At 68.3% G+C, this 57,074-nt stretch carries 52 protein-coding genes (1 of these 52 running past the window's edge); 32 read left to right on the top strand and 20 right to left on the bottom strand.

Annotated features, from left to right (window positions below; translation table 11 throughout):
• Positions 1-481: 481 nt before the first annotated feature.
• Complete coding sequence (locus CFB81_RS08950) at positions 482-733, bottom strand: hypothetical protein (protein WP_069620828.1); 252 nt, start codon at positions 731-733, stop codon at positions 482-484.
• Between the two features lie 135 nt (positions 734-868).
• Here CFB81_RS08950 and rimO point away from each other — a divergent pair, with 135 nt between their 5' ends.
• The 4 genes from rimO to CFB81_RS08930 all read left to right on the top strand — a co-directional run bounded on the left by rimO (position 869) and on the right by CFB81_RS08930 (position 5,117).
• A complete protein-coding gene (gene rimO, locus CFB81_RS08945; protein ID WP_069620827.1) occupies positions 869-2,230 on the top strand; it encodes a 30S ribosomal protein S12 methylthiotransferase RimO in 1,362 nt (453 codons plus the stop codon).
• 3 nt (positions 2,231-2,233) lie between these two features.
• Positions 2,234-3,160: a sugar kinase gene (locus tag CFB81_RS08940; RefSeq protein WP_069620826.1), complete on the top strand. Its 927-nt coding sequence runs from the start codon at positions 2,234-2,236 to the stop codon at positions 3,158-3,160.
• Positions 3,161-3,279: 119 nt separating this feature from the next.
• A complete protein-coding gene (locus CFB81_RS08935) occupies positions 3,280-3,822 on the top strand; it encodes a hypothetical protein (protein ID WP_069620825.1) in 543 nt (180 codons plus the stop codon).
• A 113-nt stretch (positions 3,823-3,935) separates the two neighbouring features.
• Positions 3,936-5,117 (top strand): cystathionine beta-lyase, encoded by a 1,182-nt coding sequence (locus CFB81_RS08930; RefSeq protein ID WP_089435107.1) that lies wholly within the window; start codon positions 3,936-3,938, stop codon positions 5,115-5,117.
• An 86-nt stretch (positions 5,118-5,203) separates the two neighbouring features.
• On the opposite strand, the gene serB is transcribed toward CFB81_RS08930, so the two are convergent.
• Together serB and CFB81_RS08920 are read right to left on the bottom strand one after the other, a co-directional pair.
• Positions 5,204-6,049 (bottom strand): phosphoserine phosphatase SerB, encoded by an 846-nt coding sequence (gene serB / locus CFB81_RS08925; RefSeq protein WP_050015547.1) that lies wholly within the window; start codon positions 6,047-6,049, stop codon positions 5,204-5,206.
• A 172-nt stretch (positions 6,050-6,221) separates the two neighbouring features.
• Complete coding sequence (locus CFB81_RS08920; protein ID WP_089435106.1) at positions 6,222-7,172, bottom strand: LysR family transcriptional regulator; 951 nt, start codon at positions 7,170-7,172, stop codon at positions 6,222-6,224.
• Between the two features lie 124 nt (positions 7,173-7,296).
• On the opposite strand from CFB81_RS08920, the gene CFB81_RS08915 reads away from it, so the two are divergent.
• From CFB81_RS08915 to CFB81_RS08905, 3 genes are all read left to right on the top strand, one after another.
• Positions 7,297-8,313, top strand: a complete 1,017-nt coding sequence (locus tag CFB81_RS08915) for a zinc-binding alcohol dehydrogenase family protein (protein WP_069620821.1) — start codon at positions 7,297-7,299, stop codon at positions 8,311-8,313.
• Between the two features lie 163 nt (positions 8,314-8,476).
• Entirely contained in the window at positions 8,477-9,028 is a 552-nt protein-coding gene (locus CFB81_RS08910) for a DUF6013 family protein (RefSeq protein ID WP_069620820.1), read from the top strand.
• Between the two features lie 224 nt (positions 9,029-9,252).
• Entirely contained in the window at positions 9,253-9,726 is a 474-nt protein-coding gene (locus CFB81_RS08905; RefSeq protein ID WP_089435105.1) for a PliI family lysozyme inhibitor of I-type lysozyme, read from the top strand.
• 31 nt (positions 9,727-9,757) lie between these two features.
• Here CFB81_RS08905 and fetB read toward each other — a convergent pair whose 3' ends face one another.
• Both fetB and CFB81_RS08895 read right to left on the bottom strand, forming a co-directional pair.
• Entirely contained in the window at positions 9,758-10,561 is an 804-nt protein-coding gene (gene fetB / locus CFB81_RS08900; RefSeq protein ID WP_089435104.1) for an iron export ABC transporter permease subunit FetB, read from the bottom strand.
• Positions 10,558-11,259, bottom strand: coding sequence for an ATP-binding cassette domain-containing protein (locus CFB81_RS08895; RefSeq protein WP_069620817.1), 702 nt, complete (start codon positions 11,257-11,259; stop codon positions 10,558-10,560). The genes fetB and CFB81_RS08895 overlap by 4 nt, the downstream gene beginning before the upstream one ends.
• Before the next feature lie 152 nt (positions 11,260-11,411).
• Here CFB81_RS08895 and CFB81_RS08890 point away from each other — a divergent pair, with 152 nt between their 5' ends.
• Positions 11,412-13,700, top strand: a complete 2,289-nt coding sequence (locus tag CFB81_RS08890) for an AsmA family protein (protein WP_089435103.1) — start codon at positions 11,412-11,414, stop codon at positions 13,698-13,700.
• Between the two features lie 93 nt (positions 13,701-13,793).
• On the opposite strand, the gene CFB81_RS08885 is transcribed toward CFB81_RS08890, so the two are convergent.
• Positions 13,794-14,246, bottom strand: coding sequence for a lipocalin-like domain-containing protein (locus tag CFB81_RS08885; protein WP_069620815.1), 453 nt, complete (start codon positions 14,244-14,246; stop codon positions 13,794-13,796).
• A gap of 170 nt (positions 14,247-14,416) precedes the next feature.
• Here CFB81_RS08885 and CFB81_RS08880 point away from each other — a divergent pair, with 170 nt between their 5' ends.
• From CFB81_RS08880 to CFB81_RS08855, 6 genes are all read left to right on the top strand, one after another.
• Positions 14,417-16,009, top strand: a complete 1,593-nt coding sequence (locus tag CFB81_RS08880) for an ABC-F family ATPase (protein WP_069620814.1) — start codon at positions 14,417-14,419, stop codon at positions 16,007-16,009.
• 234 nt (positions 16,010-16,243) lie between these two features.
• A complete protein-coding gene (locus CFB81_RS08875; RefSeq protein ID WP_089435102.1) occupies positions 16,244-16,993 on the top strand; it encodes an FkbM family methyltransferase in 750 nt (249 codons plus the stop codon).
• Positions 16,994-17,992, top strand: a complete 999-nt coding sequence (locus CFB81_RS08870) for a phosphotransferase enzyme family protein (RefSeq protein ID WP_089435101.1) — start codon at positions 16,994-16,996, stop codon at positions 17,990-17,992. It begins immediately after the preceding gene.
• A gap of 1 nt (position 17,993) precedes the next feature.
• Positions 17,994-18,872, top strand: a complete 879-nt coding sequence (locus tag CFB81_RS08865) for a 4Fe-4S cluster-binding domain-containing protein (RefSeq protein ID WP_089435100.1) — start codon at positions 17,994-17,996, stop codon at positions 18,870-18,872.
• The gene (locus CFB81_RS08860; protein WP_089435099.1) at positions 18,869-19,936 is read left to right on the top strand and encodes an asparagine synthase-related protein; all 1,068 of its coding nucleotides are present in this window, start codon (positions 18,869-18,871) and stop codon (positions 19,934-19,936) included. Before CFB81_RS08865 ends, CFB81_RS08860 begins: the two co-directional genes overlap by 4 nt.
• A gap of 7 nt (positions 19,937-19,943) precedes the next feature.
• Entirely contained in the window at positions 19,944-21,152 is a 1,209-nt protein-coding gene (locus tag CFB81_RS08855; RefSeq protein ID WP_089435098.1) for a glycosyltransferase, read from the top strand.
• On the opposite strand, the gene CFB81_RS08850 is transcribed toward CFB81_RS08855, so the two are convergent.
• Complete coding sequence (locus CFB81_RS08850) at positions 21,109-21,798, bottom strand: cephalosporin hydroxylase family protein (protein WP_069620809.1); 690 nt, start codon at positions 21,796-21,798, stop codon at positions 21,109-21,111. The two genes, CFB81_RS08855 and CFB81_RS08850, sit on opposite strands and share 44 nt — an antisense overlap.
• A 25-nt stretch (positions 21,799-21,823) precedes the next feature.
• Here CFB81_RS08850 and CFB81_RS08845 point away from each other — a divergent pair, with 25 nt between their 5' ends.
• On the top strand, positions 21,824-22,798 hold the full coding sequence (locus CFB81_RS08845; protein WP_089435097.1) for a phosphotransferase: 975 nt from the start codon (positions 21,824-21,826) through the stop codon (positions 22,796-22,798).
• 12 nt (positions 22,799-22,810) lie between these two features.
• Here the strand turns inward: CFB81_RS08845 and CFB81_RS08840 are convergent, their stop codons facing one another.
• The 3 genes from CFB81_RS08840 to CFB81_RS08830 all read right to left on the bottom strand — a co-directional run bounded on the left by CFB81_RS08840 (position 22,811) and on the right by CFB81_RS08830 (position 24,533).
• Positions 22,811-23,389: a polysaccharide deacetylase family protein gene (locus CFB81_RS08840; RefSeq protein WP_089435096.1), complete on the bottom strand. Its 579-nt coding sequence runs from the start codon at positions 23,387-23,389 to the stop codon at positions 22,811-22,813.
• Between the two features lie 16 nt (positions 23,390-23,405).
• Positions 23,406-23,957 carry a hypothetical protein gene (locus CFB81_RS08835; RefSeq protein WP_089435359.1) on the bottom strand — a complete coding sequence of 184 codons (552 nt, stop codon included), beginning with the start codon at positions 23,955-23,957 and terminating at the stop codon, positions 23,406-23,408.
• Positions 23,958-24,167: 210 nt separating this feature from the next.
• Positions 24,168-24,533, bottom strand: coding sequence for a hypothetical protein (locus tag CFB81_RS08830; RefSeq protein ID WP_006488152.1), 366 nt, complete (start codon positions 24,531-24,533; stop codon positions 24,168-24,170).
• A 249-nt stretch (positions 24,534-24,782) separates the two neighbouring features.
• Here CFB81_RS08830 and CFB81_RS08825 point away from each other — a divergent pair, with 249 nt between their 5' ends.
• The 3 genes from CFB81_RS08825 (at position 24,783) to CFB81_RS08815 (ending at position 28,239) form a co-directional block, all read left to right on the top strand.
• Positions 24,783-26,219, top strand: coding sequence for an aldehyde dehydrogenase family protein (locus tag CFB81_RS08825; RefSeq protein WP_089435358.1), 1,437 nt, complete (start codon positions 24,783-24,785; stop codon positions 26,217-26,219).
• 122 nt (positions 26,220-26,341) lie between these two features.
• Entirely contained in the window at positions 26,342-27,532 is a 1,191-nt protein-coding gene (locus tag CFB81_RS08820) for a nitronate monooxygenase family protein (RefSeq protein WP_089435095.1), read from the top strand.
• Positions 27,533-27,597: 65 nt separating this feature from the next.
• The gene (locus tag CFB81_RS08815) at positions 27,598-28,239 is read left to right on the top strand and encodes an OmpW family protein (protein WP_069620803.1); all 642 of its coding nucleotides are present in this window, start codon (positions 27,598-27,600) and stop codon (positions 28,237-28,239) included.
• Positions 28,240-28,314: 75 nt separating this feature from the next.
• Here the strand turns inward: CFB81_RS08815 and CFB81_RS08810 are convergent, their stop codons facing one another.
• Positions 28,315-28,518: a DUF1289 domain-containing protein gene (locus tag CFB81_RS08810; protein ID WP_006493160.1), complete on the bottom strand. Its 204-nt coding sequence runs from the start codon at positions 28,516-28,518 to the stop codon at positions 28,315-28,317.
• 361 nt (positions 28,519-28,879) lie between these two features.
• Here CFB81_RS08810 and CFB81_RS08805 point away from each other — a divergent pair, with 361 nt between their 5' ends.
• The 4 genes from CFB81_RS08805 to CFB81_RS08790 all read left to right on the top strand — a co-directional run bounded on the left by CFB81_RS08805 (position 28,880) and on the right by CFB81_RS08790 (position 32,962).
• The gene (locus CFB81_RS08805) at positions 28,880-29,974 is read left to right on the top strand and encodes a polyamine ABC transporter substrate-binding protein (RefSeq protein WP_011549740.1); all 1,095 of its coding nucleotides are present in this window, start codon (positions 28,880-28,882) and stop codon (positions 29,972-29,974) included.
• Between the two features lie 86 nt (positions 29,975-30,060).
• Entirely contained in the window at positions 30,061-31,221 is a 1,161-nt protein-coding gene (locus tag CFB81_RS08800; protein WP_069620801.1) for an ABC transporter ATP-binding protein, read from the top strand.
• Positions 31,218-32,144, top strand: coding sequence for an ABC transporter permease subunit (locus CFB81_RS08795; protein WP_050015507.1), 927 nt, complete (start codon positions 31,218-31,220; stop codon positions 32,142-32,144). Before CFB81_RS08800 ends, CFB81_RS08795 begins: the two co-directional genes overlap by 4 nt.
• Positions 32,141-32,962: an ABC transporter permease subunit gene (locus CFB81_RS08790; RefSeq protein WP_089435094.1), complete on the top strand. Its 822-nt coding sequence runs from the start codon at positions 32,141-32,143 to the stop codon at positions 32,960-32,962. The genes CFB81_RS08795 and CFB81_RS08790 overlap by 4 nt, the downstream gene beginning before the upstream one ends.
• 103 nt (positions 32,963-33,065) lie before the next feature.
• On the opposite strand, the gene CFB81_RS08785 is transcribed toward CFB81_RS08790, so the two are convergent.
• Genes CFB81_RS08785 through CFB81_RS08775 form a run of 3 tightly spaced genes read right to left on the bottom strand, consistent with a single transcriptional unit; the run spans position 33,066 to position 36,470 of the window.
• Positions 33,066-33,872, bottom strand: a complete 807-nt coding sequence (locus CFB81_RS08785) for a sulfite exporter TauE/SafE family protein (RefSeq protein WP_089435093.1) — start codon at positions 33,870-33,872, stop codon at positions 33,066-33,068.
• Positions 33,873-33,890: 18 nt separating this feature from the next.
• Positions 33,891-35,558: a bifunctional protein tyrosine phosphatase family protein/NAD(P)/FAD-dependent oxidoreductase gene (locus CFB81_RS08780; protein WP_089435092.1), complete on the bottom strand. Its 1,668-nt coding sequence runs from the start codon at positions 35,556-35,558 to the stop codon at positions 33,891-33,893.
• Positions 35,559-35,585: 27 nt separating this feature from the next.
• On the bottom strand, positions 35,586-36,470 hold the full coding sequence (locus CFB81_RS08775) for an MBL fold metallo-hydrolase (RefSeq protein WP_089435091.1): 885 nt from the start codon (positions 36,468-36,470) through the stop codon (positions 35,586-35,588).
• 253 nt (positions 36,471-36,723) lie between these two features.
• On the opposite strand from CFB81_RS08775, the gene CFB81_RS08770 reads away from it, so the two are divergent.
• Complete coding sequence (locus CFB81_RS08770; RefSeq protein WP_089435090.1) at positions 36,724-38,121, top strand: sigma-54-dependent Fis family transcriptional regulator; 1,398 nt, start codon at positions 36,724-36,726, stop codon at positions 38,119-38,121.
• Positions 38,122-38,203: 82 nt separating this feature from the next.
• Positions 38,204-38,728, top strand: coding sequence for a M949_RS01915 family surface polysaccharide biosynthesis protein (locus CFB81_RS08765; RefSeq protein ID WP_089435089.1), 525 nt, complete (start codon positions 38,204-38,206; stop codon positions 38,726-38,728).
• A gap of 93 nt (positions 38,729-38,821) precedes the next feature.
• Here the strand turns inward: CFB81_RS08765 and CFB81_RS08760 are convergent, their stop codons facing one another.
• From CFB81_RS08760 to CFB81_RS08745, 4 genes are all read right to left on the bottom strand, one after another.
• Entirely contained in the window at positions 38,822-39,850 is a 1,029-nt protein-coding gene (locus tag CFB81_RS08760; protein WP_089435088.1) for a MerR family transcriptional regulator, read from the bottom strand.
• 125 nt (positions 39,851-39,975) lie between these two features.
• Entirely contained in the window at positions 39,976-41,541 is a 1,566-nt protein-coding gene (locus CFB81_RS08755) for an efflux transporter outer membrane subunit (protein ID WP_089435087.1), read from the bottom strand.
• Between the two features lie 2 nt (positions 41,542-41,543).
• The gene (locus CFB81_RS08750; RefSeq protein ID WP_089435086.1) at positions 41,544-44,690 is read right to left on the bottom strand and encodes an efflux RND transporter permease subunit; all 3,147 of its coding nucleotides are present in this window, start codon (positions 44,688-44,690) and stop codon (positions 41,544-41,546) included.
• Positions 44,687-45,796, bottom strand: coding sequence for an efflux RND transporter periplasmic adaptor subunit (locus CFB81_RS08745; RefSeq protein ID WP_050015485.1), 1,110 nt, complete (start codon positions 45,794-45,796; stop codon positions 44,687-44,689). The genes CFB81_RS08750 and CFB81_RS08745 overlap by 4 nt, the downstream gene beginning before the upstream one ends.
• 189 nt (positions 45,797-45,985) lie before the next feature.
• Here CFB81_RS08745 and CFB81_RS08740 point away from each other — a divergent pair, with 189 nt between their 5' ends.
• Positions 45,986-46,606, top strand: coding sequence for a TetR/AcrR family transcriptional regulator (locus CFB81_RS08740; RefSeq protein WP_069620792.1), 621 nt, complete (start codon positions 45,986-45,988; stop codon positions 46,604-46,606).
• A 27-nt stretch (positions 46,607-46,633) separates the two neighbouring features.
• Here CFB81_RS08740 and CFB81_RS08735 read toward each other — a convergent pair whose 3' ends face one another.
• Both CFB81_RS08735 and CFB81_RS08725 read right to left on the bottom strand, forming a co-directional pair.
• Positions 46,634-48,367: a ClcB-like voltage-gated chloride channel protein gene (locus CFB81_RS08735; RefSeq protein WP_212195489.1), complete on the bottom strand. Its 1,734-nt coding sequence runs from the start codon at positions 48,365-48,367 to the stop codon at positions 46,634-46,636.
• Between the two features lie 115 nt (positions 48,368-48,482).
• Entirely contained in the window at positions 48,483-49,559 is a 1,077-nt protein-coding gene (locus tag CFB81_RS08725) for a YeiH family protein (protein ID WP_069620790.1), read from the bottom strand.
• Between the two features lie 112 nt (positions 49,560-49,671).
• Here CFB81_RS08725 and CFB81_RS08720 point away from each other — a divergent pair, with 112 nt between their 5' ends.
• The 7 genes from CFB81_RS08720 to CFB81_RS08690 form a co-directional block, all read left to right on the top strand.
• Entirely contained in the window at positions 49,672-50,565 is an 894-nt protein-coding gene (locus tag CFB81_RS08720; protein WP_089435085.1) for a LysR family transcriptional regulator, read from the top strand.
• Between the two features lie 162 nt (positions 50,566-50,727).
• Positions 50,728-51,492 (top strand): TIM barrel protein, encoded by a 765-nt coding sequence (locus CFB81_RS08715; protein WP_069620788.1) that lies wholly within the window; start codon positions 50,728-50,730, stop codon positions 51,490-51,492.
• Between the two features lie 28 nt (positions 51,493-51,520).
• Positions 51,521-52,513 (top strand): sugar kinase, encoded by a 993-nt coding sequence (locus tag CFB81_RS08710; RefSeq protein WP_089435084.1) that lies wholly within the window; start codon positions 51,521-51,523, stop codon positions 52,511-52,513.
• A gap of 112 nt (positions 52,514-52,625) precedes the next feature.
• The gene (locus CFB81_RS08705; protein WP_069620786.1) at positions 52,626-53,906 is read left to right on the top strand and encodes an MFS transporter; all 1,281 of its coding nucleotides are present in this window, start codon (positions 52,626-52,628) and stop codon (positions 53,904-53,906) included.
• Between the two features lie 4 nt (positions 53,907-53,910).
• Positions 53,911-54,876, top strand: coding sequence for a D-glycerate dehydrogenase (locus tag CFB81_RS08700; protein ID WP_089435357.1), 966 nt, complete (start codon positions 53,911-53,913; stop codon positions 54,874-54,876).
• 331 nt (positions 54,877-55,207) lie between these two features.
• Positions 55,208-56,251: a LacI family DNA-binding transcriptional regulator gene (locus CFB81_RS08695; RefSeq protein WP_089435083.1), complete on the top strand. Its 1,044-nt coding sequence runs from the start codon at positions 55,208-55,210 to the stop codon at positions 56,249-56,251.
• Between the two features lie 55 nt (positions 56,252-56,306).
• Positions 56,307-57,074 carry the 5' portion of a YhfC family intramembrane metalloprotease gene (locus CFB81_RS08690; RefSeq protein ID WP_089435082.1) on the top strand. Its footprint extends 21 nt past the window's final position, so the window shows 768 of its 789 coding nt (coding positions 1-768); its start codon is at positions 56,307-56,309; its stop codon lies off the right edge, out of view.

Here is a 57,074-nt window from a genome sequence, read left to right as displayed (position 1 = left end):
TAATGGCCTTCGGTATTGAGGCGGGCAGTCGATGCTGTAAAAGGGGCATATTCACGGGCGATGCGCGGGGCGCATACGTTTCGTATGCGTGTTTCGATGCGATACACGTGCAGCATCGTGCACGTGTCTGTAGCCAGAGCGAGGATTGGGCCGCCGGTGCGGCTTGTCAGTGCCGCGGTGAGTGCGGTCGATGGTGGGATGCTTCGCCCGGCGGCGTTCTGCGAGGCGCTGGCGCACGCCTGCGATAACGGTGGTATGCAGGCTGCGTGCGCGAGTGGACAGTCGATAGCGATAGTCACGCGCCTGCGCCGACAACCGGCCGGCCGCAACTCGATGCGGCGCTGTGGCTGATTGGCGATGGCGACGATGCGGTCTGGTTCAACCGGTGCCTGACGGCAGCGACGTATCCGAAGTGAGCATCGGATCGAGTACGGGTCTGCTTCGGTGGACTTTTTGCGACTTCGTCACGGAATTGGGGGCATCACTCCGGATCGAATCCGTTTTCGCCATCCGGCGGCGGCAGATCGAGAACGAGCTTGACCGCACTGTAGTTGGCCTTGAGCGAAAACACGCGGCCGATCACGAGAAACGTCTGCCGGGAATTTTCGAGCTCGACGAAGTCGCCGGGCTGCGGCACGTGGGCACCCTGGTCGTAGGAGAAGCTGGTGCTGGTCTGTTCGCCGATGGCTTCTGCGGCGTGTTCGGTGAATTCGATCGTGATGTGGGTGGTCATGCGAGCCCCGTTGAGTGGATGGAAGAGAGCGATGGCTTCGATTTTCGCATAGCGGCGCGGCCGTCATTCATTTTGGGTCGCTGGACCCTAAATCGCTGTAAACTCACGCTTTTGCTGCCACGCCCCCCATTCCAGATGTCCCAATCCCCCAAAGTAGGGTTCGTATCCCTCGGGTGCCCGAAAGCGCTCGTCGATTCCGAACAAATCATCACGCAACTGCGCGCCGAAGGCTATGAAATCTCCGGCAGCTACGACGGCGCGGACCTCGTCGTCGTGAACACCTGCGGCTTCATCGACGAAGCCGTGCAGGAGAGCCTCGACGCGATCGGCGAAGCGCTGACCGAGAACGGCAAGGTGATCGTCACCGGCTGCCTCGGCGCGAAGTCGAGCGCGAGCGGCTCGAACCTGATCGAGGAAGTCCACCCGAAGGTGCTCGCCGTCACCGGTCCGCACGCGGTGGGCGAAGTGATGCAGGCCGTGCATTCGCACCTGCCGAAGCCGCACGACCCGTTCGTCGACCTCGTGCCGGCGGCGGGCATCAAGCTCACGCCGCGTCACTACGCCTACCTGAAGATCTCCGAAGGCTGCAACCACCGTTGCACGTTCTGCATCATCCCGTCGATGCGCGGCGACCTCGTGTCGCGCCCGGTCGCCGAAGTGATGCTGGAAGCCGAGAACCTGTTCAAGTCGGGCGTGAAGGAACTGCTCGTGATCTCGCAGGACACGAGCGCATACGGCGTCGACGTCAAGTACCGCACGGGCTTCTGGAACGGCAAGCCGATCAAGACGCGCATGACCGACCTGGTCGCCGCGCTCGGCGAACTCGCCGCGCAGTACGGTGCATGGGTGCGCCTGCACTACGTGTATCCGTATCCGAGCGTCGACGAAGTGATCCCGCTGATGGCCGAAGGCCCGTTCAAGGGCCACGTGCTGCCGTATCTCGACGTGCCGTTCCAGCACGCGCATCCGGAAGTGCTGAAGCGCATGAAGCGGCCGGCGAACGCCGAGAAGGTGCTCGAGCGCGTGCAGAAGTGGCGCGAGATCTGCCCGGACCTGACGATCCGCAGCACGTTCATCGCGGGCTTCCCCGGCGAGACGGAAGAACAGTTCGACACGCTGCTCGACTTCATCCGCGAAGCGGAACTCGATCGCGTCGGCTGTTTCGCGTATTCGCCCGTCGAAGGCGCGACCGCGAACGACCTGGACGGCGCGCTGCCGGACGAGGTGCGCGAGGAGCGTCGCGCGCGCTTCATGGAAGTCGCCGAGGAGGTATCGGCGAACCGCATGCAGCGCAAGGTCGGCAAGACGCTCAAGGTGCTGATCGACGAAGTGAGCGCGGAAGGCGGTATCGGCCGTACGGCGGCCGATGCGCCGGAGATCGACGGCGTCGTCTACGTCGAGCCGGCGGCGAAGGCATCGAAGCGCTACAAGGTCGGCGATTTCGTGTCCGTGAAGATCACGGGCGCCGACGGCCACGATCTGTGGGGCGAGGTGTAAGCGATGGCCGCGGTATTCCCGGAGATCCTCGCGCTCGGCGAGGCGATGATCGAATTCAACCAGTCGCAGCCGGGGCGTCCTGAATTCCTGCAGGGCTTCGGCGGCGACACGTCGAACTTCTGCATCGCGGCGGCGCGCCAGCGCGCATCGACGGGCTTCGTGTCGGCGATCGGCGACGATCCGTTCGGCCGCCTGCTGGCCGACATGTGGGCGTCGGAGCAGGTCGACACGACGTACGTTCGGATCGACCGCTCGGCGCCGACCGGCGTGTATTTCGTCACGCACGGCGCCGACGGCCATCAGTTCGACTATCTGCGCGCGGGGTCGGCCGCGAGCCGCTACGCGACGGCCGACCTGCCGCTCGACGCGCTCGCGGCCGCGAAGGCCGTGCACCTGTCGGGCATCAGTCTGGCGATCAGCACGGCCGCGTGCGACGCGGCATTCGCGGCGATCGACCATGCGCGTCGCAGCGGCGCGAAGGTCAGCTTCGACACGAACCTGCGCCTGAAGCTGTGGCCGCTGCCGCGTGCCCGTGCGGTAATGCGCGAGGCGCTGCGGCAGACGGATATCTGCCTGCCGAGCTGGGACGACGTCACGGCGCTCACGGGCGCGAACGATCGCGACGCGATCGTCGACGCGATGCTCGAACACGGGCCGCAGGTCGTCGCGCTGAAGCTCGGCAGGGAAGGCGCGTATGTCGCGACGCCGCACGAACGGCGCGTCGTGCCGGGCTTCGCGGTCGAGGCCGTCGACGCGACCGGCGCGGGCGACTGCTTCGGCGGTGCGTTCGTCGCGCGGATCGTCGCGGGCGACGATCCGTTCGCGGCCGCGCGTTATGCGAACGCGGCGGCGGCGCTGTCGACGACCGGTTACGGTGCGGTCGCGCCGATTCCGCATCGCGATGCCGTGGAACGCCTGATGCAGGGCTGACGCGGAACGCGCCCGCCCGCGCATTCGCGGCGCAGGCTTGCGCGGTCATGCAGGAACCGGGCCCCGGCCCGGCACGGTCCGCGATGGTCGGGCAAATCTGAAGCAAGGAGCAACACGAGGTGGGTCGATATTCGGAATGGCACCGGGCGCTCGTCGTCGCCGGTGCGCTGATGGCGGGCATCGCGATGCCGACAGTGGTCGCCGCGCAGGCGGTCGCACCAGGCGTGCAGCAGGATGAGCCGGCGCCGGCGCGGCCGCTGAAGCCGAATCCCGAGTTTGCCCGCCTGCCGCGCTACGAAGGCACGCTCGGCGATCGGCCGATCGTCGTGCATCTCGGCCCGAAGACGGACGAGGAAGGCGTGCACGGCGAATACCAGTTCGCCGACACGGGAGAAGTCGTGCTGCTCGCGGGCGACCGCGACGGCGATACGCTCGAGATCGAGGAGTCGAACGACGGCACGAACATCACCGGCGTGTGGATCGGCCGCTTCGACGCGGCGGGCGACCTGAAGGCCGACCGGATGAACTCGGACGAATCGGACCCGCAGCCGGTCGTGCTGCACCTGGCGCCGGGCAAGCGCGCGGCGCTGCAGGTGCGCGATGGCCGCGTGCGCGAAATCGAGACGGTGGGCGGCGTCGTCAACCTGCGTACCGACGACTGAGCGCGTGCTGGCTCGGTGCGCGCGGCGCGCATTGTACCGGGCCAAGCGCGCCGATTTTGGCTACTCTAACGACATATTCCGCAACCGAACGGCCTCGTGCCCGGCCCCCAGTCATGACTGCATCCACTCCCAAGCGCGCGCTGCAAACCCGCATCGTTCAACCCGACGACGTCATTCCGGAAGGCTTCCGTTCGTTCGTGCCGCCGGTCGCGCGCGCGTCGACGGTGGTGTTCCCCGATCTCGCGACGATGCGCGCGCTGGTCTGGCACGACGACAACCAGTGGCGCTACGGGCTGCACGCGACGCCGACGTCGCTCGCGCTCGCGCAGCGGCTCGCCGAGATCGAGGGCGGCACGCACGCGCTGCTGCAGCCGTCGGGTCTCGCGGCGATCATGAACGTCTACTTCGGGATCGTGAAAGCGGGCGACGACGTGCTGATTCCGCATAACGTGTACGGCCCGAACGCCGATTTCGGCAACTGGCTCGCGAACGATTTCGGCATCACCGTGCGTGGTTACGATCCGTTGATCGGCGCCGGCATCGCCGAGCTGATCCAGCCGAACACGCGGCTGATCTGGCTCGAAGCGCCGGGCTCGGTGACGATGGAAGTGCCCGACGTGCGGGCGATCACGGCCGCCGCGAAGGCGCGCGGCATCGTCACCGCGATCGACAATACATTTTCCGCGGGGCTCGCGTTCAAGCCGTTCGCGCACGGCGTCGACATTTCGGTGCAGGCGCTGACCAAGTACCAGTCGGGCGGCAGCGACGTGCTGATGGGCGCGACGATCACCGCGAACGCGGAACTGCACGCGAAGCTGAAGCTCGCGCGGATGCGCTGCGGGATCGGCGTGTCGGTCGACGATTGCTCGCTCGTGCTGCGCAGCCTGCCGAGCATGCAGGTGCGCTTCGATGCGCACAGCAAGAGCGCGCTCGCCCTCGCGCAGTGGCTGAAGGCGCGGCCGGAGATCGCGACGGTGCTGCACCCGCAGATCGCCGACTGCCCGGGGCATGCGTCGTTCATGCGTGATTTCACGGGCGCGGGCGGGCTGTTCTCGGTGGTGTTCGACGCACGCTACAGCGCGGAGCAGATCGACCGTTTCGTCGAGTCGCTCGAGCTGTTCGCGATCGGCTGGAGCTGGGGCGGCGCGTGCAGCCTCGCGATGCCTTACGACGTCGCGTCGATGCGTCCGGACTGGCCGCATCGCGGCACGCTGGTGCGTTTCTACGTGGGCCTGGAAGACGAAGCGGATTTGCGCGCCGACATCGAGCGCGCGATGCAGGCCACGCTCGGCTGATCGCGCGCCGGCAACGTCCGGCACAAAAACGAAACGCCGGCGCGATGCGATATCGCGCCGGCGTTTTCATTGACGGTGCCGCGGGATCAGAACAGGCGCAGCAGCCCGTCGAGGCCGACATGGTCGAATGCGACCGTCGCCGCATCGCGCACGACGGGCTTCGCGTGGAACGCGACCGACAGCCCGGCTTCGGCCATCATCTTCAGGTCGTTCGACCCGTCGCCCATCGCGATCGCGCGGCTCGGCTCGAGGCCGAGCGACGCGCACGTGTCGCGCAGCAGGCGCGCCTTCACGTCGGCGTTGACGATCTCGCCGAGCACCTTGCCGGTGAGCTTGCCGTCGACGATCTCGAGCGTGTTCGCGTGCGCGTAGTCGAGGCCGAGGCGGGCTTTCAGCCGCTCGGTGAAGAACGTGAAGCCGCCCGACACGAGCAGCGTCTTCAGGCCGGCGGCCTTCACCCCAGCCAGCATCGTCTCTGCGCCCGGCGACAGTTGCAGCCGTTCTTCGTACACGCGCTCGAGCGCGTGCGCGTCGAGCCCGGCCAGCAGCGCGACGCGGCGCGTGAGGCTTTCGTTGAAATCGCGGATCTCGCCGCGCATCGCCGCTTCGGTGATCTCCGCAACCTGCGTTTTCAGCCCGCAGAAATCGGCGATCTCGTCGATGCATTCGATCGTGATCAGCGTCGAATCCATGTCCATCACCGCGAGCCCGAAATCGCCGAGCGTGCGGCCGGCCTCGACGAAGCCGAAGTCGAGCGCGTGCGTGCCGCAGTACGCGTCGATGTCGAGGCGTTGCGCCGGGCTCGCGTTTTCGATGCGCAGCGCGTGATCGTCGGTCTGCACGACGCGGGTGCCGCGCGACAGCGCGAGCAGCGGTTTGTGATGGGCGTCCGACAGCGGCGCAAGACTCTGGATGACGAGATTGTGGGTCATGACGAGTGGTTGGGAAGCGAATGAATGACGTGCGCGGCCCACGCACGGGCGGCCGCTGCGCGCGCGGGCCCCGTGCGGCTGCGGGCCAGTGCGTCGCGAACGCGCCATTGTAGCCGGTTGGCCGCGCGTGGCGGCCGGCGCCGGCGCGAAACCGGGCGCGGTACGGCGGTGGTCACCCGTTTGCGCGATCCCAGTACGGCGGATCGCCGAAGTGCTCGGCCAGGAACGCGATGAACGCGAGCGTTTTCAGCGGCACGTGCGCGCGGCTCGGATAGACGGCCCAGATCGCGACGTCGTCCGCGAACGGGTAGTCGTCGAGCACCGTGACGAGCGCGCCGCTCGCGAGCAGCGGGCCGACGTCCCAGGTCGACTTGATCGCGATCCCGAAGCCGTCGACGAGCGCTTCGCGGATCGCCTCGCCGTTGCTCGCGACGAGCCGGCCGCCGACCCGCACCGTGAGCGGGCCCTGCGGCGTCGCGAACGACCAGTCGCGCTGGTCGCCGAGGATCACGCACTCGTGCTGCGTCAGGTCGGCCGGATGGCGCGGCATGCCGCGTTCGGCGAGATAGGCGGGCGAGCAGCACAGCACGCGGCGGTTGGTGGCGAGCTTGCGGGCGACGAGCGTCGAATCCTTCAGCGCGCCGAGGCGGATCGCGACGTCGTAGCCGTCGTCGACCAGATCGACGATCTCGTCGGACAGCCGCAGATCGAGCGACACGGACGGGTAGCGGCGCAGGAACGCCGGAATCACCGGCGCGACGTGCTGGCGGCCGAACGACGACGACATCGACACCTTCAGCCGCCCGTACGGCTCGCTGCGACCGCGGCCGACCGACGCGCGCGCGGCGTCGGCCGCGGTCAGCAGCGCGTCGGCGCGCGCCATGAAGATTTCGCCGTCCTGCGTGAGGCTGATGCGGCGCGTGGTGCGGTGCAGCAGCCGCGCGCCGAGCTGGCGTTCGAGCTGCGCGATGCGCGCGCTCGCGACCGCGGCCGACACGCCGAATTCGCGTCCGGCCGCGCTGACGTTCGCGAGCAGCGCCGCGCGCACGAACAGCGCGACGTCGAGCAGGTCGAGCGGCTTGTCGGGCGCGGGAATGGGATCCGGGCTGGGACCAGACGTCATTATTCTGAAATTCCTGAAAATGTTTCAGGAAATATAGCGGTTTTCTCGAATGATCGGGTTGCCTACGATGGCACGCATGGAGGTTGCGCCGCAGCCTGCCGGATTCCCTGAAAGGAGTATCGAGATGAAAGCCGTTGGATTGACCCGTTATCTGCCGATCGACGACCCGCAAGCGTTGCTCGATGTCGAGCTGCCGCAGCCCGTGCCGGGCCCGCGCGATCTGCTCGTGAAAGTCGACGCGATTTCCGTGAACCCGGTCGACACCAAGGTGCGTGCGCCGAAGCCGCAGGTCGAGGAGACGCCGCGCGTGCTCGGCTGGGATGCGGCCGGCACGGTCGTCGCGGTCGGCGCCGACGTCACGCTGTTCCGGCCCGGCGACGAAGTGTTCTATGCGGGCAGCATTACGCGGCCCGGCGCGAACAGCGAATTCCACGCGGTCGACGAGCGGATCGCCGCGCTGAAGCCGCGCACGCTCGACTTCGCGGCGGCGGCCGCGCTGCCGCTCACCGCGCTGACCGCGTGGGAAGCGCTGTTCGACCGGTTGCGCGTGTCGCCGCAGGGCGCGGACGCCGGCAAGTCGGTGCTGATCATCGGCGGCGCGGGCGGCGTGGGCTCGATCGCGATCCAGCTCGCGAAGACGCTCGGCAAGCTGCACGTGATCGCGACCGCGTCGCGGCCGGCATCGGCCGAATGGGTGCGCACGCTCGGCGCGGATGCGGTGGTCGACCATTTCGGCGACCTGCCGGCGCAGTTGCGCGAGGCCGGCCATCCGAGCGTCGACTACGTGCTGATCTTCAACGACACCGACCATCATTTCCCGGCCGCGGCGGAAGTCATCCGGCCGCAGGGCGGCATTTGCACGATCGTCGAGAACGCGAAGCCGGTGCCGGTCGAATTGCTGAAGGCGAAGAGCGCCGCATTTCACTGGGAGTTCATGTTCACGCGTGCGATGTTCGAGACGCCGGACATGATCGAGCAGCACAAGATCCTGAGCGAGGTCGCGCGGCTCGTCGACGGCGGCACGCTGCGCACGACGCTCGGCGAACAGCTCGGCACGATCAATGCCGAGAACGTGCGGCGCGCGCACCGGATGCTCGAGGGCGGGCGCGCGATCGGCAAGCTCGTGCTGAGCGGTTTCTGAGCCGGCAGCGCGCGTCAATAAGGTGGCGGCGCCGCGAACGCAAGCGGGGTAACACCCGATGCGTTCGCGGCGCATTGCATCCCGCTTGGCGGTAGACTGGCAACGCATCATGCATCTAAAACCGCGCGGCACGCGCGTGCCGCCGCATGACAAGGAGGTCAGCATGAGCCAACGCAGCTTGTCGGTCGCCGCATCGTGGTCGGTCGTGTTCGCGGCGGCGTGCGTCAGCGCGAGCGTATTCGCGGCGCCGCCGGTCAAGGGCAGCCTGAAGGGCGGCGGTACGGGACAGCTCGAATACACCGTCAAGGTCGACTCGAAGACCTTCGGCAATGCGCAGGAGACCCGCAAGATCCGCTCGGGCGAGACGGACGATTTCAACTGGAAGTCGGTGCCGCCGAGCGGCGCGGTCGCGATGCCGGACGGCTGCCCGAACGCCGACAATCTGCCGCGCGACGCGAACGGCGCGATGGTGCGGCAGACCCAGGTGCGGCTCGCGCCGTCGGTCGACGCGAAGGGTGTCGCCAACGTGCAGTTGAGCTTCCAGGCAGCCGCGCCGAAGGGCACGCGCAGCGTGACGGCCGGCGGCAAGTCGCTGCAGTGTCCGGACGTCGTGTCGGTGAGCCAGGTGAAGTGGGTGTCGCTTCCGACCAACGGCGGGTCCAAGTCCGTGACGATGAGCGACGGCACCAAGGTAACGGTGTCGATCAAGCACTGAGCGGCGCGCGCGGGCCGGCGTTTCGTCCGGTGCGCGCGCAACCGGTTCGATCGGCGGAGCGAGCAGGACGTCACGCGAGCAGGTCGTGCCGCGCCGCCGTTGCCGTGCGTTTTCGCCATCTGCTTCGCGGCGCGGTGCGCCGACCGTGCAAAGGCGATGCGTGACGTCATGCGGATGTCACGTTATGCTCGCCCGCATCCTTTCCTTTCCGTCACGACACCGCGATGAAACTTCGAATGCGTGCGTTGCTGTCCGCCATCGCGTTCGTCGCCGCGCACGTTCATGCGGCCGACGAGTGCAGTTTCGTGAAGAAGGTCGGCCTGCCGTCGCGACAGCAGGTGGCCGTGGTGTCGAGCGGCGCACTCGAACCGTGCTCGACCGGCAGCTACGCGGTGCGCGTGTATTCGACCGCGCATGCCGCCCCGGGCTTCGATACCGACGATTACGTGACCGGCACGCTGCATGCGCGCGACGGCACGGTCGCCGATGCGTACACGGCCAACCTCGGCGTACGCGCGCCGCAGGCGCTCGTCGTGACCACGCGCTCGGCCGGCAGCGGCGGCTACGTCGGCGCGCAGGCCTATGTGTCGACGGCGCGCGCGGTGCGGCTCGTCGCATCGGTCGACGGGCTCGCGCCCGACGCGGATATCGCGGCCGCCCTTCGGCAGGCAATCGGCAAGCGACGCGGCGCGCACTGATCGCGCCGATCGCCCGATGTGCCGCCGCGCGTCAGTGCGTGCGCTCTTCGAGCCGTGCCGCGAGAAAGCGGTGATCGGCCGAGAACAGCCGGCGATAGGTCATCAGCACCGCGCCGACGGTGCCGAGCGCGGAGGCCGCCGCGATCAGGAACATGATCACGATCTGGTAGCGTACGGCCTGCAGCGGCGACTGGCCGGCCAGCACCTGGCCCGTCATCATGCCCGGCAGGCTCACGACGCCGACCACCGCCATCTGGTTCAGCGTCGGCAGCATGCCGGCGCGCACGGCCTGGCGCGCGGCGTCCTGCGCGGCTTCCCAGCGCGTCGCGCCCAGCGCGAGGGCGGTCTCGACGCGATCGCGGCGCGCCGTGAGTTCTTCCATCATCCGCTCGACGCCGAGCGACACGCCCGTCAGCGTATTGCCGAGAATCATCCCGAGGATCGGAATCGCGTATTGCGGCGCGAACCACGGATGGATGCGGATCACGACGAACAGCCCGACCGCCGCGACGAACCAGCTGCTGAACCAGATCGACGCGATGCTGTCGATGCGCTGGCCGCGGTACGTGCGCTTGCCGCGTCCCGCGCCGGCGAAACCGGCGATCAGTGTCATCAGCGCGGTGAGCGGCAGCACGACGTACCAGTGCGGATGGCCGAACACCCAGCCGAGCACGTAGCCGATCGCGAGCAACTGCACGACGGTGCGTACCGCCGCGAGCGCGAGCTTGCGGCCGAGGCCGAGCGACAGCGCCGCCGAGATCGCGCCGTTGACGGCGACGAGCGCGGCGGCGATGCCAACGTCGACGAGGCTCAAGTCCTGCAGTGCCGGGCTCATTGCGCAGCCTCCGTCGGGGCGGCCGCGTGCAGCACGCCGGCCTGCATCACGAGCCGCATCGTGCCGATCCGCGCGGCCTGGGCCGGATCGTGCGAGATCCACATGTAGGCGCGGGCATCGGGCGCCGCGTCGAACCACGCACCGACGAGCGCTTCGATCGCGCGCGCCGATTCGGGATCGAGCGCGGAGGTCGGCTCGTCGAGCAGCAGCACGTCCGGATCGAGCTGCAGCACGCGCAGCAGCGCGGTAATCTGCGCTTCGCCGCCGGACAGATCGCTCGCGCGCTTGTCGAGAAAATCGGCGCCGCGGCCGGCCTGCGCGGCGAGCGCTTCGGCGCGGGCGCGATCGAACGCCACGTCGCGATAGATCGCGAGCGAGTACGGGTAGCGCAATTGCGATTCGACGCTGCCGTCCATCTGCGCGGGGCGCTGGCGGACATAGGCGATGCTGCGCCGGTAGCGCGGAATCGCGCTGCGCCGGATCCGGCGGCCGCGCCACAGGAGGTGGCCGCCGTCGAGCGGATCGAGCAGCGCGAGCGCGCGCAGCAGCACGCTCTTGCCCGACCCGGATGGTCCGGTGATAGCAATTCGCGATCCCGCGGCGAGGCTGAAATCGGTCGGGGCGAGCAGCGTCTTGCCGCTGCTGGCGTCGCGCCGCGTGATGTGCTGTGCGTCGATGAGGCCGGTGGGCGAGGTCATGTCAAAAGTGAAAAAAAGCGTTAATGGCGCCGAAAGGCCGCCATCTCGTGCGCCATAATACCGATTGAAAAGCCGCAGTTGTCGTGCGCCGTTCGTCCACGCAAGCGGCCCGGCATGGTGCGGCAACGCTTCAGAACAACAACGGAACCGCCATGACGCTAACCCGAGCCATCGGCAAATCGGCTGCATGGATCGTCGGTATCGTCGCGGTGCTCATCGCGGCGGCCGGCATCTTTATCTTCACGTTCGACTGGAACCGCGCGAAACCGTGGGTCAACGAACAGGTGAGTACCGCGCTCGGTCGCCCGTTTGCGATCAACGGCGATCTCAAGGTCGGCTGGCGTCGTCCCGAGGGCGAGACCGGCTGGCGTGCATGGGTACCCTGGCCGAGCTTCTCGGCCACGCAACTCGAGATCGGCAATCCCGACTGGGCGCAGGCGCCCAAGTTCGTCACGCTCGATGCCGCGCACTTCGATCTCGCGCTCCTGCCGCTGCTGGCGCATGAAATCGTCATCCCTTCGATCGACGTCGTCAATCCTGCCGTCGATCTCGAGCGGCGCGCGGACGGCAGCAATACGTGGACCTTCCAGTTCAAGCAATCGTCGCAGCCTTCGCGGTGGAAGGTGCGGCTCGACAGCTTCGGGTTCGCGAAAGGCACCGTCACGTACCGCGACGCCATCACGAAAGCCGACCTGACCGTCGCGATCGATACGCTCGGCCAGCCGATTCCGCTCGGCGACGTGTTGAAGGAACAGGAGCAGACGTCGCGTGCGGCGTCGGCGCAGCGCGTCGGCAAGCACGGCGCCGCGCAACTGGGCGCGAAGGCCGATGCGCAAGCCGCGTCGGGGGCATCGGGGGCGAGTGCGGCTGCGGCTTCGGGTGCGCCGGCGGCGAGTGCCGTTGCGGCGGGGGCTTCCGCATCGTCGGGTTCGTCCGCTTCTTCCGCGTCGGCGGCCGCTGCCGCGTCCGGCGCGAGCGGAGCCGCGGCGCCCGCGAAGCCGTCCGGCCCGACCTATGCGTTCGGGCTGAAGGTCGACGGCCGCTACAAGAACGTGCCGGTCAGCGGCACCGGAAAGGTCGGCGGCGTGCTCGCGATCCAGGACACGACGCGGCCGTTCCCGCTGCAGGCCGACGTGAAGGCCGGCGATACGCGGCTCGCGATCGTCGGCACGCTGACCGACCCGAGGCATCTCGCGGCGCTCGACCTGCGACTGTGGCTGCAGGGCACGTCGATGTCGCACCTTTACCAGCTCACCGGCATCACGCTGCCCGATACGCCGCCTTACGCGACCGAAGGGCGCCTGATCGGCAACTTCAGGCAGAACGCGAGCACGTTCCGCTACGAGAACTTCAACGGCCGCGTCGGCGGCAGCGATCTCCACGGCACGCTCACCTGGGCGCAGCGCGTGCCGCGTCCGAAGCTGTCGGGCGAGCTCGTGTCGAACCTGCTGCAATTCTCTGACCTCGCGCCGGTGATCGGCGCCGACTCGGCCGCGAGCAAGAAGAAGCGCGGCGACACGACGCGCCAGCCGCCGGACCGCGTGCTGCCGGTCGCGGCGTTCCGCACCGAACGGTGGAGCGCGATCGATGCGGACGTGAAGTTCACCGGCCGCAAGCTGATCAAGAGCCCGCAGTTGCCGATCACCGACCTGTACACGCATATCCTGCTGCAGGACGGCGTGCTGACGCTCGAGCCGCTGCAGTTCGGCGTCGCGGGCGGCACGCTCGCGACGAATGCGCATCTCGACGGCAGCCGCACGCCGCTCAAGGGCCGCTTCACGCTGGCCGCGCGGCATCTGAAGCTCAAGCAGCTGTTCCCGACGCAGAAGGTGATGCAGACGGCCCTCGGCGAAATCAACGGCGATGCGTCGCTGTCGGCGACGGGCAATTCGCCGGCCGCGCTCGCGGCGACGTCGACCGGCGAAGTGAAGGCGCTGATCACCAACGGCCGCATCAGCCGCTTGCTGATGGAGGCTGCGGGGTTGAACGTCGCGAACGTCGTCTACGAGAAGCTGTTCGGCAACCGCGACGTCAACATCAACTGCGCGGCGATCGACTTCGTGGCGACCGACGGCATGCTCGACCCGAAGGTGTTCGCGCTCGATACCGACGATGCGCTGATCAACGTCGACGGCCCGATCAACCTGCGCGACGAATCAATCGACCTGAAGATCCATCCGCACACGAAGGGCTTCCGGATCTTCTCGCTGCGCTCGCCGTTGTATGCGAAGGGCACGTTCAAGAACCCGAAGGTCGGCGTCGATGCGGGCGCGCTCGCGCTGCGCGCCGGCGCGATGGTCGGACTCGGGCTGATCAACCCGTTCGCGGCGCTGATCCCGCTGATCGCGCCGAGCAACAACCGCGACGTGCCGTGCTCCGAACTGTTCGGCCAGCTGAAGGCCAAGGCGGCGCAGAAGGGGGCGGCGAAGGCCGGCAAGTGACGCGCAATTGCGGGAGCGGCATGCGCCACCGTGCGGCCTCGGCGTCGTTGCCGCGCCCCGCTGAGCGCCGGCCGCGCTGCGCTGCCGGCGCGCTCAGCGGCGCGCGCGTGCCCAGACGATCACCGGTTCGACCTCCCGGCCGGCGATCCGCACCGGTTCTGCGGTGCCGAGCTGCAGCCGGTCGCCGTCCAGGCTGACGACACGCTGCTGGACGTTGCCGATCCAGTTCGGATACAGGCTGACGTCCATTTCATGGGTCAACGTGCCGTCGTCGTCGACGTTGAAGGGGCCTGAATACGCGATGTAGCCGTGCGCCGCGGCCGCGCGCTCCTCGACGCTGCCGCCCTGCAGGTCGCCGTCCGCGTAGGGCGGGCGGCCGGCCGCCATCAGCTGCGCGGACATGTAGCCGTCGGGCGTGTAGAGGATCCAGCCGCGCGCGTCGCGGCCGAGCGGATAGGTGACGGTGCTGCCGTCGCGCGGGCGGATTTCGTACGACACGAGGCGCCATGCGCCGACGAGTTGTTCGCGAAGCTGGCTGGCGAGCATGCGGGGCTCCGGTGAGACGGCGGTGACGCGCGTGCCGTCATGTTGACGGGCCGCCCGGCGGCGGGCGTGAGAGCCGCGAATAGGCCGTCGGGGCGGGGCGGTCGGCAGTTTCTCCGACACCTGCTAAAATACACGGTTTTCCGTCGATTTCTCTCTTAACGGGACCTGCCGTGCTTTCTACTGCCAACATCACGATGCAATTCGGGCCGAAGCCCTTGTTCGAGAATATCTCGGTCAAATTCGGCGAGGGCAACCGCTATGGTCTGATCGGCGCGAACGGCTGTGGCAAGTCGACCTTCATGAAGATCCTCGGCGGCGACCTCGAGCCGAGCGCCGGCAACGTCGCGCTGGAGCCGAACGTCCGCCTCGGCAAGCTGCGCCAGGACCAGTTCGCGTACGAAGACGTGCGCGTGCTCGACGTCGTGATGATGGGCCACACCGAGATGTGGGCCGCGATGACCGAGCGTGACGCGATCTACGCGAACCCGGAAGCCACCGACGACGATTACATGCACGCGGCCGAGCTCGAAGGCAAGTTCGCCGAATACGGCGGCTACGACGCCGAAGCGCGCGCGGGTGCGCTGCTGCTCGGCATCGGCATCGAGGAGAAGTTCCACAACGGCACGATGGCCGACGTCGCGCCGGGCTGGAAGCTGCGCGTGCTGCTCGCGCAGGCGCTGTTCTCGAAGCCGGACGTGCTGCTGCTCGACGAACCGACCAACAACCTCGACATCAACTCGATCCGTTGGCTCGAGCAGACGCTCAACGAGTACAACTCGACGATGATCATCATCTCGCACGATCGTCACTTCCTGAACTCGGTGTGCACGCACATGGCCGACATGGACTTCGGCACGCTGAAGGTCTGGCCGGGCAACTACGACGACTACATGCTCGCATCGGCACAGGCGCGCGAGCGCCAGGCTGCGGCGAATACGCGTGCCAAGGAACGCGTGGCCGAACTGCAGGACTTCGTGCGCCGCTTCTCGGCGAACAAGTCGAAGGCGCGCCAGGCCACCAGCCGCGCGAAGCAGATCGACAAGATCAAGATCGAGGAATTCAAGCCGTCGTCGCGCCAGAACCCGTTCATCCGTTTCGAGTTCGACAAGAAGCTGCACAACGTCGCGGTGGTCGCCGAAGAGATCACGAAGAAGTACGAGCGCACGATCTTCCAGAACTTCAACCTGTCGGTGCAGCCGGGCGAGCGCATCGCGATCATCGGCGAGAACGGTGCGGGCAAGACGACGCTGCTGCGTTCGCTGCTCGGCGCGCTGCCGCTCGATCACGGTACGGTGAAGTGGTCCGAGAACGCGAACGTCGGCTACATGCCGCAGGACACGTACGAGGAATTCCCGAACGACATCACGCTGATGGACTGGATCGACCAGTACCGCAAGGACGGCGACGACGAAACGATGGTGCGCGGCACGCTGGGCCGCCTGCTGTTCTCGTCGGACGACATCAGGAAGTCGGTGAAGGTGCTGTCGGGCGGCGAGAAGGGCCGCATGATCTGGGGCAAGCTGATGCTCGGCCGCCACAACGTGCTGCTGATGGACGAGCCGACCAACCACATGGACATGGAATCGATCGAGTCGCTGCAGATCGCGCTCGAGCAGTTCGAAGGCACGCTGATTTTCGTGTCGCACGACCGTGAGTTCGTGAGCGGGCTGGCGAACCGGATCATCGAAGTGAAGACGGACGGGACACTGTTCGACTTCGGCGGGAATTATGAGGAATTCCTGGCGAGTCAGGGGCAGGAGTAAGTACCCTGAGGTTTTCTCCGGTCGTGGGTCCAATTTAGGCATCACCGCGCGGAGCGAACCGCCAGCAGCGCTAAAAGCCCGCATCGACAGCAATGTCGATGCGGGCTTTTTCATTTTCCCGCGGCAAAACCGGCCGCGCCGCGCACTCCAGTTTCCTCTGCTTAATCGACTTCAGGTAAATTACCCACCCAACGCCACCCATCATTCCCCATTTCGTCTCCGGAGCCGCCCTCGATGCAGGACCATCCTCTCCCGCTCGACCTGTCCGGCCTTGCGCCCAGCCTGTACGCGCAAGGCACCGAGGAGGGCATCCTGTCGCGCCTGATGGAGCGGATCGCGCCGACCAACCGTTTCTGCGTCGATATCGGCGCGAGCGACGGCCTGCGCAACAGCAACACCGCGCGGCTGCTGCGCGAACAGGATTGGGCAGGCGTACTCGTCGAAGGCAGCGCATACCGCTTCGGCAAGCTTGCCGCCCATTACGCGGGCGCGGAGCGTGTCCGGCTGCGCCACGATCGCATCCAACCCGATACGGTCGATCAACTGCTCGCCGATGCGAACGTACCGACCGACTTCGACCTGCTGTCGATCGACATCGACGGCAACGACTACTGGGTGTGGCGTGGGCTGCAAGCGTTCCAGCCGCGCATCGTCGTGATCGAATACAACCCGTACTACACGCCGCCCGAGCGTTGGGTCATGTGCTTCAATCCCGACCACGAATGGGACGGCTCGACCTATTACGGCGCGAGCCTCGAATCGCTCGTGCACCTCGGCCGCCAGAAAGGCTATGAACTCGTCTGCTGCGACGACATGGGAAACAACGCGTTTTTCGTGCGGCACGACCTGTACCCGCTGCTCGGCATCGCGAACAACGATCCGTCGGTGTTGTTCCGGCCGGCGATGTACAAGCTGCGCTACGTCGGACACAACACGTTCCTGACCGGTCATCCGTATCGGCATGGGCCGGCCGAGCACATCTGAATGGATGCGCTCGCCGTCACCTTCGACGAGATTCGCGACGCCTACGGGCTCGGTCGCGGCGGGCCGCCGACGCAGGTCAGCGAACGGGTGTGGCATCTGCCGGCCGACGGCGGCGCGGGTGTGGCGGTCAAGCTCTATGCGCTTGAACACCATGCGCGTGCGGTCAAGGAAGCCGCTGTCCTCGCGCATCTGGAAACGCATGGCGATACGCGTTTCCATGTGCAGACGCTCGAGCGCACGACGTCCGGTGCGTCGCTGTGGTCGGGGCAGCATTCGCATGCGATGCTGACGCGCTGGGAAGCCGGGCAATTCAAAACCTACGATACCTTTTCACCAACCGAATGGGACGCGCTCGGCGCGAGCCTGGCCGCGTTGCACCTGAGTCTCGAACGATTGCAACTGCCGTCGCTCGATACGATCCGCGCGCGGCTGACCTCGATCGACGCGGATGCGGTACGCCGCAGTCTGCTGGATGCACTCGATGGAGCCGATGCGAGCGCCGCCGCCTCCACGAACCTGCGCCGCTATGTCGATCTCGCGCTGCGCATGCTCGACCGCTACTATCCGGGCAGCATCGATGCGTTTCCGGCCGACGATCCGCAGCATCCGATCCACAACGACTACAACCAGTTCAACTATCTGTTCACGGGCACGCTGCCGCCGCTGATCGTCGACTGGGAAGCGTCGATCGCCGCGCCACGCGAATATGAACTGGTGCGCTGCCTGAATCATTTGCCGCTGGAAGCGCCGCGCCTCGCGCAAGCGTTCGTGCGTGCGTACCGGCGCGTGCGGCCGGTGAACCCGGCGCACATCGCGTGGGCGGTCGATGCCGCATGCGTGCAGCACGCGCTCAAGCTGTGGATCGTGCAAGGCTGGCTCGACGATCCGTCGCGCTTCGCGTCGCACCTGAACGGCGCGGTGACGATGGCATCCGCGATGGTGGACGCGCGCGGCCGTCTGATCGATTTCTTTTCCCGTTGCGTGGAAACAGGGCACTGATGTGAGTGCGAATCCGAACGAGACCCCGAATCCGTCGCGAGCCGGCGCGCGGCAGCATGTGTTTCCGCCGCCGCTGGATCGCGATTACCGCGTCGAGGACGGGCGCGTCCAGACGCGCTCGCTGGAAGCGCATATCGTCGATCACTGCAACCTGACCTGCGCGGAATGCTGCTCGCTGTCGCCGCTGTTGCCGGAGTGGTACGCGAGCCCCGAATCGATCGAAGCCGATCTGCGCAAGGCGGCGAAGGTGTTGCGTCCGCGCATGTTCAAGCTGGTCGGCGGCGAACCGTTGCTGCATCCGGCGCTCGTCGAACTCGTCCAACGCGTGCGCGGCACCGGCATCGCGCCCGTGATCTCGGTCACGACGAACGGGCTGAAGCTCGGCGAGATGCCCGACGCGTTCTGGCAAGCAGTGGATGCACTGACGATCTCGCGCTATCCGAAGCCCGCGCTTTCCGCCGACCTGATCACGCATGTCGAGCGTCAGGCCGCGCGCTTCGACGTACGGCTGAACTGGAAGGTCCAGGACGTATTCACGACGATGAACCGTGCGCAGCCCGGCACGGATCGCGATGAAGCCCGGCGCCTGTATCACGATTGCTGGATCCGCGAGCGCTGCCATATGATTCGCGACGGCATGTTCTACACGTGCACGCGCCCCGCGCATTTCCATACGCTGTACAAGGGCGAGAAGGATTTTCAGGCCGACGGCCTGGCGTTGCGCGACGACGCGGGCATGCTCGACGCGATGCTCGCCTATCTGCAACGCGAGACGCCGCTCGAAGCCTGCCTGCATTGCCAGGGCGGCAGCGCGCCGGTGGCGCCGCATCGCATCCTGAAACGCATTGAAGTGAATACCTTGAAGGCTCGTTATCCATGATCGTCGGCACGCGCGACCCGTTCGGTTTCGATCGTCTGCACTACCATCCGCGCAGCGGCGTGTCGGCGTCCGGCATCCGCGCGGTATTGCGGGCGTCGGGGCAACCGGCCGGCGCGCCGGACACGGCCGCCATCGCGGGCTACCTGAGCGGCGGGCGCCTCATCGGCCGCACCGTGCTGTGCGACGTGCTCGCGGTGCCGCCCGGCCACGCACTGATCCGATCGCCGGAAGGGCTGACGGTGCAGGGGGCGCCCGAGCGGCCGCAGCAGGCCGATCTCGACGCCGTGCTGCGCGCGTCGCTGCAACGCGCGCTCGACAGCGGCAAGCGCGTCGCGCTGGCGCTGAGCGGCGGGCTCGATTCGGCGCTGCTGCTCGCGTTGCTGCGCGAACTCGGCGCATTGCGGCACGTGACGGCCTACGTCCTCGCGACCGACATGCCCGATTACTGCGAACGCGACGCGGCGCTCGAACTCGCCGCGCAGATGCAGGCGAACGTGAAGATCGTGCGCGCGAACGAGGCCGATTTCATCGCGGCGCTGCCGAGGACGACCCACGCGGTCGAGGAGCCGATGTTCAACCTGCATCCGGTCGCGAAGCTGCTGCTGGCCGACGCGATGGCGGCGGACGGCGTCGAGGTGGCGATTACCGGCGACGGCGCGGACCAGGTGTTGCGCCGCGACCGGTCGGCCAACTATCTGCCGCTGTGCCACGCGTTGTTCGACGCCGCGTCGGTCGATCTGCATCCGCCGTTCGTCGACGCCGCCGTCGTCGCGCATCTGACGAGCATGGCGCCCGACCCGAACAAGCAGTGCCTGCGCGAGCTCGGGGCGCGCCTGAACCTGCCGGAGCGTCTCGTGCACGGCCCGAAGCGCGGGCGGCTCGCGCCGGCGATGGATCTCGCGACGCTGCTCGATCGCGACCGCACGCATGCGCTGGCCGACGCGCTCGGCCTTGCCGCGCCCGCTTTGCAGACGGATACCGAACGCGTGCTGTGGACGACGCTGACACTGATCCTCGATCATCTCGATCGCCTTCATCCCGATGCCGCGCATCGCCCGGTCTGAGCCGCTCATGAGACGCATCCTGTTCTGCGTGGTGCCCGAGAAGGGCCACGTCAATCCGTGCATCGGCCCGGCCCAGCACCTGCGCGCGACCGGCTGCGACGTCGCGTTCTATGCGCCGGCCGACATCAGCGCACAGCTCGACGGCGCCGGCGACTTCGCGTTCGTCGGGCCGCGCGAGACGCCCGAGCGCCACGATCTGTCGCGCGGTGCGAGCTTCGCCGCGAACATTCGCGACGCCGACTGGCTGCGGCACTGGATCCGCACGTTGCTGATCGACCTCGCGCCCGCACAGGTGGATGGCATCCGCGCGGTGCTGCGCGAATGGCAGCCCGACGTGGTCGTGATCGACCCGCTGCTGTATGCGGCGGCGATTGCGGCCGAGCTGGAAGGGCTGCCGTGGGTGTCGATGTCGAATTCGCTGAATCCGGTGCTGCCGGACGATCTCGATTCGGAACTGCTGCGCACGGTGCGCTGGCTCGAACCGGAACGCACGCGCCTGTTCGCGCGCTACGGCCTCGACGCACGCTTTCGCGGTTGCGACATCCTGTCGCCGCATCTGACGCTCGCGTTCACGACCGACGCGCTGGTCGGCGCGCCGCCGCGCGGTGTAGAGCTGGTCGGCCCTGCGATGCCGTCGGGCCCGCGCGGCGACGAGACGGCATTTCCATGGGAGCGCCTGGACGCGGATCGTCCGCTCGTCTACATGTCGCTCGGCAGCCAGCTTTACTACCACCCCGAGGTGTTCGCGAAGGTCATCGACGCGACGGGTGCGACGTCCGCGCAACTGGTGCTGTCGGTCGGCGAACTGGTCGATTCGGATCTGCTGCCGGCCGACGACGAACGCGTGATCGCCGTGCGTTACGTGCCGCAACTGGCGCTGCTGCGGCGCACGCGCGCGTTCGTCAGCCACGGCGGCGCGAATTCGGTGATGGAGTCGCTGGCGTGTGGCGTGCCGATGCTGCTGTCGCCGTTCTGCAACGACCAGTTTCATTCGGCGCACTTCGTCGAGCGGGCCGGCGCGGGCTGCGTGCTCGATCTGCAGCAGGCCGGCGTCGCGGCCATTACCGATGCGCTCGAACGCTTGCTGCGTCCCGGATCGCTACGCGAGCAGGCGGCGCGGATCCGCGACAGCTATGCCGCGTGCGACGGCTCCGCGCAAGCCGCCCGCCTGATCAGCGCACTCGCTTCAGGAAGCCGCCTGGCGACAGCGTCATGAGTACGCGGTCCTCGATGTCGTGGTCGATGTCGAACCGGTCGTCGCGGGCGAGAAATTCGCGTGTGGCCGTGGCCGGATTGTTGCCGCGGCCGTACGGCTTGCCGTCGAACATCGACTCGGGCAGGTACTCCATGATGGTGTCCATAACGATCGCGTAGCTGCCGGGCGTCACGAACGGCGCATAGCATTCGAGTTCGCGCAGCACGTGCGCGTGCGTATGCGTGAGATCGAGGATCGCCATCACGCGCGCGCCGTCGTGGATCTGCGCACGCACCGAGGCGAGCGTATCGGCCGCGCACGATTCGCCTTCGATCAGCACCATGCGATGGGCGAGCCGGTGCGAGTGCAGGCGCTGGCGGACCTCGTCGCGCAAGCGCGGTTCGATCGCGACGACGCGGCCCTCGTTGCCCGCCAGTTCCAGCATCGACGCGGTGAACGCCACGCCGCCGCCCGCCGCGATGCCGGTCTGCACGATGCAGTCGGGGCGCTCGCGCCAGATCAGTTCCTGGAGCGCGAGCATGTCGCCGGGCAGATGGAAGAAGCGCTCGCCGAGCCAGCGGGTCTGGAACAGATGGCCGAATTCGGCGGCGCGCGTCAGCCATTCGATGTTGATGTCCCGCATGCGGGCCGAAGGACGCTCTGACATGGTCAATGCAACGAGTAGGAGTGACGTGAAAACGCTGGAACCGTGGCTTCGCCGGTACTGGGACATCGGCCCGGCGCGCCTGCAGGCGCTGGCGTCGGGCCATACTAACAAAACCTATCTCGTCGAGTGCGATGCGGGGCGGACGGTGCTGCGCGTGTCGTGGGCCGGCAAGCCGGTCGAGCAGATGCGGTGCGAGGCGTCGATACTCGGTCATCTTGGCCATCGCGTCGACGTGCGCGCCGCGCCGCGGCTGCCCGCGCTGCCGCGACTGCGGCCGACCGTCGATGCACAAACCGGCGTGCAGACGCCTGACGGAGGCTGGCTGCATCTGTTCGAGCATATCGACGGCCGTCCCGGTCTGCCGGACGACCCGCACGCGGGGGCGATCGATGCGATGCGCACGCTCGCGCATCTGCATACGGCGCTGGCCGCGATACCTGCGAGCGAAGCGGCGCCGCTCGCGTGGCTGTCCGCACGTCATGCACGCGTGGCGGCGCGCGCGATGCCGTCGCTGCCGGCCGACTTGCACGACGACTACGACACGGTGATCCGGCGGATCGGCGCACATCTCGATGCGGCGTCGTCGTGGCTCACGGGGCTCGTGCATTGGCTGCACGGCGACTATCACGCGGGCAACCTGCTGTATGTCGGCAACGCGGTGAACGGCGTGCTCGATTTCGACGATGTGGGGCAGGGGGCGCAATGGCTCGAGGCGGCCTTTGCGTCGTTCGCGCTATCGCGCGATGCGGACCGGGACGACCGCTTCGTGTTCGACCGCGGGCGATGGGCGGCCTGCCTGCACGCTTATACCGCGACGCGGCCGGATACGGCGCCCGATTGGCTGCGCGACAACCACGACACGCTGATGATGCTGTTCTGCGCGGACCAGACGTTGATCCATCTCGAGGCCGCGCAGCGTGGCCTGTGGATGCCGGGGCCCGGTATCGGATTCCTCGGCGGCTGGCGCCAGTTGCTGAACGGCGCGGCGCCCGCGGGCTAGCCGGCCGTCGCGTCAGCGTTGCCGGTTCAGGAACAGCCGCACGGCTTCGACCGTGTCGGGCCGCGCGTCGCCGTGCCGCGATCCGTCGTGCAGGCAGAACAGCACGTCGCGATGCTGCGCCATGCATGCGTCGACATGCGCGCACATCGCGTCGAACAGCGCCTGCGGCGATGGCGCCGGCCGCTGCCAGTCGTCCAGTATCGCGGTCCAGCCCGTGTGATCGCGTTGCAGGCGCGCGAGCACGGCGGCGCGATCGTCGTGCGGCATCAACCCATACGGCAGCCGCAGCGGGATCGCGTCCGGCGCGGCCACGCCGGCGCGGCGATAGACGTCCCGAATCAGCGCATCGGTCGTGTCGATTTCGTCGATCAGTGCGGCATCCGCGAGCGCGCCGGGCTTCGCATGCGAATAGGTGTGATTGCCGAGCCGGTGGCCTTCGCGCGCGATTCGCGTCGCGACGTCGCGCGCGCCCGGCAGGTGCTTGCCGAGCACGAAGAAGGTCGCCGCGCACGACGCATCGCGCAGCACGTCGAGCAGCGCGGGCGTCGAGGGGCCGGGGCCGTCGTCGAAACTGAGGTGAATGGATGTCATGGGGCGCCCGGGCCGTTCACTGAACCGGCTCGATGGCGAGCGGACACGTGCCGGCCGGACGCAGCCGGGTGCCGGTCCATTCGTAGAAGAATCGGGCCGCTTTCGCGTTGCCGCCGCCGCAATCGTCGTTGAAGCAGCCGGCGACGATCAGCAGCCTGCTGCCGGCACGGAAGCCGACGCGCTCGTCGTCGTTGCCCATCACGCCCGAGACGGCCTTCACGCCGGGCATCGTGTACGTCGCGCCCGTGTCCTTGTCGACGATCGCGAAATTTCGGCAATCCGTTCCGCAACCCCAGATAGCGACGCGGTAGTGACCGGCAAAGTTGGCCGGTTGCGCGAACGCGTCGCGAATGACGGTGCGGTACAGGCGCGCTTCGTTGCGGGTGAGCCGAGGCGCGGCAGCCGGTGTGCGCGGCGCGCGGACGGCGGCGGCCGGCGCCGGATAACGGTCGAACGCGGGCGATGCACAGGCCGCGGCCGCCGTGGCTGCGAGCGCCGCACCGGCGGCGCCGGCCGTCAGCGCGGCCGATGCGCCGGCGATCAGCAGAGGTCGATGGGCGAGCGCCACGCGAGTGTCCTTCATGTTCGAGATTGAGGTCGGGCCGCAGCGGCCGAACGGCCGGCGACGGCGATTCTATGACGCTTCGCGCGTGTCGGCGCCGGGGGAGCGCGCATGCACCGTACCCCGGCAATCGTCACGGCCGTCACGGCTATCACGGCGAAAAGGGCGTCGCGTCGGCCGATGCGGCGACCCGCGCACCGGCGGCGCCGGTGCCGCTCAATCGGCCAGCCGCTTGTCGGCGAGCGCCTTGCAGCAGTCTTCGTATACCCACTGCACGAGTTTGGCCCGATAGTCGAGATCGTCGGTATCGACGATTTCCTCGACCGCGTCGCGCGCCCACGACGCGTCGACGAAGCCCGCATGCCGCTTCGCGATGTCCTGCGCGAGCGCCGCGAGCCGGGCGACCGAGAGCCAGTCGGCCTGGCGGTGATGACGGTCGAGCCACCGGTGCGCGGCCTGGACCTGGAACGCGGCGTCCGGCCAGGATTCGTTCAGGTAAAACGCGCCGAGGTTGCCGCAGGTGAGCCAGCAAAGCAGCTCCAGGCGGTCTTGCGAGCCGAGGGTATGGGATGCGTCGGACATGGCAGCGCTCACGAAGTGCGTCGATTCCGGGCGGCGCCGGCCGCGACGGGCCGATGCCGATATTAAAAACATAGCACGATGCGGGCCCGGCCGCGCACCCGGGCGGATGCTGACGTGACGGCGGCCCGAAGCGTGCGGCGCCGGCCGTGCGCGGCGCGACGGCGCGCCGGTCCTTTCGGATGGCTGTCATTCGTCACACCAGCCGCCGAAACGCTCGCTAGAATGTCGGCTTCCCTGGAGGCGGAAACGATGAAAATCTACGACCAGTTCTACATCGACGGCGCATGGCGCAAACCGGCCGGCGCCGGCACGATCGACGTGATCGATTCGGGCACCGAAGCCGTGATCGGCCGGATTCCCGAGGGCGTCGCATCCGACGCGCAGGACGCGATCCGCGCGGCGCGCGCGGCCTTCGACGCGTGGGCGGCCACGCCGGCCGCGACGCGCGCGGGCTACCTGCGCAAGATCGTCGAGCGTCTGCAGGCGCGCAGCGAGGAACTCGCGCAGTCGATCACCGGGGAGGTCGGCATGCCGATCAAGCTGTCGCGCGCGATCCAGGTCGGCGGGCCGGTCTATAACTGGAAGGCGTACGCGAAGCTCGCCGAATCGTTCGAATTCGAGGCGCGGGTCGGCAATTCGCTCGTGGTGCGCGAGCCGGTCGGCGTCGTCGCGGCGATCACGCCGTGGAACTACCCGCTCAACCAGATCACGCTGAAGGTCGCGCCGGCGCTCGCGGCCGGCTGCACGGTGGTGCTGAAGCCGTCGGAAGTCGCGCCGCTCAACGCGTTCATGCTCGCCGAAGCGATCCACGAGGCCGGGCTGCCGGCCGGCGTGTTCAATCTCGTGTGCGGGTATGGCCCGGTCGTCGGCGAGGTGCTGGCCACCGATCCGGACGTCGACATGGTGTCGTTCACCGGCTCGACGCGCGCGGGCAAGCGCGTGGCCGAGCTGGCGGCCGCGGGCGTCAAGCGCGTCGCGCTGGAGCTGGGCGGCAAGTCGGCGTCGGTGATCCTCGACGACGCCGATTTCGCGACGGCGGTGAAGGGCACGGTCAACGCGTGCTATCTGAACGCGGGCCAGACCTGCTCCGCGCATACACGGATGCTGGTGCCGGAAGCCCGCTACGACGAAGCGCGCGAGATCGCGAAGGCCGCGGCCGAAACGTACGTCGCGGGCGACCCGCGGCAGGAGACGACGCGTCTCGGCGCGCTGGCGTCGGCCGCGCAGCAGCAGCGCGTGCAGGCGTACATCCAGCGCGGGATCGACGAAGGGGCGGAACTCGTGACGGGCGGCACCGGGTTGCCGGCAGGGCTCGAGAAGGGCTTCTTCGTGAAGCCGACCGTGTTCGGCCGCGTCGATCCGAAAGCGACGATCGCGCAGGAGGAGATCTTCGGGCCGGTGCTGTCGATCATCACGTATCGCGACGAAGAGGAGGCCGTGCGGATCGCGAACGATTCGCCGTACGGGCTCGGCGGCGCGGTGTGGGCCGGCAGCGACGAACGCGCGATGCGCGTCGCGCGCCGCATCCGCACGGGGCAGGTCGACATCAACGGCGGCGCGTGGAACGGCGCCGCGCCGTTCGGCGGCTTCAAGCAGTCGGGGTACGGCCGCGAGAACGGCGTGTACGGGCTCGAGGAATACCTCGAATACAAATCGATGCAGCTGAAGCCCGCGAAGCCGGCCTGAGCGTTTTCTCCCGTATGACCGCGCAACGGCACGCTCGCGTGCCGTTTTTTGTTGACGGCCGTCAAGGTGCGCGGCGGTGGATCGTCGATCATCGCGATTCCGATGTTCCGACGAGGTTTCAGATGACCGTACGCACTTCCTTTCCGCCGCTGACGATCCGCGGCCGCACCTTGCTGCCCGTCGTGCAGGGCGGCATGGGCGTCGGCATCTCCGCGCACCGGCTGGCGGGCAGCGTCGCACGCGAAGGCGCGGTCGGCACGATCGCGAGCATCGACCTGCGCCACCATCATGCGGATCTGCTCGCGCGTTGCCGCGCGCAACCCGATCGCGCGACGCTCGAAGCGGCGAACCTCGACGCGCTCGCGCGCGAGATCCGTCTCGCGAAGACGTACAGCGAAGGGCGCGGGATGATCGCGGTCAACGTGATGAAGGCGGTGAGCGCGCATGCGGACTACGTGCGGGTCGCGTGCGACGAGGGCGCGGACGCGATCGTGATGGGCGCGGGCCTGCCGCTCGATCTGCCCGATCTCACGCAAGGGCACGATATCGCGCTGATCCCGATCCTGTCGGACAGCCGCGGGATCGCGCTGGTGCTGAAGAAGTGGATGAAGAAGGGGCGCCTGCCCGATGCGATCGTGATCGAGCATCCGGCGCACGCAGGCGGCCACCTCGGCGTCACGCAGATCGACGACATGCACGACGGTCGTTTCGATTTCGCGCGCGTGCTCGACGAGACCGCGCAGGTCATGGCGTCGCTCGGCCTCGCCCGCGACGCGATCCCGTTGATCGTGGCCGGCGGGATCAACAGTCACGACACGGTGCGCGCGGCGTTCGCGGCCGGCGCGAACGGCGTGCAGGTCGGGACGCCGTTCGCGGTGACCGAGGAAGGCGATGCGCATCCGCATTTCAAGCGCGTGCTCGCCGATGCGACGCCCGACGACATCGTCGAATTCGTCAGCGTGACGGGGCTGCCGGCACGCGCGGTGAAGACCCCGTGGCTCGATCGTTACCTGCGCAACGAGACGCGCATTCGCAACAAGCTCGGCGCATTCAAGCAGCGTTGCCCGACCGCGCTCGAATGCCTGAGCGTATGCGGGCTGCGCGACGGCATCGAGAAGTTCGGCCACTTCTGTATCGACACGCGGCTCGCGGCCGCGTTGCGCGGCGACGTCGCGAACGGGCTGTTCTTCCGCGGCCGCGAAGCGTTGCCGTTCGGCCGCGCGATCCGCAACGTGCGCGATCTGCTCGACCTGCTGCTGACCGGCAGTGCGACGGAGCCTGCGGCAAACCGTCCCACGTTTACGCTGGCTTGACCAATATCAAGATGACGAAAAGACCCTACGGGGAGAATGGAAACCATTCTTTGGGGGTCCGTACCATGCATAAAACGATTCGAACTTGTGTCACCGCAGCCGCCGTCGCGGCCAGCTTCGTCGCGATGCCGTCGCTGTCGCACGCGGCGTCGCCGGGCGACGGCATCAATCAGGGTGACGTACTGGTCCGGCTTCGCGCGATCAGCATCCAGCCGAACGAGCGTGCGAGCGATACGCTCGGCGCGATCAACACGGGCGTGAACAACGCGATCGTGCCCGAGCTCGACTTCACGTACATGATCCGCGACTACCTCGGCGTCGAGCTGATCCTCGGCACGTCGCGGCATCAACTGACGTCGAGCCTCGGCAATCTCGGCGGCGTGGGCGTGCTGCCGCCGACGCTCTTGCTGCAGTACCACTTCAACCATGCGGGCAAGGTGCGTCCGTACGTCGGCGCCGGTTTGAACTACACGTACTTCTACAACAACGGGCTCAACGTCGGCGGGGAGGGCGTGTCGATCAACAAGAGCAGCTTCGGCCCCGCGCTGCAGTTCGGCGTGGACGTGCAGTTGACGAAGAAGGTGTTCATGAACGTCGACGTGAAGAAGATCTGGATGAGCACCGATGCGACGCTCGGCGACAAGGGCATCGGCACGCTGCACATCGATCCGCTGATCGTCGGCGTGGGCGTCGGGATGAAGTTCTAGACGCGACGGAACAAGAACAGAGTTGGGGTTGGCGGCATGGCGGTCGGCATGCCGCTCTTTTTTTGTGCAGTGGATTTACAGCTTGTCGTACTGGAAGCGCATCGCGGTGCCTTCGCGCGTGATGCGCTCCCACACCGCGCGCTTTTCGTCGTCGCTCAGGAACACCCAGTTCGAGACTTCGGCGGCCGTGCGGCCGCAGCCCTTGCAGACTTCGTCGAAGAGCGTCGAGCACACGCCGATGCAGGGGCTGTCGGGGAGGTCGTGAAGATTGGAGGCCATCGGCAGGGTTCGCGCAGTTGAATCGTCAGCCGCCATTTTAATGCATCGCGGCGCCGCGGCCGGACGCCGGCGCCGGGCGGACACGCCCGCCCTCCGAACGCCGGTTCGCCGCTGCCCGTTTTTCCCGGTGGACAGCCGCCGATTACCCGATAGAATTCCCCCGGAACGCCCCGCTGCGCGGGCGGCTCGACCGACCGGCGGCGGGAATCTGTTCCGTTTGCGCGACACCGGCATGATTTTTTTGTGACGGGGCGCGAATGATGGTAGTTTTCGGGGTTTTCGAGGGGCGGCGCGCCGGAATGCGCCGCCATGACGAGGCAGACGGCAGCCGGGCAATGCGTCCGGCCGAAGGGAGAACGGGATGAAAGCAAAAGTAGTGGGCCGGTTCGCAGCGCTCGCGCTGTGCGTGGGTGCGTCGGCGGCAGCGGCGAAGGATACGCAGCTCAATGTCTATAACTGGTCGGACTACATTGCGAAGGACACGATCCCGAACTTCGAGAAGCAGGCGGGCGTCAAGGTTCGCTACGACAACTACGACAGCGACGACACGCTGCAGGCGAAGCTGCTGACGGGCAGCTCGGGCTACGACATCGTCGTGCCGACCAGCAACTACGCGGGCAAGCAGATCGCCGCCGGCATCTTCGCGCCGCTCGACAAGTCGAAGCTGCCGAACCTCAAGTACCTCGATCCGCAACTGATGGCGCTCGTCGCCGGCGCGGACCCGGGCAACAAGTACTCGGTGCCCTGGGCGTACGGCACGACCGGCCTCGCGTACAACCTGACGAAGGCGCAGCAGGCGCTCGGCAAGGTGCCGCTCGACAACTGGGACATCCTGTTCAAGCCGGAAAACCTCGCGAAGCTGAAGACCTGCGGCGTGTCGGTGCTCGACGCGCCCGACCAGATGTTCGCGGCGACGCTGCACTACATCGGCAAGGATCCGATGAGCACGAACCCGGCCGACTACAAGGCCGCGATGGACGTGCTGAAGAAGATCCGTCCGTACATCACGCAATTCAACTCGTCGGGCTACATCAACGACCTGGTCGGCGGCGACATCTGCTTCGCGTTCGGCTGGTCGGGCGACGTCGTGATCGCGAAGCATCGCGCGATCGAGGCGAAGAAGCCGTACAAGATCGAGTACTACATTCCGAAGGGCGGCGCGCCGGTATGGTTCGACGTGATGGCGATCCCGAAGGATGCGAAGAACAAGGAAGCCGCGCTGCAGTGGATCAACTACATCGAGGATCCGAAGGTGCATGCGGCGATCACGAACGCGGTGTACTACCCGAGCGCGAACGCCGAGGCACGCAAGTACGTGCGGCCCGACGTCGCGAACGACCCGGCCGTCTACCCGCCGGCCGACGTCGTGAAGACGCTGTTCCTGCTCAAGCCGCTGCCGCCTGAAATCCAGCGTCTGCAGACGCGTCTGTGGACCGAGCTGAAGTCGGGCCGCTGACACGAGCCGAAGTGAACCCGCAGTCATGAAGCCCCTGGTGCCCCCGGGGGCTTTGTTCGTCTAACGCAGGAGAGAAGCAGCACATCATGAATAGCCAGTCGGGCGCGCCGGTCGCGGGCGCGCCGTTCTCCGTTTCCTCCTCCGGCGCCGATGCGCGCGCCGAGAACTTTGTCCAGATCGTCGACGTCGTCAAGAAATTCGGCGACACCGAAGCCGTGCGCAGCGTCAACCTGACCGTGCGCCAGGGCGAGCTGTTCGCGCTGCTCGGCAGCTCGGGCTGCGGCAAGTCGACGTTGCTGCGGATGCTCGCGGGCCTCGAGACGGTCACGTCGGGCAAGATCCTGATCGACGGCGAGGACCTCGCGCAGATGCCGCCGTACAAGCGGCCCGTGAACATGATGTTCCAGTCGTATGCGCTGTTCCCGCACATGTCGGTCGAGTCGAACGTCGCGTTCGGGCTGAAGCAGGAAGGTACGCCGAAGGCCGAGCTGAAGGCACGCGTCGCGTCCGCGCTCGAACTCGTGCAGATGGGCAAGTACGCGAAGCGCAAGCCGCACCAGTTGTCCGGCGGCCAGCAGCAGCGCGTCGCGCTGGCCCGCTCGCTGGTCAAGCGCCCGAAGCTGCTGCTGCTCGACGAGCCGATGTCCGCGCTCGACAAGCAGATCCGCCAGCGTACGCAGATCGAGCTCGTCAACATCCTGAACAAGGTCGGCGTCACCTGCATCATGGTCACGCACGACCAGGAAGAGGCGATGACGATGGCGAACCGCCTCGCGGTGATGAGCGAAGGCCAGATCGTGCAGATCGGCTCGCCGAACGAAGTGTACGAATACCCGAACAGCCGCTTTTCGGCCGAATTCATCGGCTCGACGAACCTGTTCGACGGCGTGACGGTCGAGGATGAACCCGATCACGTGTACATCGAATCGCCGGAACTGCCGAGCCGGCTGTACGTGAGCCACGGGATCTCGGGCCCGCTCGGGATGCCGGTCACGGTGTCGGTGCGCCCCGAGCGGATCGCGCTCACGCGCAAGCCGCCCGAAGGCGCGTTCAACTGGGCGCGCGGCCGGATCAGCAACGTCGCGTACATGGGCGGCTATTCGCTGTATCACGTGAAGCTCGACGGGGGCAAGACGGTGATCGCGAACGTGTCGAGCCTCGCGATTTCCGAACTCGACACGCCCGCGCTCGCCGACGAGATCTACGTGCGCTGGAGCGCGACCGCCGGGGTGGTGCTGACGTCATGAACGCGTTCAAGTCCCTGCTCGAGTGGCCGGTGCGGCGCTTCAACCTGACGGGCGCCACGGCGGTCGTGGCCGGGCCGTTCACGTGGCTCGTGCTGTTCTTCCTCGTGCCGTTCGTGCTGGTGGTGAAGATCAGCTTCGCGGAGCTGCAGCTCGGCATCCCGCCGTATACGGAGCTCGCGTCATACGCGGACGGCGTCGTGCACGTCGCGCTGAACCTGTCGCACTACGCGTTCCTGTTCACGGACAGCCTGTATTTCGCGACCTACGTGAACTCGGTGTGGGTCGCCGCGATCACGACGCTGCTGTGTTTGCTGCTCGGCTATCCGATGGCGTATTACATCGCGCGCTCGAACCCGGCCACCCGCAACCTGCTGATGATGGGCGTGATGCTGCCGTTCTGGACGTCGTTCCTGATCCGCGTGTACGCCTGGATCGGGATCCTGAAGAACAACGGGCTGCTGAACAACTTCCTGATGTGGATCGGGCTCACGCATACGCCGATCGAGCTGTATCGCACGAACTACGCGGTGTACATCGGGATGGTGTATTCGTACCTGCCGTTCCTCGTGATGCCGCTCTACGCGCACCTCGTGAAGATGGACCTGCGCCTGCTCGAAGCCGCGTACGACCTCGGTGCGAAGCCGTGGAAGGCGTTCGTGCAGATCACGCTGCCGCTGTCGAAGAACGGGATCATCGCGGGCTGCCTGCTGGTGTTCATCCCGGCGGTCGGCGAGTACGTGATTCCGGAGCTGCTCGGCGGCGCGAATACGCTGATGATCGGCCGCGTGATGTGGAACGAGTTCTTCAACAACGCGGACTGGCCGATGGCGTCTGCCGTGACGTGCGCGATGGTGCTGCTGCTGCTCGTGCCGATGGCGATGTTCCAGCACTTCCAGGCGAAGGAACAGGGAGGCCGCCGATGAAGCCGAATCGCTACCTGCAGTTCGCGGCGCTGTTCGTGGGCTTCGCGTTCCTGTACATCCCGATCATCAGCCTGATCGTCTATTCGTTCAACGAGTCGAAGCTCGTCACCGTGTGGTCGGGCTTTTCGTTCCGCTGGTATGAGGCGCTCGTCGAGGACGACGAGCTGCTGACGGCCGCGTGGCTGTCGCTGAAGATCGGCGTGCTGACCGCGTTCGCGTCGGTGTTCATCGGCACGTGGGCCGGTTTCGTGCTCGCGCGGATGGGGCGCTTTCGCGGCTTCGCGCTGTTCAGCGGGATGATCAACGCGCCGCTCGTGATCCCCGAGGTGATCCAGGGGATCTCGCTGCTGCTGCTGTTCATCGAGCTCGCGAAGTGGATCGGCTGGCCGGCCGAGCGCGGCGTGTTCACGATCTGGCTGGGCCACGTGATGCTGTGCATCTCGTACGTCGCGATCATCGTGCAGTCGCGCGTGCGCGAGCTGAATCCGTCGCTGGAAGAAGCCGCGCTCGATCTCGGTGCGACGCCGCTGAAGGTGTTCTTCACGATCACGCTGCCGCTGATCTCGCAGGCGCTGATCGCGGGCTGGCTGCTGTCGTTCACGCTGTCGATCGACGACCTCGTGCTGTCGGCGTTCCTGTCGGGCCCCGGCTCGACGACGCTGCCGCTCGTCGTGTTCTCGCGCGTGCGCCTCGGGCTGAACCCGGAGATGAACGCGCTCGCGACGCTGTTCATCATCGCGGTGACGGCCGGCGTCGTGATCGCGAACTTCGTGATGCTGCGTCAGGAACGCAAGCGGATGGCGGGATTTGCCGCCTGACGCTCCGGTTGCGGCCGTCATGAAAAACGCCCGGTGCCGACGATGGGTCGGGCCGGGCGTTTCGTTTGGCCCTGCGTGACGATCGCCAGCCCGTCGTCGGCGTTTATACGCCGAACGCCGCCTTCGCCAGCAACCCCAGCGCGACACACACAAGCACGACCGCGAACCCGGCCTGCACGTGCCGCGCGGAGAGGTGACGCGACGCACCGCGGCCGGCGGCCATGCCGAGCGCGGTCGCGATGCTGAACCACAGCGTCACGTCGAGCGGCGCGCGCGTGCCCGACACGAGCGTCGCCAACACGCCGCCGGTGCCGACGAGCGCGATCACCATCAGCGACGTCGCGACCACCCCATGCATCGACACGTTCGTGAACTTGCGCAGCATCGGCACGATCACGAAGCCGCCGCCGACGCCGAGCAGCCCCGTCATCAACCCGGTCACCGCGCCGGTCGACGCCAGCGCGATGCCGACGGGCCACGACCATACGAGCCGGCCCGTATCGGGATTCACGCGGCCGACGCACAGCGGCGACGCGTCCGCATCGGTTGCCTGCTGCCGCAGCGCCTGTCGCAGCAGCCGGCCGGCGACGACCAGCATCGTCAGCGCGAACAGCGTGAGCAGCAGGCGCTGCGGCAGCACGTGCGCGAGCCGCACGCCGAGCGTGGTCAGCGGCACACCGGCCACGGCCATCAGCAGCGCCGCGCGATAACGCACGAGCCCGCGGCGAAAGCCCTCGAGCGCGCCGAGCGCGGCGCTGCCGGCCACCGCGACGAGCGCGACCGGCGTCGCCTGCAGCATCGGCCAGCTCATCCCGACGACGAGCGCGGGCACCGCGAGAATGCCGCCGCCGGCGCCGGTGAGGCCGAGCACGGCGCCGACGAAGCCGCCGAGTACGAGAGATATCAGCATGACGTCATCGCGCTCCGGTCAACGCGTGATCGCGGGCTTCGCGAGCCATTCGCGGCCCTTGAGCATTGCCTTCCAGTAGAGCGGCGGCAGCACGCGCTCCTTGAGCAGCCACGCGAGCCGCGACGGTCGCTTGCCGTCGATCAGCCAGGCCGGGAAGGTCGGCGCGACCTTGCCGCCGTACAGGAATTCGGCGAGCACGATCTTGCCGCGCTCGACGGTGAGCGGGCACGAGCCGTAGCCGTCGTACGCGGCGTCGCCGTGCGCGCGGCCGAGCGACGCGAGCAGGTTGTGCGCGACGACGGGCGCCTGCTTGCGCGCGGCCGCGGCCGTTTTCGCATTGGTCGTGTTGGTGACGTCGCCGAGTGCATAGATGTCCGGAAACTGCTTGTGCCGCAGTGTCGCCGGATCGACGTCGATCCAGCCGGCCGCGTCGGCGAGCGGGCTCGCGCGCACGAAATCGGGCGCCTTCTGCGGCGGCACGACGTGGATCATGTCGAACGCACGCTCGACGGTTTCCTTGCCGCCTTCCGGCAGCGCGCGCGAGAACGTCGCACGGCGCGCGGGCCCGTCGATTGCGACGAGGTTGTGGCCGAACGACAGCGCGATGTCATAGCTTTTCACGTACTCCATCAGCGCGGGCACGTAATCGGCGACGCCGAACAGCGCGCCGCCCGCATTCAGGAATTCGACGTTCGCGGCGTCGAGGCGCCCCGTGCGCCGCCAGTGGTCGCACGACAAATACATCGCCTTTTGCGGCGCGCCCGCGCACTTGATCGGCATCGGCGGCTGCGTGAAGAGCGCATGGCCGCCGCGGAACGCGCGCACGAGCTCCCACGTGTACGGCGCGAGATCGTAGCGGTAGTTCGACGTGACGCCGTTGCGGCCGAGCGTGTCGGCGAGGCCGTCGATCGCATGCCAGTCGAGCTTGAGCCCCGGGCACACGACGAGCTTGCGATAGCCGATGCGCCGGCAGCCGTCGAGCACGACCGCGTGCGCGTCGGGCTCGAAGCCCGCGACCGCGGCCTGGATTCGCTGCACGCCGCGCGGGAGCAGGTCGGTCATCCTGCGCGCGGTCGTTTCGGGCCGGAACACGCCCGCGCCGACCATCGTCCAGCCGGGCTGGTAGTAGTGGACGTCGGCGGGATCGATCACCGCGATGTCGAGCGACGCGTCGCGCGCGAGCAGGCTCGACGCGACCGCGATGCCGGCCGCACCGGCGCCGACAATCACGATGTCGTGCCGCGCGTCCACGGCTGGCGCCGCGTGGCGGCCGCGCTGCGCGATACGCGATGCGAGCGCGCTCAGGTCGTAGCCGGCCGCGCCGGCGGTGGCGACGAGGTCGTCCAGCGGGCGCAGCCCCGCCTGCGACAGCGCCCATAGCGTGGCCGACCGCGTGCCGCTGCGGCAGTACGCGAGCACGGGCCCGTCCAGCGACGCGACGAGCGCGCCGAACCGCGCGGCCTGGTCGTCGGTCACCTTGCCGGTATCGACCGGCAGGTAATGCACGTCGATGCCGAGCGGCGCGGCGGCCGCGCGGATCTCGGTGACGGTCGGCTGGTCGGCGCCTTCGCCGTCGGGCCGGTTGCAGATGATCGCGCGGATGCCCGCCGCGTGAAGCGCGGGCAGGTCGGCCGCCGCGATCTGCGGCGAGACCGACAGCGTGTCGGTCAGCTTGCGGATGCTCATGTCGGGTTCTCCGGTGGGGCGCGCGGCTCAGATCGCGTCGAGCGGAATCTTCAGGTAGCGCACGCCGTTGTTCTCGGGTTCGGGCAGGTGGCCGGCGCGCATGTTGACCTGCACCGACGGCAGCATCAGCACGGGCATGTCGAGCGTCGCGTCCCGCGCGGTGCGCATCGCGACGAAATCGTCCTCGGTCACGCCGTCTTTCACGTGCACGTTCGCGCGGCGCTGCTCGGCGACGGTCGTCACGAACTGCACGTCGCGGCCGCCCGGCTGGTAGTCGTGGCACAGGTACAGGCGCGTGTCGGGCGGCAGCGCGAGCACGCGCATGATCGAGCGGTACAGCGTGCGTGCGTCGCCGCCGGGGAAGTCGCAGCGGGCCGTGCCGTAGTCGGGCATGAACAGCGTGTCGCCGACGAACGCCGCGCGCTGCGTCGCGTCGTCCACGCAGTAGGTCATGCACGCGGGCGTGTGGCCCGGCGTGTGCAGCGCGCGGATCGTCAGCGCGCCGAGCGCGAGCGTGTCGCCGTCGTCGACGAGCCGGTCGAACTGGCGGCCGTCTTCCGCGAAGCCGGGGCCTGCGTTGAACAGCGTGCCGAACACGTGCTGCACGCGGCGCACGTGCGAACCGATCGCAATCTGGCCGCCGACCTGCGCTTTCAGGTACGGCGCGGCCGACAGATGGTCGGCATGCACGTGCGTTTCCAGCAGCCAGTGCACGGTCGCGCCGAGTTCGGCGACGCGCGCGATCAGCCGGTCGGCGCTGGCGGTGCGCGTGCGGCCGGATTTCGGGTCGTAGTCGAGCACGCTGTCGATCAGCGCGCATGCGCGGCTCGCGGCATCGAGCAGGAGATAGCTGACGGTGTGGGTCGCCGGGTCGAAAAAGCCTTCGACCGACAGCGCGGGGGCGTGGCTCACGGGGTGTCCTCGATCGGGTTCTGCATCTGCAATGGCGGTCTTTATCTCAAGAAGCATGCCAGCCGGCGGCGCGGCATCGGCCGATATCGCAGTGGCTTGATTCGGCTCGGGTTTTCGGCGCATAGGCGGCGTCGAGAAGGCGGCAGCGACATCCGGTGGCGGACGAGCACTGCCACAACTGGCAGTACCGTGGCAGAATTGGCAGTCAGCCTGGCAGTCCGTCCGGGCGCCTCTTCGCCGAGCGAGCCGCCGCATGAATCCGCACGACACCATTCCGATCGTCCCCGCGCCGCGCCATGACGCGATGCCCGACGTACACGCGCTCGTCGCGTATCTCGAGCAGGATCCGCAGCCGATGATCGTGGTCGACCCCGACTACCGGATCCTCGCGGCGAACGATGCATACCGGCGCCAGTTCGGCGTGGCCGGCGTCGAGCACGTGGGCCGGCACTGTTTCCAGGTGTCGCATCACTACGACGTGCCGTGCGACCAGGCCGGCGAGCATTGCCCGATGAAGCAGGCGCTCGAATCGCGCGGGCTGAACCGCGTGCTGCACATCCATCACACGCCGCGCGGCCCCGAGCATGTCGACGTCGAGCTGCGGCCGATCTTCGACGCGGACGGCAACGTGATCGCGTATGTCGAGCGGCTGACGACCGTGCGCAGCGCATCCGCGCAGCCGAGCGCGGAAGGGCTCGTCGGCGGTTCCGACGCGTTCAATGCGGCGCTCGGCGCGCTGCAGCGCGTGGCGCCCTCGACGCTGCCGGTGCTGCTGCTCGGCGAATCGGGCACCGGCAAGGAGCTGTTCGCTCGCGCGCTGCACGAGGCGAGCGATCGCGCGATGGGGCCGTTCGTCGTCGTCGATTGCTCGGGGATCGCCGAGACGTTGTTCGAGAGCGAACTGTTCGGCTACGAGAAGGGCGCGTTCACGGGCGCGAACCAGCGCAAGCCGGGCCTCGTCGAAACCGCGCAGGGCGGCACGCTGTTTCTCGACGAGATCGGCGACGTGCCGCTGCCGATGCAGGTGAAGCTGCTGCGGCTGATCGAATCGGGCACGTTCCGGCGCGTCGGCGGCGTCGAGGCGCTGCGCGCCGATTTCCGGCTCGTCGCGGCCACGCACAAGCCGCTGCGCGAGATGATCGACGACGGCCGGTTCCGGCAGGATCTTTACTACCGGATCAACGCGTTTCCGATTCCGCTGCCGGCGCTGCGCGAACGGCAGGGCGACGTCGCGCTGCTGGCCGAATCGATCCTGCGGCGGATCGCGAATGCGCGCGGCAAGGCGGGCGACGCGAATGCCCGGCCATTCGCGGCCCGGCCGTTCACGCTGACCCAGCGCGCGCGGGCGTGCCTCGACGCATATGCATGGCCCGGCAACATCCGCGAGCTGCGCAACGTGCTCGAACGCGCGTGCCTGTTCGCGGACGACGGCACGATCCGCGTCGAACATCTGCCGGCCGAGCTCGTCGCGGCCGCGGCGGCGCCGCACGCGCAGGCGGCGGACGCACGCGGCGTGTCGGACGCGGAACTCGTCCGGATCGCGCGCGCGTTCGACGGCACGCGCAAGGCGCTCGCCGCGCAGCTCGGATTGAGCGAACGGACGCTGTACCGCCGGATGAAGGCGCTCGGGCTTGGCACGCGCGAGCGCTGAACGGGCGAGGCACGCGCGGCTGGCCGCGGCACGCGGCTTTGTCGATAATGGCGCGTTCCATTCCAGCGTGCTCCCATCGCCGATGAAAAGACATGCCCTTTCGCATTGCCTGTTGCTTGCCGTCGCAGCGCTGGCCAGCCCGGCGCACGCCGCCGACTACACGTGGACCGATGCGGCCGGTGCGCATGCGGTGACGCTCGCCAGAACCGCGTCCGGCGACGACGTCGAACTCAAGGTGTCCGCGACGCTCGACGGCCGCGCCGACTGGACGGTGCGCGACTACGTGAAGGCATGCCCGGTCGACGTGATTCTCGACGTCGTGCCGAAGTCGATCGAAATGCGCGACCTGCTCGGCAATGGCCGCAAGCAGTTCCTGTTCGCGTACAAGGTCGGTTGCCGCGGCGACGTGAGCGCCGATCAGGTCAAGTACTTCCTGATCGACGCGGGCACGAAGTACGTGCTGCGCGGCGAGGAAACCGTGACGATCAACGGCAAGTTCGTCGATGGCGGCGCGGCGCCCGTGCCGAACGCGGACCTGAAGGCACAGCCCGCGTTTCTGCGTTACATGACGCAGCGCTGGCACGGGATCAGCCTGCGCAACGACTAGGCGGGTGTGTGGCCGTTGGGCGCGAGATACCGGCTGCCCATGGTGAAACAGGCGGCGCACGGGAAACCCGCGCGCCGCCCGCCCGTCATCCGATCAGCGCGCTGGCGCGAGTTGCGCCATCGCCTCGCGCATGAAACCGAGCAGCGTCTCGTCGGTCCACGAATCCTTCGTCAGCGCCGGCTCGTTCATCAGCGCGTGGCGGAATTTCGCATGCGTGGCCGGGTCGTGGCCCGCGTAGCTGCAGAACAGCTCGAACCAGCGCTGCGCGAGCGCGCGGCCCTGCGGCGAATCGGGCCGCGTGCCCGCATCGATCGCGTCGCGCACGTCGGCCATCAGTTGCGGCCATTCCATCGCCCGTTCGCGGTAATGCGCGCGCATGAAACGGATCTCGTCCGGCGTGAGGTATTTCTCGAAGAGCCGCATCTTCGTTTCCGACGAGGCCCGCAGCACGTAGTCGCGCAACGCGGTCGAAATGCCGATCTTCGACTGCATCGACGGTTCGTGCTCGTGCATCAGGTTCAGCTTCGCCAGCAGCCGCGGATCGTTGTTCGTGTCGCGCACCAGCAGCGCCATCCAGCGCGCGGCGAGCGCACGCACGCGCTCGTCCTCGGCGGATACGCCCGCATCGTGCAGCGCGCGGACCTCGTCGACGAGCGCGATCCATTCCGCGTCGCCGGCCTGGCTCTTTCGGTACATCGGCAGGCGCGCGAGTTCTTCCTCGGAGAAATATTTGTCGTACACGGTCATCAACTCCAGTGTGGTGAGCCAATCGGCCAGTTCCGGCTCGGTGCCCGCCGCGAGCTGCGCGTGCAGGCTCGCGAGTCGCTCGCGCAGCTGCGCGGTTTGCGCGAGCTGGCGGTCGAGCGATGCGATCTGCTTCGCGACCAGATCGACGAGCGGCGTGCCGGGCCGGGTCAGGTAGTCGCCGATTTCGGCGAGCGACAGTCCGAAGCGACGCAGGGCCTGGATCTGGTGGAGTCGGGCGATGTCGTCGCGGTCGTACAGCCGGTAGCCGTTGTCGGCGCGCGCCGAAGGCGTCAGCAGACCGATTGCGTGATAGTGATGAAGCGTGCGGACGGTCAGTCCGCTGCGTTTCGCCAGGTCTCCCACTTTCAGCCGCATTCGTTCCTCCGTTCGGTGCGCACACTGGAGTCTCGAACGTTACGCTACGTGAGGGTCAAGCGGAAGATCGGCGATCGGACGCGCGTGGCGGGGAGTCGCACGCGCGTCCGATCGGAGGGCGGTTATTACGGTAATTGCGCCGAAGGGGCGGGCGCGGCGGCGCGTGCCTGCGTGCCGGTCGTGCCGTCGCCAGCGGCTTGGCCGGATTTACCGGACGTGTCGCCGTGGTCGGCCGGCGGCGTGCCCATCGCCTGGTAAAGCCGCGCGGTATCCGCGAACCGCGCACCGGTCGCGCGAATCTCGTCGAGCCGCGCATTGCGGTACTGCAACTCGCTCGCGCGCGCGGCCGACGGCGGCAACGCACCGAGCCGCACGCGGGCGGCCGCGTCGTCGTATGCGCCACGGGCGGACAGCGCGGCGCGCGACGACGCATCGAGCGCCTCCGCGTCGTGCTCGAGCGCCGCGAGCGAATCGGCGACGTTCTGGAACGCGCCGAGCACCGCCTGCTTGTACTGGTCGACCGCGGCCTCGTAGGTCGCCTTTGCCGCGCGGCGCTGCGCGAGCAGCGCGCCGCCGTGGAAGATCGGCTGGCTCAGCGACGCGCCGACGTTCCAGATCGCGCCGGCGCCCGACAGCATCGCCGGCCAGCTGAAGCCGCCTTTGCCCATCGCCGCCGACAGCGACAGTTGCGGAAACATCTGGGCGGTCGCGAGGCCAACCTCGGCGGCGGCGGCTTTCAGCCCCGCGTCGGCGGCCTGGATGTCCGGGCGGCTTTGCAGCAGGTCCGACGGCACGACGACGGGCACCTGCTCGGGCAGATGCAGATCGGCGAGCGCGAGATCGGCCGGCGGCCGGTCGGGCGTGCGACCGACCAGCACGGCCAGCGCGTGGCGCGCCGAGTCGCGCTGTTGGCGCAGTGCGGGCAGGCTGGCCGCGAACGTGTCGGCGCTTTGCCGGGCATTGAGCGCGTCGCTGCGCGATGCCGAGCCGAGCGCATGGCGGCGCTCGGCGTCGTGCGCCTGGTCGTTCGCGAGCGCGACGAGCCGCTCGGTCGTGTCGATCTGCGCATTGAGCACCGACACGGTGATCGACGCGGTCACGATGTTCGCGGCCAGCGCGCGCCGCGCGGATTCGAGCTGGAACGCGCTGACGTCGACGCGTTTCGCGAGCGCGCGGTTCGCGAAGCGCGACACGCCGAACAGGTCGACCGTATAGCTCGCCTGCAGTTGCCCGACGAACGTGTCGTACAGCAGCGTCGGCGCGCCGAGCGCGGGGATCGGCACGCCGAGCGCGCGCTGGCGCGTGGCCTGGCCGACTGCGTCGATCGACGGCAGCATCGAGCTGCCGATCTGCCCGCGCAACTGCTCGCGCGCGGCATCCAGCGAGTGCGACGCCGCGCTCAGCGTCGGGCTGTTGCGCAGCCCTTCGTCGACGAGCGCGTTCAGCGCCTCGGAACGGTACTGTTTCCACCAGTCCGGCACCGGCTGCGCGCCGACCTCGAACTGCTGCGCGACGCCTTGCGCGGACACCGTCTGCTGGACTTGCGGCACGGCGCCATAGTGCGCGGGCGACGGCATCGCGGGCGGCTCGCCGCTCGGCGCGAACCATGCGCAGCCCGCGAGCGGGCCGGCGACGCTCGCCGCGGCGAGCACCCGCACGGCTTTCTTTTTCAGGGTCATCGATCGATCCATGGTCAGGCTCCCGACGGCGCGGCAGGCGTGCCGCCTGGCGGCGGGCCGTCCTGCGGGTCGCGTTCGTCGCGCTTCACGCGGAACCACGTCGCGTACAGCGCAGGCAGGTAGAACAGCGTCAGCACGGTCGCGCTCGTGATGCCGCCCATCAGCGCGGTCGCCATCGGCCCGAAGAAGTTCGAGCGCAGCAGCGGGATCAGCGCGAGCACGGCGGCCGCGGCCGTCAGCGTGATCGGGCGGAAGCGCCGCACGGTCGCGCCGATGATCGCATCGACGCGGCCGTGGCCGACCGCGATGTCCTGCTCGATCTGATCGACCAGGATCACCGAGTTGCGCATGATGATCCCGAACATCGCGATCACGCCGAGCATCGCGACGAAGCCGAACGGCTGGCCGAACAGCAGCAGCGTCGCGACCACGCCGATCAGCCCGAGCGGCGCGGTCAGCACGACCATCAGCACGCGCGAGAAGCTCTGCAGCTGGATCATCAGCAGCGTGAACACGGCGATCGCCATCAGCGGCATCTGCGCGTTGATCGACGCCTGCGCCTTCGCGCTTTCCTCGACCGAGCCGCCGATGTTGATCTGATAGCCGACCGGCAACTGCGCGCGCAGCGCGTTCAGCTTCGCGTCGACCGCATGCGTGACGTCGATGCCCTGGGCGCCGGCGCGCACGTCCGACTGCACGGTGATGGTCGGCTGGCGGTCGCGCTCCCACACGACGCCGTATTCGAGCGTCGGCGTGAAGCGGCCGAGCGAGCCGAGCGGCACGGGGCCGTTCGGCGTCGGCAGCGCGAGGCCCGCGAGCTTCGCCGGGTCGACGCGGTCGGCGCGCGGCGCGCGCAGGTCGACGGCGATCAGCTTGTCGCGCTCGCGATACTGCGTGACGGTCGTGCCGGACAGCGTCATCGCGAGGAAGCTCGACACGTCCTGCGACGTGACGTTCAGCTCGCGCGCCTTCTTCTGGTCGAGCTCGAAGCGCACCGAACGCTCGGCTGGCTCGTCCCAGTCGAACTGCACGTTCACGGTGCGCGCATCGCCGCGCATCGTCGCCGCGACCTTCTCGGCGATCGAGCGGACCGTCGCGATGCTGTCGCCGCTCACGCGAAACTGCACCGGATAACCGACCGGCGGCCCGTTCTCGAGCCGCGACAGGCGCCAGCGCACGGCTGGAAATTTGTCGCGCAGCGTGGTTTCGAGCCAGGTCGCGAGCTTCTCGCGATCCTCGACCGATTTCGCGGTGATCACGAACTGCGCGAAGTTCGGCAGTTGCAACTGCTGGTCGAGCGGCAGGTAGAAGCGCGGCGCGCCGCTGCCGACGAAGTTCACCGCATGGTCGATCTCGGGACGCTTGTCGATCGCTTTCTCGAGCCGCTCGGTCTCGCGCAGCGTCGCCGCGAACGACGCGCCTTCGGGCAGCCGCAGGTCGACCAGCAGCTCGGGCCGGTCGGAGCTCGGGAAGAACTGCTGCGGCACGAGCGTGAAGCCCATCAGCGCGACGACGAACAGCGCGCCCGTGATCAGCAGCACGACGAAGCGCCGCTCGATGCACCAGTCGATCCAGCCGCGCAGCCGCCGGTAGAAGCGGGTGTCGTAGATGTCGTGCTCGTGATCGTCGGGCAGGTGCGCCTCGTGCGCGTGCCGCTTGCGCTCGGGCAGCATGTGGAAGCCCAGCAGCGGGATCAGCACGACGGCCGCGAACCACGACGCGATCAGCGCGATCGCCGACACCTCGAAGATCGAGCGCGTGTATTCGCCGGTGCTCGATTTCGCGAGCGCGATCGGCAGGAAGCCCGACACCGTGACGAGCGTGCCCGTCAGCATCGGGAACGCGGTGCTGGTGTACGCGAACGCGGCGGCGCGCGCGCGGCTGTAGCCCTGTTCGAGCTTCACGGCCATCATCTCGACCGCGATGATCGCGTCGTCGACGAGCAGCCCGAGCGCGAGCACGAGCGTGCCGAGCGACACCTTGTGCAGCCCGATGTCGAACAGGTACATGAACAGCGCGGTGACCGCGAGCACCACCGGAATCGAGATCACGACGACCATCCCGGTGCGCAGCCCGAGCGACACGAGGCTCACGACCAGCACGATCGCGACCGCTTCGGCGACGGCTTCGAGAAAGTCGTCGACCGAGTGCGACACCGCATGCGGCATGCTCGACACCTCGGTCAGCTTCAGGCCGGCCGGCAGTTGCGCCTGCAAGTCCTTCGATTCGGCGTCGAGCGCCTTGCCGAGCCGGATCACGTCGCCGCCCGGCTGCATCGTCACGCCGATGCCGAGCACGGCTTTGCCGTTCATGCGCATCTGCGTGACTTGCGGATCGTCGTACCCGCGTTTCACCGTCGCGAGATCGCCGAGCCGGAACGTGCGGCCGTTGATGCGGATCAGCGTATTCGCGATCGCATCGACGTTGTCGAACTGGCCGCTCGGCCGCACGAACACGCGATCGTCGGCGGTCGTCAGCACGCCGGCCGACGAGATGTCGTTCTGCGCGTTGATCGCCTGGCCGAGCTGCTGCGGCGAGATGCCGAGGCGCGTGAGCTGCGCGTTATTCACCTCGATGAAGATCCGCTGGTCGGGGTCGCCGAAATAGTCGACCTTGCCGACGCCCGGCACGCGCAGCAGCACGGTGCGCAACTGGTCCGCGTAGTCGTGCAGTTGCGCGGGCGTGAAGCCGTCGCCCTCGAGCGTCCAGATGTTGGTGTAGACGTCGCCGAATTCGTCGTTGAAGAACGGGCCCTGCACGCCGGGCGGCAGCGTGTAGCCGATGTCGCCCACTTTCTTGCGGATCTGGTACCAGGTATCGGGCACGTCCTTCACCGGCGCCGAATCCTTCATCGTGAAGAAGATCAGCGATTCGCCGGGGCGCGAATAGCTGCGCAGGAAGTCGATGGCCGGCGTTTCCTGCAGCTTGCGGCCGATCCGGTCGGTCACCTGTTCCTGCACCTGCCGCGCGCTCGCGCCGGGCCAGAACGTGCGGATCACCATCACGCGGAACGTGAACGGCGGGTCTTCCGATTGCGCGAGCCGCGTGTAGGCGAGGATGCCCGCGAGCGTCGCGAGCGCGATCAGGTAGACGACCAGCGCCTGGTGGCGCAGCGCCCATGCGGACAGGTTGAAGCGGCCTTCTTCGTGGGAGACGCTCACGATGCGAAGTCCTCCGGATGCAGCGGCGCGATCGCGCGCACCTTCTCGCCCGCGCTGACCGTATGCACGCCCTGCAGCACGACGCGCTCGCCCGGCTGCAGCCCGTGCGACACGGTGACCGTGCGCTCGTTGAAGCGCGCGACGTCGACGCGGCGCAGTTCGAGCGTGTCGTCCTTCGTGCGCACGACCCACACGGCCGGTTGCGCGCCGTCGTGGAACAGCGCGGTCGCGGGCAGCGTGATCGGCTGCGTATCGCCGGCGGCCGGCGCGCCGTCGAACGCGACGTCCGCGGTCATCCCGAGCCGGATCGCCGGATCGGGCGCGCCCAGCGTGAGCTTCACGCGGTAGGTGCGGCTTTGCGGATCGGCGGCCGGCGCGATTTCGCGCACCTTCGCGGCGAACTGTCGGCCCGGCAGCGACGGCAGCGTGACGGTCGCCGCATGGCCGGGCGCGAGCGACGCGAGCGCGGCTTCGGGCACGTCGCTCACGACGTCGACGTCGCCCGACCACGCGAGCTGGTAGACCGGCTGGCCGGCCGACACGTTCTGGCCGGTATCGGCCTGTTCGGCGGTGATGGTGCCCGCATGATCGGCGACGAGCGTCGCGTAGCGGAGCTGATTCTTTGCGAGCGCGAGTTGCTGCTGCGCCTGGTCGCGCTGCGCGAGCGCCGACGTGTAGCTGTTCTGCGTCTGTTCGAGCTGCGCGGTCGCGATCAGGTTTTCGCGGGCCTGCGCGCGATCGCGGTCGAGCTGCTGCTTCGCGAACGCGAGGCTGTGCGACGCGGCGTCGAATTGCGCCTGCGCGCTCGCGGCGTTCTTCTCGACGTCGGACGGATCGAGCAGCGCGACGACCTGGCCGACCTTCACCGTATCGCCGAGCCGCACCCGGCGCTCGATGATCTTGCCGGCGATGCGGAACGACAGCGGCGTGGCATAGCGCGGCTGGATGTCGCCGGGCAACGTGCGCGCGGCCGCGACGGTGTCGGCCCGCGCGGGCAGCGCGACGACGGGGCGCGGGGCGGGCGGCGCGGATTCTTTCGGATGACAGGCGGCAAGGACGAGCGCGGCGCCGATCAGCAGCGCGGCGCGGGAACCGGAGCGATTCACGAAACCCCCAGGTGAGGTGGAGCGGAACGAGGCCGGCAAGCGCGGCGCGCGCTTGCCCCAGAACGGCGCCGGCATCGGCGCACGCGGACAGACGGACAACATTTTGAGAAACTGTGGTGGATTCTAATACACACCTGTATCCGAATGCAAAGATGAATCCGAAAGGGAAAGGATGCTAGACTGCGCGCCATGAAACCACAGCGCTTAACTCGCGAGCAGAGCAGGGACCAGACGCGCGAACGTCTGCTGAAAGCCGCGCATCGCATTTTTATGAAGAAAGGCTATGTGGCCGCGAGCGTCGAGGACATCGCGGCGGCGGCCGGCTATACGCGTGGCGCGTTCTACTCGAATTTCCGCAGCAAGTCCGATTTGTTGCTGGAGCTGCTGGAGCGCGATCACGCGGAGGTGCAGGCCGACTTCGAGGCGATTTTCGAAGGCGGCGGCACCCGCGAGCAGATGGAATCGATGGCGCTCGCGTATTACCGGACGCTGTTTCGCGATGACGAATACTCGCTGCTGTGGGGCGAGGCGAAGCTGCAGGCGGCGCGCGACGCCAAGTTCCGCGTGCGCTTCAACCAGTTCTTGCACGGCAAGCGCGTGCAGATGGCCGAATTCATCGAGCGTTTCGCCGAGCGCTCGGGCACGCCGCTGCTGCTGCCGGCCGACACGCTCGCGTTCGGGCTGATGTGCCTGTGCGACGGTGTGCAGTCGTACTACACGGCCGATCCGCAGCACGTGTCGGCCGACGTCGCAGAAACGGTGCTGGCGGGGTTCTTCGCGCGGGTCGTGCTGGGGCGTGCGCCGGACTGACCGGCACGCGCCGTGCGGCGATGCGCGTCAGCGCTCGCCGGTCATCCGCCGGTACGCGTCGAGCAGCGACGTCTTGTAGACGACGCCTGCGAGCGTCGGCTCGGCTTCGCTCTCGATCACCGGCAGCCGTTCGCCCTGGAACGCCATGAAGCGCTCGAGCGCGGTCGCGAGCGGCATGTCGGGCGTGAGCAGCGGAAACGGCGTATGCGCGTAGTGCGCGGCCGTCTTGTCGGTTGTGTCGCGCTTGTCGAGCAGGTCCGACGTGATGTCCTTCAGCGCGACCGCGCCGCGGAAGCGCCCGGCATCGTCGGTCACGTACAGGTACTTCACCGGATATTCGAGAAACACGCGCGTCATGTCGGCGACGCTCGCGGTGAGCGGCACGACCGTCTGCGCGGGCTGGATCAGCTCGCGCATCTGCGTGGTGCGCAGCCGCTGCCGCTCCTGCGCGTCCTGGTAGTGGTGCTGCGTGATGTCGTACATCGACGTCGTGCCCGTCGCGCGCGCGACGAAATACGCGAACACGCACGACACCAGCAGCGGCAGCACGACCTGATAGCTCAGCGTCATCTCGAAGATCATCAGGATCGCCATCAGCGGCGCCTGCGTGGCGCCCGCCATGAACGCGCCCATCCCGACGATCGCATACGCGAAATACGCGGACGTATGGCCCGGCCACAGCGCGTCCATCGCAAGCCCGAACAGCGAGCCGAACACGGCGCCGACGAACAGCGTCGGCGTGAACACGCCGCCGATCGCGCCCGAGCCGGCCGTCGCGGCGGTCGCGATCACCTTGAACACGAGGACCGCGACGAGCGCCTGCCAGGTCCATGGCGAATGGAGGATGTGGTTCACGACGCTGTAGCCGTTGCCCCACACGTCCGGAATCCACACCGAGATCACGCCGACCACGAGGCCGCCGAGCGCGAGCCGCACGGGCAGCGGCACCGGCAGCCGTTTGAACTGCGTCTTCGACGCGTCGAGCAGATGCAGGAACTGCGGCGCGAGCACGCCGCACAGCGCGCCGAGCACGACGAACGGCAGCACCTCGGCGCCCGTCACGGCCGGAAACACCGGCATCTCGTACGGCGGCCGGTAGCCGACGAATTCGCGCATCACGATGTTCGCGACGACCGACGCGACGACCATCGGCCCGAAGCTCTCCATCGCGATCGTGCCGAGCACGATCTCCGACACGAAGAACGCGCCGGCGATCGGCGCGTTGTACGCGGACGTGATGCCGGCCGCGGCTCCGCACGCGACCAGCAGACGCAGGCGTGGCGGGTCGAAGTGCGCGAAGCGGCCGACGAGCGACGCGGCGAGCGCCGCGAGTTGCACCATCGGGCCTTCGCGGCCGATCGAGCCGCCGCTGCCGATCGTCAGCAGCGACGACACGCTGCGCCACAGGCTCTGCCGCACCGGCACGACGCCGTTGCCGAGCGCGACCGATTCCATGTAGTCGGTCTTGGCGGCCGCTTTGTCGCCGCGCGTCGCGAGCAGCAGCACGCAGCCGGCGAGGAAGCCGCCCGCGGCCGGCATCCAGAATCGCACGTACCACGGCAGGCTCTTCGCCATCTGCACGAAGCTGCCGCTGTGCCCCGAGATCAGGCGCTGCATCAGGTCGATGCCTTCGCGGAACGCCATCGTGGCAAAGGCGCCGCCGACGCCGACGATCGCCGACCAGATCAGCATCGTATGGGCGTCCGACAGGCGGAGCAGCGTTCGGGCGCGAGTGCGCAGCTTCAGCAGGAACGAGAGCACGGCTGAAAGGGGGCGATGGAAAACGACGCGAAGCATAGCACTGCGCCGCGCCCGCGGGACCGCCCCATCGGGCGTCTCATCGGGCGCGGCGCGCGAACCGTCGCGGACGTGCGGCTCAGCCAAGCCAGTGCTGCACGGCCCAGGTGATCGCGTAGCCGCCGGCGATCAGCCACACGTTGAGGATCAGGCCGGTCATCAGCGCGCGCGGGCCGGCCGCGCGGATCTGCGCGACGCGCGTTTCGATGCCGAGTGCGGTCATGGCCATCGTCAGCGCGAAGGTGTCGAGCACGTTCAGCGCATGGGTGACGTCCGCGGGCAGCACGTTCAGCGAATTGACGATCACGAAGCCGAGGAAGCCGAGCGCGAACCACGGCACCGCCACCTTGCGCTGGCGTTGCGTGCCGCCGGCCGCGTCGTGCGCCGAGCGTGCCGAACGGGCGAGCCACCAGCCGAGCGCCAGCAGCACCGGCACCAGCAGCATCACGCGCGTCATCTTCACGATCGTCGCGACGTGCACGACCTGCGGGCTGATGTCGCTCGCCGCGCCGACCACCTGCGCGACTTCGTGGATCGTGCCGCCGAAGAACAGGCCGAGGCCGGCCGGATCGAGGTTCAGCAGCCCGGCGTGATAGGCGAGCGGATACAGGAACATCGACAGCGTGCCGAACAGCACGACGCTGCCCACGGCCATCGCGCTCTGATGCGGCTTCGACTGCAGCGTCGATTCGAACGCGAGCACGGCGGCCGCGCCGCAGATCGCGCTGCCGGCGGCGGTCAGCAGCGCGGCATCGCGGTCGAGCTTCATCAGCCTCATGCCGACCCAGGTGCCGATCGCGAGCGTGCTGACGACGACCAGCACCGATACCGCGAGGCCCGGCAGCCCGACCTGCGCGATTTCCTGCAGGCTCACGCGCAAGCCGAAGAACGCGACCGCGATGCGCAGCAGCCTGCGGGCGGAGAAATTGACGCCGGCCGCCCAGCTGGCCGGCATGCCGTCGCGCAGCGCGTTGCCGTACAGCGCGCCGGCGACGATGCCGACGATCAGTGGCGACAGGCCGAGCCCCGCGATCGCGGGAAGCTCGGACAGGCTGGTGACGGCGGCGGCGAACAGCGCGACGAACAGCACGCCGTTCAACTGGCCGCGCATCGACGGCGCGGCGTGGCTGAGAGGGGAAGTCGGAGCAGTGGACATGGAAGCACCGTGATGGAGCGTGTGGCGATGCTGTAATCCTAATTTCGTTATATCGATATGAAAAATTGTGATTTGTGACGTAAACTATCCGGAAATCCGATAATTCATCCACATGACCCCGGATCAACTGATAACGTTTGCCGCCGTCGCCGAGCATCTGAACATCAGCCGCGCCGCCGTGGCGCTCCATCTGTCGCAGCCGGCCGTGTCGGGCCAGTTGCGGCTGCTGCAGGACGAGTTCGGCGAGCCGCTGTACCAGCGCGACGGCCGCGGCATCCGGCTGACGCCGGTCGGCGAACAACTCGCGCAGTACGCGAAGGCGCAGCGCGACACGTTCGCGCAGGCGCGTGCGTTCCGCGACGCGGTGCGCGGGCTGGAAGCCGGCACGCTGCGCATCGGCGCGAGCACGACGCCCGCGAGCTACCTGCTGCCCTACCTGATCGCGGCGTTCCAGCCGCGCGCGCCGCGCGTGTCGATCCAGACGATGAGCGGCAACACGGCCGACGTGGTCGCGGCGCTGCCGTCGCTCGACATCGCGCTGATCGAAGGGCCCGCCGGGGAGGCGCTGCCGCCCGGTACGGCCGTGCATGCGTGGCACGAGGACGAGATCGTCGCGATCGTGCCGGCCGGCCATCCGCTCGCGGCGCCCGGCTACGGCGCGGGCGTGACGCTCGACGCGCTTGCCGCGTATCCGCTCGTGCTGCGCGAGGCGGGCTCCGCCGTGCGGCAGCTCGTCGAGCGCGCGTTCGCGCATGGCGGCGCGCCGATGCGCGTCGCGTTCGAGATTGCCGGGGTCGAGGCCGTGAAGGAAGCCGTGCGCGCGGGGATGGGCGTCGGGTTCGTGTCCGCGATGTCGCTGCGTCACGACGATGCGGCGCTCGTGCTGCGCTCGCTGGCGCCCGCGCCGCTCACGCGGCATTTCTCCATTCTCGTGCCGCATGGCGGCGCGCCGTCGCGGCTCGCCGCGCAATTCCTCGAAATGAGCCTCGCGCAGGACCTCGCGTAGGCGCGCGAAGCCGCGCCGGGAACACGCGTTGCATGCGGTCGGCGCGCGCATTCGTGCGATAACGGAGCCTTAGGGATTTCCTCTATGGCGTGCGTCCGAAGCGAAGCGCACCATCCGTCTCAAGCAAATGGAACCGGTTCCATTCCGGTGAAAAAGGGCAATATGGCAGACATCGTGATCGTGGCGAGCGCATTCGGGATGGATCGGGTGCGCCAGGAGGGCCACAGTGCATTCCTCGCGACCGTGGCGGCATCCGGTGCGACCGGTTTCGAGGTACGGCGCGAACTGTTCGCGTCGGACGACGACACGGCGCCCGGCGCGCTGGCCGCGCTCGGGGCGCAGATCGCCGGCCACGGGCTGTGGTCGGTCTATTCGACGCCGGACGCGCTGTATACGGAAACGGGCGCGCTCGATGCCGACGCATTGCGCGACGGGCTCGCGCAAGCCGACGCGCTCGGCGCGCGCTTCGTGAAATTCCAGCTCGGCGGCTTCGCCGGCGACGCGCATGCGGCCGAGATCGTCGCGCTGTCGCGCGGCGCGCAGGCCCGCGTGGTGGTCGAGAACGGCCAGCTCGAGGTCGGCGGCGCGTTCGCGCAGTTCCGTGGGCTGTTCGCCGCGCTCGCCGATGCCGGCATGCGCGATGCGCTCGGCATGACGTTCGACATCGGCAACTGGCAGTGGCGCGGCGAAGCGCCGCTCGACTGCGCACAGGTGCTCGCGCCGCATGTGGAATACATTCATTGCAAGGCCACGGAAGGCGAGGGCGCGCGTCGGTTCGCCACCGCGCCGGCGCCGAACGATCCGCTCGTGACCGGCGTGCTCGCGGCGCTGCCGCAGCATGCGCCGCGCGGCATCGAGTTCCCGTTCGACGCGGCCGACCTGGCCGGCGATGCCTGCCGGCGCGTCGCGTGGCTCGCGACCGCGTGACGGCAGCAGGATCCTGAGGAGTTCAGTCATGAAAGCAGCACTCGATGTCGTGACCTACGGCGAAGCGATGGCGATGTTCGTCGCGACGGAGCCCGGCCACCTCGCACACGCCGGGCAATTCGCGAAGCGGATCGCCGGCGCCGATCTCAATGTCGCGATCGGTCTGTCGCGGCTCGGCTTCCGGGTCGGCTGGATGAGCCGGGTCGGTAGCGATTCGTTCGGCCGCTACGTGCTCGACACGCTGGCGCGCGAGGGCATCGACGCATCGTGCGTGACCGTCGATCCGCGCTACCCGACCGGTTTCCAGCTGAAGTCGCGCAACGACGACGGCAGCGACCCGACCGTCGAATACTTCCGCAAGGGTTCGGCGGCGAGCCATCTGTCGTGCGACGACTACGTGGCCGACTACGTGCTCGGCGCGCGCCATCTGCACCTGACGGGCGTCGCGCCGGCGATCTCGGCGACGTCGTGCGAACTCGCGTTCCGGCTTGCGCGCGAGATGCGTGCGGCCGGCAAGACGATCTCGTTCGACCCGAACCTGCGCCCGACGCTGTGGCCGTCCGCCGACGTGATGGCGAAGACGCTGAATGCGCTCGCGACGCTCGCCGACTGGGTGCTGCCGGGCCTGTCCGAAGGGCGGCAGCTCACCGGGCACGACACGCCGGCCGACATCGCGGGCTTCTATCTCGCGCAGGGCGCGCGCGGCGTCGTGATCAAGCTCGGCGAGCAAGGCGCGTATTTCCGCACGGCCGACGGCCGCGAAGGCACGGTCGCCGGCGAGCGCGTCGAGAAGGTCGTCGATACGGTCGGCGCCGGCGACGGCTTCGCGGTCGGCGTGGTCAGCGCGCTGCTCGACGGGCGCAGCATCGAGCAGGCGGTCGCGCGCGGCAACCGGATCGGTGCGCTCGCGATCCAGGTGATCGGCGATTCGGAAGGGTTGCCGACGCGCGACGCGCTCGACCGGCTCGAAAAGGTCAGCAATCACGCCGATCGCTTAGAGGAAACCGTCACCGCGCAATGAGAGGCCGGACACGGCACAATCCGCGGATCCATTTCGTGCTTCATGCACGGTTTTGCATGAGACCGGGCGACGCAACGATGCGCCGATCCCGGTCTACTCAGGAGACACTCTGATGGCAGCCAATCTCGCAGCTCGACGCTGGTGGACGATCATGCCGATCGTCTTCATCACGTACAGCCTCGCCTACCTCGATCGCGCGAACTACGGGTTCGCGGCGGCGGCCGGCATCAACCAGGATCTCGGCATCAGCAAGGGCCTGTCGTCGCTGATCGGCGCGCTGTTCTTCCTCGGCTATTTCTTCTTCCAGATCCCCGGCGCGATCTACGCGGAACGCCGCAGCGTGAAGAAGCTCGTGTTCGCCAGCCTCGTGCTGTGGGGCGGCTGCGCGGCGCTGACCGGCGTGGTCAGCAACATTCCGTCGCTGATGGCGATCCGCTTCGTGCTCGGCATCGTCGAGGCGGCCGTGATGCCGGCGATGCTGATCTACATCAGCAACTGGTTCACGAAGAACGAGCGCTCGCGTGCGAACACGTTCCTGATCCTTGGCAACCCGGTCACCGTGCTGTGGATGTCGATCGTGTCCGGTTATCTCGTGCATGAATTCGGCTGGCGCCACATGTTCATCGCCGAAGGCGTGCCGGCCATCATCTGGGCCGTGTGCTGGTGGGTCCTCGTACAGGACAAGCCGGCCGATTCGCCGTGGCTCAGCGCACAGGAAAAGCGCGACCTCGACGCCGCGCTCGCGGCCGAGCAGGCGGCGATCAAGCCGGTGCGCAACTATGGCGAGGCGTTCCGCTCGCCGGCCGTGATCAAGCTGTGCGCGCAGTATTTCTGCTGGAGCATCGGCGTGTACGGCTTCGTGCTGTGGCTGCCGTCGATCGTGAAGAACGGCTCCGACCTCGGGATGGTCGCGACCGGCTGGCTGTCCGCGCTGCCGTACCTCGCGGCGACGATCGCGATGCTCGCCGCGTCGTGGGCGTCCGACAAGGTCGGTTCGCGCCGCGGTTTCGTGTGGCCGTTCCTGCTGGTCGGCGCCGCCGCGTTCGCCGCGTCGTATGCGCTCGGCTCGTCGCATTTCTGGATCTCGTATGCGCTGCTGGTCGTCGCGGGCGCCGCGATGTATGCGCCGTACGGCCCGTTCTTCGCGATCGTGCCGGAACTGCTGCCGAGGAACGTCGCCGGCGGCGCGATGGCGCTGATCAACAGCATGGGCGCGCTCGGCTCGTTCGTCGGCTCGTATTTCGTCGGCTACCTGAACGGCGCGACCGGCTCGCCCGTCGCGTCGTACGCGTTCATGAGCGCCGCGCTCGTCGCCGCGGTGATCCTCACGCTGTCCGTCAAACCCCAGGCGCGCGATGCGCATCCGCTCGCCGCGCCGCTGCAAGGAAAATGAAACGATGAAGCCCCGTATCGTCGCGTACAAGCCGCTGCCCGATGACGTTCTCGCGTACCTGCGCGAGCATGCGGACGTCGTGCAGGCCGACGGCGCCGACGCGCTCGCCGCCGCGCTCGGCGACGCCGACGGCGCGATCGGCGCGAGCCTGAAGGTCACGCCGCAGATGCTCGATCGCGCGCCGCGGCTGAAGGCGTGGTCGACGATCTCGGTCGGCTACGACAACTTCGACGTCGCCGATCTCACGCGGCGCGGCATCGTGCTCGCGCATACGCCGGACGTGCTGACCGAGTCGACGGCCGATACGGTGTTTTCGCTGATCCTGGCCTCCGCGCGGCGCGTGGTCGAACTGGCCGAGTGGGTGAAGGCCGGCCACTGGCATCGCAGCATCGGCCCGGACCTGTACGGCACCGACGTGCAGGGCAAGACGCTCGGCATCGTCGGGCTCGGGCGGATCGGCGGCGCGGTCGCGCGCCGCGCGGCGCTCGGCTTCCGGATGCAGGTGCTGTACGCGAACCGGTCCGCGCATGCCGAGGCCGAGGCGCAGTACGGCGCCCGGCGCGTGACGCTCGACGAACTGCTCGCGCAGTCGGATTTCGTGTGCTTGCAGGTGCCGCTGTCGCCCGACACGCGCCACCTGATCGGCGCGCCCGAATTCGCGAAGATGAAGCGCGGCGCGATCCTGATCAACGCATCGCGCGGGCCCGTCGTCGACGAAGCCGCGCTGGTCGACGCGCTGCGCGCGGGGACCATCCGCGGCGCGGGCCTCGACGTATTCGAGAAGGAGCCGCTGCCGGCGGATTCGCCGCTGCTGCGGATGAAGAACGTCGTCGCACTGCCGCATATCGGCTCGGCGACGCACGAGACGCGCCATGCGATGGCGCGTTGCGCCGCGGAAAACCTGGTCGGCGCGCTGGCCGGCACGCTGCGCACGAATCTCGTCAATCCGGATGCGCTGGCGCACGCCTGAGCCGCCTCCCGCAACCGGCCGGCGCGGCGCCGGCGCCGTTAGAGTCGATGATCTTGGTGCCGGAGGGCTGGCTGCGTTATGATCGCCCGCGCTCGTCGCATCGACGACCGGCCACGCGGCCGGCGGTGTCGCGCGACGGGCATCCGCGCCAGGTCCGGTGCGGCCGACTGCCGTAGCACGCTGCTGGCGGGCGCGGCTCGACCGCGCAGCACCGGCCAGCGCAGGCGCCCACGCGCCACGACAGGGGAGGCCGCCGGTTGGCTTACGTTCCCAACAACAATGGTCCGTCTGCTCACGAAGCGGCGCGGATCGTACGTCGCGAGGCACGACAGTGACCGATTCGCAACCTTCCACGACGCGTCCGGCGACGATCAGCGACGTCGCGCGCGAGGCCGGCACGGGCAAGACCAGCGTTTCGCGCTATCTGAACGGCGAGACGCATGTGCTGTCCGTCGATCTGCGCCAGCGGATCGAGGCGGCCATCGCGCGGCTCAACTACCGGCCGAACCAGATGGCGCGCGGGCTCAAGCGCGGCCGCAACCGGCTGCTCGGCATGCTCGCGGCCGACCTGACCAATCCTTACACCGTCGAAGTGCTGCAGGGCGTCGAGGCCGCGTGCCATGCGCTCGGCTACATGCCGCTCATCTGTCACGCGGCGAACGAAGTCGAGATGGAGCGCCGCTTCCTGCAGCTGCTCACGACCTACCGCGTCGAAGGGCTGATCGTCAACGCGCTCGGCGCCGAGGAGGACGTGCTGCGTCCGCTGCGCGGCGCCGGCATTCCGGCCGTGCTCGTCGACCGCACGGTCGAGGGCTTCGAGGCCGACCTGATCGGCCTCGACAACGCCGACGCGATCGAGACGGCGCTCGCGCACCTCGTCGAACACGGTTTCGACGCGATCCATTTCGTCGTGCAGCCGTTCGAGCGCGTCAGCTCGCGGCGCGTGCGCGAGACTGCGTTCCGTGCGGCGCTGGCGGCGCGCGGGCTGCCGGTGTCGCCGACGGTCGTGCTCGACCTGAACGAAGCCGACGCGGCCGCGGCGGCGCTCGCCGACGTCGATGCCCGCATCGACGATGCGGCCCGGCGCGGCGTGCGCGCCGCGCTGTTCGCCGCGAACGCGCCGGTCGCGCTGGCGATCGCGCGCCATCTGCGCGCGCGCTTCGGCGCCGCGTGGCAGCAGCAGGCGGCGCTGCTGTCGATCGACGATCCGGAATGGGCCGAGCTGATCGGCATCACGACGATCCGTCAGCCGACCTACGAAATCGGCTACAAGGCCGTCGAATTCGTGCACGAGCGGATCGACGGCGCGGCGGGCGACGTGCGCGTCGCGATGCTGCCCGGCGCGTTGATTGCGCGCGCGTCGACTGCAAGCTGAGTATCATTCGGGGCACGCAGCGCGCCGGGTGCGCTGCCTCGAACCAAGGAAATACATGACTGTCGCTCCCGTCACGCTGGCGGCGCTGATCGCCGCCACGCTGATCATCGCGCTGCTGCCGCTCGTCCTCTACCGCTTCCTGCGCAAGCCGCTTGCGCTCAATCGCCGCGATACGATCGTCGGCGTGGCCGTCTTCACGCTGTTTGCGATGATTCTCGAGCGCGCGTTTCACGGGCTCGTGCTGAGCCGCACGCCCGAGGACGGCTGGCTGACGCAACCGCTCGCGTTCGTCGCGTACGGCGCGCTCGCGACCGCCGTATTCGAGGAAGTCGGCCGCTATCTCGGGATGCGTTTTCTGAACCGCCGCTACGGCGCATCGACCGGCTACGCTCGCGGGATCGGCTACGGGATCGGCCACGGTGGCGCCGAAGCGTGGTTCGTCGGCGTGCTCGTGTGGGGCCAGTGGTCGTATCTCGCGTGGCTCGCGAGCCGCGGCCAGCTCGAGACGCAGCTGGCCGACCTGCCGGTCGACACCGTGGTGCGGCTGCACATGATGCTCGCGACGCTGTCGGCCCAGTCGATCCTGCTGTTGCTGCTCGAACGCTGCGCGGCGTTCGCGGTGCAGCTGGCGCTGTCGGTGCTGGTGTGGCGCGGCGTGGGGGCCGGCCGAATCGCCGTATTGCCGCTCGCGATCGTACTGCATGCGCTCGCGGCGACGCCGACGCTGCTGTACCAGGTGCGCGTGCTGCCGGCCGCGTGGGTCGAGGCCGCGTATTTCGTGCTGGCCGCGGTCCTGGTGGCGGTGCTGGTGAAGACGTGCCGG

The organism is Burkholderia sp. AU28863, from assembly GCF_002223195.1.
GTDB lineage: Bacteria > Pseudomonadota > Gammaproteobacteria > Burkholderiales > Burkholderiaceae > Burkholderia > Burkholderia sola.
This window is presented reverse-complemented; position numbering and strand designations above follow the sequence as displayed.

Coding starts and splice junctions, on each gene's coding strand:
- CFB81_RS08850 (WP_069620809.1), bottom strand. CDS start 21,798: ATGTCAGAGCGTCCTTCGGCCCGCATGCGGGACATCAACATCGAATGG.
- CFB81_RS08825 (WP_089435358.1), top strand. CDS start 24,783: ATGAAAATCTACGACCAGTTCTACATCGACGGCGCATGGCGCAAACCG.
- CFB81_RS08910 (WP_069620820.1), top strand. CDS start 8,477: ATGAGCCAACGCAGCTTGTCGGTCGCCGCATCGTGGTCGGTCGTGTTC.
- CFB81_RS08785 (WP_089435093.1), bottom strand. CDS start 33,872: ATGCTGATATCTCTCGTACTCGGCGGCTTCGTCGGCGCCGTGCTCGGC.
- CFB81_RS08700 (WP_089435357.1), top strand. CDS start 53,911: ATGAAGCCCCGTATCGTCGCGTACAAGCCGCTGCCCGATGACGTTCTC.
- CFB81_RS08815 (WP_069620803.1), top strand. CDS start 27,598: ATGCATAAAACGATTCGAACTTGTGTCACCGCAGCCGCCGTCGCGGCC.
- CFB81_RS08930 (WP_089435107.1), top strand. CDS start 3,936: ATGACTGCATCCACTCCCAAGCGCGCGCTGCAAACCCGCATCGTTCAA.
- CFB81_RS08840 (WP_089435096.1), bottom strand. CDS start 23,389: ATGACATCCATTCACCTCAGTTTCGACGACGGCCCCGGCCCCTCGACG.
- CFB81_RS08810 (WP_006493160.1), bottom strand. CDS start 28,518: ATGGCCTCCAATCTTCACGACCTCCCCGACAGCCCCTGCATCGGCGTG.
- CFB81_RS08855 (WP_089435098.1), top strand. CDS start 19,944: ATGAGACGCATCCTGTTCTGCGTGGTGCCCGAGAAGGGCCACGTCAAT.
- rimO (WP_069620827.1), top strand. CDS start 869: ATGTCCCAATCCCCCAAAGTAGGGTTCGTATCCCTCGGGTGCCCGAAA.
- serB (WP_050015547.1), bottom strand. CDS start 6,049: ATGACCCACAATCTCGTCATCCAGAGTCTTGCGCCGCTGTCGGACGCC.
- CFB81_RS08770 (WP_089435090.1), top strand. CDS start 36,724: ATGAATCCGCACGACACCATTCCGATCGTCCCCGCGCCGCGCCATGAC.
- CFB81_RS08715 (WP_069620788.1), top strand. CDS start 50,728: ATGGCAGACATCGTGATCGTGGCGAGCGCATTCGGGATGGATCGGGTG.
- fetB (WP_089435104.1), bottom strand. CDS start 10,561: ATGAGCCCGGCACTGCAGGACTTGAGCCTCGTCGACGTTGGCATCGCC.
- CFB81_RS08710 (WP_089435084.1), top strand. CDS start 51,521: ATGAAAGCAGCACTCGATGTCGTGACCTACGGCGAAGCGATGGCGATG.
- CFB81_RS08795 (WP_050015507.1), top strand. CDS start 31,218: ATGAACGCGTTCAAGTCCCTGCTCGAGTGGCCGGTGCGGCGCTTCAAC.
- CFB81_RS08720 (WP_089435085.1), top strand. CDS start 49,672: ATGACCCCGGATCAACTGATAACGTTTGCCGCCGTCGCCGAGCATCTG.
- CFB81_RS08860 (WP_089435099.1), top strand. CDS start 18,869: ATGATCGTCGGCACGCGCGACCCGTTCGGTTTCGATCGTCTGCACTAC.
- CFB81_RS08915 (WP_069620821.1), top strand. CDS start 7,297: ATGAAAGCCGTTGGATTGACCCGTTATCTGCCGATCGACGACCCGCAA.
- CFB81_RS08920 (WP_089435106.1), bottom strand. CDS start 7,172: ATGACGTCTGGTCCCAGCCCGGATCCCATTCCCGCGCCCGACAAGCCG.
- CFB81_RS08780 (WP_089435092.1), bottom strand. CDS start 35,558: ATGAGCATCCGCAAGCTGACCGACACGCTGTCGGTCTCGCCGCAGATC.
- CFB81_RS08765 (WP_089435089.1), top strand. CDS start 38,204: ATGAAAAGACATGCCCTTTCGCATTGCCTGTTGCTTGCCGTCGCAGCG.
- CFB81_RS08875 (WP_089435102.1), top strand. CDS start 16,244: ATGCAGGACCATCCTCTCCCGCTCGACCTGTCCGGCCTTGCGCCCAGC.
- CFB81_RS08830 (WP_006488152.1), bottom strand. CDS start 24,533: ATGTCCGACGCATCCCATACCCTCGGCTCGCAAGACCGCCTGGAGCTG.
- CFB81_RS08805 (WP_011549740.1), top strand. CDS start 28,880: ATGAAAGCAAAAGTAGTGGGCCGGTTCGCAGCGCTCGCGCTGTGCGTG.
- CFB81_RS08760 (WP_089435088.1), bottom strand. CDS start 39,850: ATGCGGCTGAAAGTGGGAGACCTGGCGAAACGCAGCGGACTGACCGTC.
- CFB81_RS08940 (WP_069620826.1), top strand. CDS start 2,234: ATGGCCGCGGTATTCCCGGAGATCCTCGCGCTCGGCGAGGCGATGATC.
- CFB81_RS08740 (WP_069620792.1), top strand. CDS start 45,986: ATGAAACCACAGCGCTTAACTCGCGAGCAGAGCAGGGACCAGACGCGC.
- CFB81_RS08885 (WP_069620815.1), bottom strand. CDS start 14,246: ATGCTCGCCAGCCAGCTTCGCGAACAACTCGTCGGCGCATGGCGCCTC.
- CFB81_RS08790 (WP_089435094.1), top strand. CDS start 32,141: ATGAAGCCGAATCGCTACCTGCAGTTCGCGGCGCTGTTCGTGGGCTTC.
- CFB81_RS08755 (WP_089435087.1), bottom strand. CDS start 41,541: ATGGATCGATCGATGACCCTGAAAAAGAAAGCCGTGCGGGTGCTCGCC.
- CFB81_RS08890 (WP_089435103.1), top strand. CDS start 11,412: ATGACGCTAACCCGAGCCATCGGCAAATCGGCTGCATGGATCGTCGGT.
- CFB81_RS08895 (WP_069620817.1), bottom strand. CDS start 11,259: ATGACCTCGCCCACCGGCCTCATCGACGCACAGCACATCACGCGGCGC.
- CFB81_RS08725 (WP_069620790.1), bottom strand. CDS start 49,559: ATGTCCACTGCTCCGACTTCCCCTCTCAGCCACGCCGCGCCGTCGATG.
- CFB81_RS08705 (WP_069620786.1), top strand. CDS start 52,626: ATGGCAGCCAATCTCGCAGCTCGACGCTGGTGGACGATCATGCCGATC.
- CFB81_RS08800 (WP_069620801.1), top strand. CDS start 30,061: ATGAATAGCCAGTCGGGCGCGCCGGTCGCGGGCGCGCCGTTCTCCGTT.
- CFB81_RS08820 (WP_089435095.1), top strand. CDS start 26,342: ATGACCGTACGCACTTCCTTTCCGCCGCTGACGATCCGCGGCCGCACC.
- CFB81_RS08905 (WP_089435105.1), top strand. CDS start 9,253: ATGAAACTTCGAATGCGTGCGTTGCTGTCCGCCATCGCGTTCGTCGCC.
- CFB81_RS08950 (WP_069620828.1), bottom strand. CDS start 733: ATGACCACCCACATCACGATCGAATTCACCGAACACGCCGCAGAAGCC.
- CFB81_RS08870 (WP_089435101.1), top strand. CDS start 16,994: ATGGATGCGCTCGCCGTCACCTTCGACGAGATTCGCGACGCCTACGGG.